Origin of the sequence: Kitasatospora sp. NPDC093102 (genome assembly GCF_040683915.1) — a bacterium.
Taxonomy (GTDB): Bacteria; Actinomycetota; Actinomycetes; order Streptomycetales; family Streptomycetaceae; genus Kitasatospora.
The window spans coordinates 57,672-115,342 of the sequence record NZ_JBFBFA010000022.1 but is presented as its reverse complement, the minus strand read 5'-3'; the positions used below and the strand labels follow the sequence as shown (position 1 = coordinate 115,342).

At 71.7% G+C, this 57,671-nt stretch carries 46 protein-coding genes and 3 pseudogenes (2 of these 49 cut by a window edge); 22 read left to right on the top strand and 27 right to left on the bottom strand.

Going from position 1 to position 57,671, the window contains the following annotated elements; all coding sequences use genetic code 11:
- Positions 1 to 805: the 5' portion of an ATP-dependent DNA ligase gene (locus tag AB0O11_RS25245; protein WP_363391206.1), read on the bottom strand. It extends 257 nt beyond the left edge of the window; only the first 805 of its 1,062 coding nucleotides appear in the window; it begins with the start codon at positions 803 to 805; its stop codon lies beyond the left edge, outside the window.
- A gap of 66 nt (positions 806 to 871) precedes the next feature.
- Between AB0O11_RS25245 and ligD the strand changes: the two genes are divergently transcribed.
- A complete protein-coding gene (gene ligD, locus AB0O11_RS25240) occupies positions 872 to 1,879 on the top strand; it encodes a non-homologous end-joining DNA ligase (protein ID WP_363391203.1) in 1,008 nt (335 codons plus the stop codon).
- A 13-nt stretch (positions 1,880 to 1,892) separates the two neighbouring features.
- On the opposite strand, the gene AB0O11_RS25235 is transcribed toward ligD, so the two are convergent.
- A complete protein-coding gene (locus AB0O11_RS25235) occupies positions 1,893 to 3,089 on the bottom strand; it encodes an 8-amino-7-oxononanoate synthase (protein WP_363391200.1) in 1,197 nt (398 codons plus the stop codon).
- A gap of 175 nt (positions 3,090 to 3,264) precedes the next feature.
- On the opposite strand from AB0O11_RS25235, the gene AB0O11_RS25230 reads away from it, so the two are divergent.
- The 5 genes from AB0O11_RS25230 to AB0O11_RS25210 all read left to right on the top strand — a co-directional run bounded on the left by AB0O11_RS25230 (position 3,265) and on the right by AB0O11_RS25210 (position 10,079).
- Positions 3,265 to 3,717, top strand: coding sequence for a hypothetical protein (locus tag AB0O11_RS25230; protein ID WP_363391197.1), 453 nt, complete (start codon positions 3,265 to 3,267; stop codon positions 3,715 to 3,717).
- A gap of 31 nt (positions 3,718 to 3,748) precedes the next feature.
- The gene (locus AB0O11_RS25225; protein WP_363391194.1) at positions 3,749 to 5,980 is read left to right on the top strand and encodes a hypothetical protein; all 2,232 of its coding nucleotides are present in this window, start codon (positions 3,749 to 3,751) and stop codon (positions 5,978 to 5,980) included.
- A gap of 122 nt (positions 5,981 to 6,102) precedes the next feature.
- A complete protein-coding gene (locus tag AB0O11_RS25220) occupies positions 6,103 to 6,843 on the top strand; it encodes a hypothetical protein (RefSeq protein WP_363391192.1) in 741 nt (246 codons plus the stop codon).
- Positions 6,836 to 7,498 (top strand): hypothetical protein, encoded by a 663-nt coding sequence (locus AB0O11_RS25215; protein ID WP_363391189.1) that lies wholly within the window; start codon positions 6,836 to 6,838, stop codon positions 7,496 to 7,498. The genes AB0O11_RS25220 and AB0O11_RS25215 overlap by 8 nt, the downstream gene beginning before the upstream one ends.
- Before the next feature lie 70 nt (positions 7,499 to 7,568).
- Positions 7,569 to 10,079, top strand: a complete 2,511-nt coding sequence (locus AB0O11_RS25210; RefSeq protein WP_363391186.1) for a DUF3516 domain-containing protein — start codon at positions 7,569 to 7,571, stop codon at positions 10,077 to 10,079.
- A gap of 128 nt (positions 10,080 to 10,207) precedes the next feature.
- Here AB0O11_RS25210 and AB0O11_RS25205 read toward each other — a convergent pair whose 3' ends face one another.
- Positions 10,208 to 11,050 carry a hypothetical protein gene (locus tag AB0O11_RS25205; protein ID WP_363391183.1) on the bottom strand — a complete coding sequence of 281 codons (843 nt, stop codon included), beginning with the start codon at positions 11,048 to 11,050 and terminating at the stop codon, positions 10,208 to 10,210.
- 236 nt (positions 11,051 to 11,286) lie between these two features.
- Here AB0O11_RS25205 and bioB point away from each other — a divergent pair, with 236 nt between their 5' ends.
- From bioB to AB0O11_RS25185, 4 genes are read left to right on the top strand one after another with little or no spacing between them, the layout of a single operon-like run.
- On the top strand, positions 11,287 to 12,507 hold the full coding sequence (bioB, locus tag AB0O11_RS25200; protein WP_363391180.1) for a biotin synthase BioB: 1,221 nt from the start codon (positions 11,287 to 11,289) through the stop codon (positions 12,505 to 12,507).
- Between the two features lie 23 nt (positions 12,508 to 12,530).
- Complete coding sequence (locus tag AB0O11_RS25195) at positions 12,531 to 13,835, top strand: adenosylmethionine--8-amino-7-oxononanoate transaminase (RefSeq protein ID WP_363391178.1); 1,305 nt, start codon at positions 12,531 to 12,533, stop codon at positions 13,833 to 13,835.
- Positions 13,832 to 14,590 (top strand): dethiobiotin synthase, encoded by a 759-nt coding sequence (gene bioD, locus AB0O11_RS25190; protein WP_363391175.1) that lies wholly within the window; start codon positions 13,832 to 13,834, stop codon positions 14,588 to 14,590. The genes AB0O11_RS25195 and bioD overlap by 4 nt, the downstream gene beginning before the upstream one ends.
- 52 nt (positions 14,591 to 14,642) lie before the next feature.
- Positions 14,643 to 15,089, top strand: coding sequence for a hypothetical protein (locus tag AB0O11_RS25185; protein WP_363391172.1), 447 nt, complete (start codon positions 14,643 to 14,645; stop codon positions 15,087 to 15,089).
- Positions 15,090 to 15,310: 221 nt separating this feature from the next.
- Here AB0O11_RS25185 and AB0O11_RS25180 read toward each other — a convergent pair whose 3' ends face one another.
- Both AB0O11_RS25180 and pepN read right to left on the bottom strand, forming a co-directional pair.
- The gene (locus AB0O11_RS25180; RefSeq protein WP_363391169.1) at positions 15,311 to 15,766 is read right to left on the bottom strand and encodes a hypothetical protein; all 456 of its coding nucleotides are present in this window, start codon (positions 15,764 to 15,766) and stop codon (positions 15,311 to 15,313) included.
- Positions 15,767 to 16,049: 283 nt separating this feature from the next.
- On the bottom strand, positions 16,050 to 18,539 hold the full coding sequence (gene pepN, locus AB0O11_RS25175) for an aminopeptidase N (RefSeq protein WP_363391166.1): 2,490 nt from the start codon (positions 18,537 to 18,539) through the stop codon (positions 16,050 to 16,052).
- 242 nt (positions 18,540 to 18,781) lie between these two features.
- Here pepN and AB0O11_RS25170 point away from each other — a divergent pair, with 242 nt between their 5' ends.
- Complete coding sequence (locus AB0O11_RS25170) at positions 18,782 to 20,260, top strand: cytosine permease (RefSeq protein WP_363391163.1); 1,479 nt, start codon at positions 18,782 to 18,784, stop codon at positions 20,258 to 20,260.
- A gap of 282 nt (positions 20,261 to 20,542) precedes the next feature.
- Here the strand turns inward: AB0O11_RS25170 and AB0O11_RS25165 are convergent, their stop codons facing one another.
- Positions 20,543 to 21,160 (bottom strand): helix-turn-helix domain-containing protein, encoded by a 618-nt coding sequence (locus AB0O11_RS25165; protein WP_363391161.1) that lies wholly within the window; start codon positions 21,158 to 21,160, stop codon positions 20,543 to 20,545.
- Between the two features lie 112 nt (positions 21,161 to 21,272).
- Between AB0O11_RS25165 and AB0O11_RS25160 the strand changes: the two genes are divergently transcribed.
- Positions 21,273 to 22,709 carry an aminopeptidase P family protein gene (locus tag AB0O11_RS25160; RefSeq protein ID WP_363391158.1) on the top strand — a complete coding sequence of 479 codons (1,437 nt, stop codon included), beginning with the start codon at positions 21,273 to 21,275 and terminating at the stop codon, positions 22,707 to 22,709.
- 63 nt (positions 22,710 to 22,772) lie between these two features.
- Here the strand turns inward: AB0O11_RS25160 and AB0O11_RS25155 are convergent, their stop codons facing one another.
- From AB0O11_RS25155 to AB0O11_RS25125, 7 genes are all read right to left on the bottom strand, one after another.
- Entirely contained in the window at positions 22,773 to 25,742 is a 2,970-nt protein-coding gene (locus AB0O11_RS25155) for a hypothetical protein (protein ID WP_363391155.1), read from the bottom strand.
- Between the two features lie 44 nt (positions 25,743 to 25,786).
- A complete protein-coding gene (locus AB0O11_RS25150) occupies positions 25,787 to 27,076 on the bottom strand; it encodes a hypothetical protein (protein ID WP_363391153.1) in 1,290 nt (429 codons plus the stop codon).
- A 374-nt stretch (positions 27,077 to 27,450) separates the two neighbouring features.
- Entirely contained in the window at positions 27,451 to 27,672 is a 222-nt protein-coding gene (locus tag AB0O11_RS25145; RefSeq protein WP_363391150.1) for a hypothetical protein, read from the bottom strand.
- 61 nt (positions 27,673 to 27,733) lie between these two features.
- Positions 27,734 to 27,856, bottom strand: a complete 123-nt coding sequence (locus AB0O11_RS25140) for a hypothetical protein (RefSeq protein ID WP_363391147.1) — start codon at positions 27,854 to 27,856, stop codon at positions 27,734 to 27,736.
- Positions 27,857 to 28,010: 154 nt separating this feature from the next.
- Positions 28,011 to 29,180, bottom strand: coding sequence for an MAB_1171c family putative transporter (locus AB0O11_RS25135; RefSeq protein ID WP_363391144.1), 1,170 nt, complete (start codon positions 29,178 to 29,180; stop codon positions 28,011 to 28,013).
- Complete coding sequence (locus AB0O11_RS25130; RefSeq protein ID WP_363391141.1) at positions 29,180 to 29,704, bottom strand: regulator component; 525 nt, start codon at positions 29,702 to 29,704, stop codon at positions 29,180 to 29,182. The genes AB0O11_RS25135 and AB0O11_RS25130 overlap by 1 nt, the downstream gene beginning before the upstream one ends.
- Positions 29,705 to 29,749: 45 nt before the next feature.
- Entirely contained in the window at positions 29,750 to 30,304 is a 555-nt protein-coding gene (locus AB0O11_RS25125) for a hypothetical protein (RefSeq protein ID WP_363391138.1), read from the bottom strand.
- A gap of 223 nt (positions 30,305 to 30,527) precedes the next feature.
- Between AB0O11_RS25125 and AB0O11_RS25120 the strand changes: the two genes are divergently transcribed.
- Complete coding sequence (locus AB0O11_RS25120; protein ID WP_363391135.1) at positions 30,528 to 31,526, top strand: LuxR C-terminal-related transcriptional regulator; 999 nt, start codon at positions 30,528 to 30,530, stop codon at positions 31,524 to 31,526.
- A 19-nt stretch (positions 31,527 to 31,545) separates the two neighbouring features.
- Here AB0O11_RS25120 and AB0O11_RS25115 read toward each other — a convergent pair whose 3' ends face one another.
- Complete coding sequence (locus tag AB0O11_RS25115; RefSeq protein WP_363391132.1) at positions 31,546 to 32,217, bottom strand: 50S ribosomal protein L11 methyltransferase; 672 nt, start codon at positions 32,215 to 32,217, stop codon at positions 31,546 to 31,548.
- 178 nt (positions 32,218 to 32,395) lie between these two features.
- On the bottom strand, positions 32,396 to 33,730 hold the full coding sequence (gene paaK / locus AB0O11_RS25110) for a phenylacetate--CoA ligase PaaK (RefSeq protein ID WP_363391129.1): 1,335 nt from the start codon (positions 33,728 to 33,730) through the stop codon (positions 32,396 to 32,398).
- A gap of 275 nt (positions 33,731 to 34,005) precedes the next feature.
- Between paaK and AB0O11_RS25105 the strand changes: the two genes are divergently transcribed.
- Both AB0O11_RS25105 and AB0O11_RS25100 read left to right on the top strand, forming a co-directional pair.
- Positions 34,006 to 35,550 (top strand): hypothetical protein, encoded by a 1,545-nt coding sequence (locus AB0O11_RS25105; protein ID WP_363391126.1) that lies wholly within the window; start codon positions 34,006 to 34,008, stop codon positions 35,548 to 35,550.
- Between the two features lie 337 nt (positions 35,551 to 35,887).
- Entirely contained in the window at positions 35,888 to 37,051 is a 1,164-nt protein-coding gene (locus AB0O11_RS25100; protein WP_363391123.1) for an ROK family protein, read from the top strand.
- Between the two features lie 393 nt (positions 37,052 to 37,444).
- On the opposite strand, the gene AB0O11_RS25095 is transcribed toward AB0O11_RS25100, so the two are convergent.
- A complete protein-coding gene (locus AB0O11_RS25095; RefSeq protein ID WP_363391120.1) occupies positions 37,445 to 38,218 on the bottom strand; it encodes a GntR family transcriptional regulator in 774 nt (257 codons plus the stop codon).
- Positions 38,219 to 38,580: 362 nt separating this feature from the next.
- Here AB0O11_RS25095 and AB0O11_RS25090 point away from each other — a divergent pair, with 362 nt between their 5' ends.
- Positions 38,581 to 39,384 (top strand): exodeoxyribonuclease III, encoded by an 804-nt coding sequence (locus AB0O11_RS25090; protein WP_363391118.1) that lies wholly within the window; start codon positions 38,581 to 38,583, stop codon positions 39,382 to 39,384.
- 895 nt (positions 39,385 to 40,279) lie between these two features.
- On the opposite strand, the gene AB0O11_RS25085 is transcribed toward AB0O11_RS25090, so the two are convergent.
- Complete coding sequence (locus AB0O11_RS25085; RefSeq protein WP_363391115.1) at positions 40,280 to 41,584, bottom strand: HAMP domain-containing sensor histidine kinase; 1,305 nt, start codon at positions 41,582 to 41,584, stop codon at positions 40,280 to 40,282.
- A complete protein-coding gene (locus AB0O11_RS25080) occupies positions 41,581 to 42,243 on the bottom strand; it encodes a response regulator transcription factor (RefSeq protein ID WP_224280684.1) in 663 nt (220 codons plus the stop codon). Before AB0O11_RS25080 ends, AB0O11_RS25085 begins: the two co-directional genes overlap by 4 nt.
- Positions 42,244 to 42,429: 186 nt before the next feature.
- On the opposite strand from AB0O11_RS25080, the gene AB0O11_RS25075 reads away from it, so the two are divergent.
- Both AB0O11_RS25075 and AB0O11_RS25070 read left to right on the top strand, forming a co-directional pair.
- Positions 42,430 to 43,863, top strand: a complete 1,434-nt coding sequence (locus AB0O11_RS25075) for an FtsX-like permease family protein (RefSeq protein ID WP_363391111.1) — start codon at positions 42,430 to 42,432, stop codon at positions 43,861 to 43,863.
- Between the two features lie 6 nt (positions 43,864 to 43,869).
- Positions 43,870 to 44,592: an ABC transporter ATP-binding protein gene (locus AB0O11_RS25070; RefSeq protein ID WP_224280686.1), complete on the top strand. Its 723-nt coding sequence runs from the start codon at positions 43,870 to 43,872 to the stop codon at positions 44,590 to 44,592.
- Between the two features lie 343 nt (positions 44,593 to 44,935).
- Here AB0O11_RS25070 and AB0O11_RS25065 read toward each other — a convergent pair whose 3' ends face one another.
- Together AB0O11_RS25065 and AB0O11_RS25060 are read right to left on the bottom strand one after the other, a co-directional pair.
- Complete coding sequence (locus tag AB0O11_RS25065) at positions 44,936 to 45,538, bottom strand: hypothetical protein (RefSeq protein ID WP_363391108.1); 603 nt, start codon at positions 45,536 to 45,538, stop codon at positions 44,936 to 44,938.
- 288 nt (positions 45,539 to 45,826) lie between these two features.
- Complete coding sequence (locus tag AB0O11_RS25060) at positions 45,827 to 46,189, bottom strand: hypothetical protein (protein ID WP_363391105.1); 363 nt, start codon at positions 46,187 to 46,189, stop codon at positions 45,827 to 45,829.
- Positions 46,190 to 46,545: 356 nt separating this feature from the next.
- On the opposite strand from AB0O11_RS25060, the pseudogene AB0O11_RS25055 reads away from it, so the two are divergent.
- Positions 46,546 to 46,662: pseudogene (locus AB0O11_RS25055) on the top strand (exodeoxyribonuclease III); the annotation flags it as partial.
- Between the two features lie 187 nt (positions 46,663 to 46,849).
- Positions 46,850 to 46,975, top strand: a pseudogene (locus tag AB0O11_RS25050) (exodeoxyribonuclease III); the annotation flags it as partial.
- 219 nt (positions 46,976 to 47,194) lie between these two features.
- Here AB0O11_RS25050 and AB0O11_RS25045 read toward each other — a convergent pair.
- The gene (locus AB0O11_RS25045) at positions 47,195 to 48,133 is read right to left on the bottom strand and encodes a sigma-70 family RNA polymerase sigma factor (RefSeq protein ID WP_363391218.1); all 939 of its coding nucleotides are present in this window, start codon (positions 48,131 to 48,133) and stop codon (positions 47,195 to 47,197) included.
- A 1,009-nt stretch (positions 48,134 to 49,142) separates the two neighbouring features.
- Between AB0O11_RS25045 and AB0O11_RS25040 the strand changes: the two are divergent.
- A pseudogene (locus AB0O11_RS25040) lies at positions 49,143 to 49,262 on the top strand (lipase); the annotation flags it as partial.
- A 293-nt stretch (positions 49,263 to 49,555) separates the two neighbouring features.
- Here the strand turns inward: AB0O11_RS25040 and AB0O11_RS25035 are convergent.
- The 6 genes from AB0O11_RS25035 to AB0O11_RS25010 form a co-directional block, all read right to left on the bottom strand.
- Complete coding sequence (locus AB0O11_RS25035) at positions 49,556 to 50,074, bottom strand: hypothetical protein (protein ID WP_363391102.1); 519 nt, start codon at positions 50,072 to 50,074, stop codon at positions 49,556 to 49,558.
- Positions 50,071 to 51,123, bottom strand: a complete 1,053-nt coding sequence (locus tag AB0O11_RS25030; protein WP_363391099.1) for an SCO0930 family lipoprotein — start codon at positions 51,121 to 51,123, stop codon at positions 50,071 to 50,073. The genes AB0O11_RS25035 and AB0O11_RS25030 overlap by 4 nt, the downstream gene beginning before the upstream one ends.
- 227 nt (positions 51,124 to 51,350) lie before the next feature.
- Entirely contained in the window at positions 51,351 to 52,793 is a 1,443-nt protein-coding gene (locus AB0O11_RS25025; protein ID WP_363391097.1) for an NADH-ubiquinone oxidoreductase-F iron-sulfur binding region domain-containing protein, read from the bottom strand.
- Positions 52,790 to 53,767, bottom strand: coding sequence for a hypothetical protein (locus tag AB0O11_RS25020; RefSeq protein ID WP_363391094.1), 978 nt, complete (start codon positions 53,765 to 53,767; stop codon positions 52,790 to 52,792). The genes AB0O11_RS25025 and AB0O11_RS25020 overlap by 4 nt, the downstream gene beginning before the upstream one ends.
- Positions 53,768 to 53,919: 152 nt before the next feature.
- Positions 53,920 to 55,119 (bottom strand): DUF1996 domain-containing protein, encoded by a 1,200-nt coding sequence (locus AB0O11_RS25015; protein WP_363391091.1) that lies wholly within the window; start codon positions 55,117 to 55,119, stop codon positions 53,920 to 53,922.
- 263 nt (positions 55,120 to 55,382) lie between these two features.
- Positions 55,383 to 56,117, bottom strand: coding sequence for a DUF4142 domain-containing protein (locus AB0O11_RS25010; RefSeq protein WP_363391088.1), 735 nt, complete (start codon positions 56,115 to 56,117; stop codon positions 55,383 to 55,385).
- 923 nt (positions 56,118 to 57,040) lie between these two features.
- On the opposite strand from AB0O11_RS25010, the gene AB0O11_RS25005 reads away from it, so the two are divergent.
- A protein-coding gene (locus AB0O11_RS25005) for a LysR family transcriptional regulator (protein ID WP_363391085.1) crosses the window boundary here: on the top strand, positions 57,041 to 57,671 show its 5' portion. 299 nt of this gene lie beyond the right edge of the window; only the first 631 of its 930 coding nucleotides appear in the window; its start codon is at positions 57,041 to 57,043; its stop codon lies beyond the right edge, outside the window.

The following is a 57,671-nucleotide window of genomic DNA, read 5'->3' as shown; positions in this document are numbered from 1 at the left end:
AGCCGCCCCAGGGGTGCCGGGAGAGGTCCTCCATCCGCAACGGCGCCAATTCCTCGGCGAGTTCGCGGCGGCGGGCCATCGAGAAGGCCGCGCAGACGCCGACGTGCTGGAGCCTGCCGTCGTCGTCGAAGATGCCGAGCAGCAGCGAGCCGACCACCGGACCGCTCTTGTGCTCGCGATAGCCGGCCACCACGCAGTCCGCGGTGCGCTCGTGCTTGATCTTGTACATGGTCCGCTCGCCCGGCCGGTACGGCTGGTCCAGCGGCTTGGCGACCACCCCGTCCAGTCCGGCGCCCTCGTACTCGGCGAACCAGGTCCGGGCGAGGTCGAGGTCGGTGGCGGCAGGGGCGGTGAACACCGGGTCCGCGGCGGAGGCGAGCGCGGATTCCAGGGCCGGGCGGCGCACCGACAGCGGCTCGTCCAGAAGGCTCTCGTCCCCGAGCGCGAGCAGGTCGAAGGCGACGAAGGAGGCCGGGGTCCGCCCGGCGAGCAGCTTCACCCGGCTCGCCGCTGGGTGGATCCGCTCCAGCAGCTCCTCGAAGCGCAGCCGGCCGTCCCTGGCGATCACCACCTCGCCGTCCAGCACGCAGCGCGGCGGCAGCTCCCGCTTGAACGCCTCGACCAGCTCGGGGAAGTACCTGGTCAGCGGCTTGCCGGTGCGGCTGCCGAGCTCCACCTCGTCGCCGTCGCGGAACACGACCGAGCGAAAGCCGTCCCACTTGGCCTCGTACTGCATCCCCGGCGGGATCTCGGTCACCGACCTGGCGAGCATCGGCGCCACCGGCGGCATCACGGGCAGGTCCATGCGACCGATCCTCGCCCGGTTCCTCTCGGGGCGCGCGCCGGGCGTTCGGCGCTTAGCGTGAGGGGCGTGGGCTCAACCGTGGAACTGGATGTCGCCGGACGCACCGTCCGGCTGTCGAACCCGGACAAGGTGTACTACCCCGAGCGCGGCTTCACCAAGCTGGACGTCGCGCAGTACTACCTGGCCGTCGCCGACGGAGTGCTGCGCGGGCTGCGCGACCGCCCGACCACCCTGCAGCGCTTCCCGGACGGGGTGGACGGCGAGTTCTTCTACCAGAAGCGCGCACCCAAGGGTCTGCCGGACTGGCTGCCCACCGCCCGGATCGAGTTCCCCAGCGGCCGCTCCGCCGACGAGATCTGCCCCACCGAGCCGGCCGCCGTGCTGTGGGCGGCCAACCTGGGCTGCCTCACCTTCCACCCCTGGCCGGTGCGGCGCTCCGACACCGGCCACGTGGACGAGCTGCGGATCGACCTCGACCCGCAGCCCGGCACCGACTTCCACGACGCCGTCCGCGCCGCCCACGAGCTGCGCGCCCTGCTGGAGGAGTACGGGCTGCGCGGGTGGCCCAAGTCCTCCGGCGGGCGCGGGCTGCACGTCTACGTGCCGCTGGCGCCCGAGTGGACCTTCACCGACGGACGGCACGCGGTGATCGCGCTCGGCCGGGTGCTGGAACAGCGGATGCCCGGGGAGGTCACCACCGCCTGGTGGAAGGAGGAGCGCGGCGAGCGGATCTTCGTCGACTACAACCAGATGGCCCGCGACCGCACCATCGCCTCCGCCTACTCCCTGCGCGCCCGGCCTCGCGCCACCGCCTCCACCCCGCTGCGCTGGGAGGAACTGGACGACGCCGCCCCCGAGGACTTCGACCTGCGCACCGTCCCCGCCCGCTTCGCCGAACTCGGCGACCTGAACGCCGAGATGGACGGCCAGGCGTTCCGGCTGGAGGCCCTGCTGGAGCTGTACGACAAGCAGCTGCGCGACGAGGGCCTCGGCGAACTCCCGTACCCGCCGGACCACCCGAAGGCGGCCGGCGAGCCCACCCGCGTCCAGCCGAGCCGGGCGAAGAAGAAGTAGGGCCGCCGGGGCTTCAGCTCCGCGCGCCCGCCGGGGCCAGCTCGGCGACGATGCGGACGGCCTCGGCGATCTGCCCGTCGGTCAGGTCGCCCCGCGCGGTCAGCCGCAGCCGGGAGATGCCGTCCGGCACGGACGGCGGGCGGAAGCAGCCGACGGCGAGGCCGGCGCGGCGGCAGTCGGCGGCCCAGGCGACGGCGGCCTCGGGGCCGGGGGCGCGGACGGAGACCACGGCGGCCTCCGGCTCGCAGGACCGCAGCCCGGCGGCGGACAACTGCCGGGCCAGGGTGCGGGCGACCTCGCGGGCGCGTTCGGCGCGGGCCGGCTCGGCGCGCAGCAGGCGCAGGGCGGCCAGGGCGGCGCCGGCGGCGGCCGGGGCGAGGCCGGTGTCGAAGATGAAGGTGCGGGCGGTCTCGGTGAGGTGGCGGATCACCCGGCGCGGGCCGAGGACGGCGCCGCCCTGCGAGCCGAGCGACTTGGAGAGGGTGGCGGTGGCCACAGTGTCCGGCTGCCCGGCGAGCCCGGCCGCCGCGAGCGCCCCGGTGCCGCCGGGGCCGAGCACGCCCAGCCCGTGCGCGTCGTCCACCAGCAGCGCCGCGCCGTGCGCGCGAACGGCGGCGGACAGCGCGGGCAGCGGGGCCGCGTCGCCGTCCACCGAGAACACCGAGTCGGTGACCACCAGCGCCCGCCGCTGCGCCCGCCCGGCGAGTGCCCCGGCGACCGCCGCCGGGTCACTGTGCGGGGCCCGGTGGACGTCGGCGCGGGAGAGCCGGCAGCCGTCGATCAGCGAGGCGTGGTTGTAGGCGTCGGAGACGATCAGGGTGTCCGGGTCGGTGAGCGCGGTCAGCGCAGCGAGGTTGGCCGTGTACCCGGAGGAGAACACCAGCGCGGCCTCCGCCCCGCAGAACTCGGCCAGCTCCTCCTCCAGTTCGGTGTGCAGCGCGGTCGTCCCGGTCACCAGCCGCGACCCCGTCGAGCCGCCTCCCCAGCGCAGCGCCGCGTCCGCCGCCGCCCGGGCGACCACCGGGTGCCTGGTCAGCCCCAGGTAGTCGTTGCCCGCGAGGTCCAGCACCGCGTCGTCCGCCGCCCGGCTGCGCAGCGTCCGCGTCAGCCCGGCCTCCGCCCGCATCGCGGCCGTCTCGTCGAGCCAGTCGAAGACGTGCGCAGGAGCGGGGGCGGGGGTGCGCGGCTCGGCCGCGAGCGGATGGTTCATGCCCGGCACTCTGGCATGCCGCCGCGTGTCGGGCAACGTGCGGATCGGCACAGTGCGAACCCGGCATTCCCATCGTGATTCACCATGCGTTAACCAGGAATCAATAGTCCATTCACCGAAATTCGCGCCGCGAAAATAGTACAATGCATGCCGATCTTTACCTGGGGGGCAAACAATGACCGACCTCGAATTCGAGCGTCGCATGAATCCGTGGCTCTTCGACGACAAGGGCAATCTGACCGAAGAGGCGAAGAAGCAGTTCCCGGATCTCGCCGGTGCCAACGCCGCGCCGGTCTCGCTGAGCCCGGCGGGCGGCGGCAAGACCGTCGCCGTGAACCCCGGCGTACTCCAGCAGGCCGCACAGAACGCCTTTGCCCTGCGGGACTCCGTCAAGACCGAGTGCGACCAGCCCGGCCAGCACGTCAACGCCGCGGCCGGGTCCCTCAAGGGCTGGAACCTCGGCGGCACACTCACCGCCACCTGGGGCACCTGGACCAGTCAGTCCAGCGGGCTGCAGACCACCGTCGGTGACATCGGCACCAACCTGCAGACCACGGCCCAGAGTTACAGCAAGACCGACTCGGACATCCAGGCCAACTTCAACAAGCCGCAGGGCGCCGGAAGCTAGCGTCAGCGCAAACGGGGGATACAGCACCATCATGGTGACGTTCAGCCAACTCAAGCAGGTCGACCTCAGCAGCCTCGCCTCCGCGGCGGGCGACTTCGAGAGCCTCGTCCGCAAGTGGGACCTCACCCAGCGGATGCAGAACGAGGTCCTCGGCACCATCCAGCAGTCCGGCTGGCACGGCGACGCCGCCGGCCTCGCCAACGCCAAGCTCACCTGGGCTCGCGACCAGATCCACGCGGCCTTCGAGGAGGCCTCGGCCCTGGCCAAGACCCTCCGCGACGCCCACACCGAGATCACGGCCGCCAAACAGGACCTCACCACCGCCGTCCAGCACGCCACCGACGCCGGCCTCACCGTCGACGGCGAGGGCGCGGTGCACTGGCCTCCGCCCACGACCCAGGAGGACAAGAAGGACGCCGAGTACGCCAAGAGCTGGAAGGCCAAGGCCGAAACGGCCGCCAAGGCCATCGCCGACGCGATCGACCGCGCCACCGAGGCCGACCTCGACGCTTCCAGGGCGCTGGGGGACGACACCGGCAGCGACGGCACCGCGTTCAACGCCAACCCCGTCGGCGGCATCCCGGAGGAGGAGGCCAAGGCGGCCACCTACATCCTGAGCCTCGGCGGCCAGGCCACCGACGCCCAGGTCAAGCACCTCCAGGACATCCTGGACCACCACAAGAACGACCCCCGGTTCGCCACCTCCTTCTACGGCAACCAGGACCCGGGCACCTTCATGGCCAAGTACGGCGCCATGGCCCAGAGCGGGGACTACGCCAACAGCACGGCCCGCAGCGCCGCGCTCAAGGCCATCCAGAAGGACCTGGGCCTGACCCTGGCCACCGCGACCGACACCAAGCAGCCCGTGCACGTGTCGGACGAGTGGGAGACCAGGTTCCGGGCCGCTGGCGCCAAGCAGATCCCCGTGCCGCCCGGCGCCGACCCGGCGCACAGCCCGTACGGCTACCAGATCATGGCCAACCTCCTGCGGAACGGTAAGTACGACGCGCACTTCCTCAACCCGATCGCGGAGCACGTCACCCAGCTCACCCAGGAGAACCCGATGCGCTGGGACGCGGCCACCAAGGCCGCGTACCCGTTCACCGAGCTCAAGTTCATCGGTGTGCCCGACAAGGACGGCAACATCCGGGGCATCAACCCGATGTCCGCCATCCTGGAAGGGCTCGGCCACAACCCCGAGGCCGCCACCAAGTTCTTCCACGACGCACCGACCACCTACAACCCGGACGGCACCGTCAAGAGCACCGGCGGCCCGAACACCTACCTCAAGACGCTCACCGACACCGGCTCCCGGTCGCTCCTGCTCGACCAGCAGTACCCGCCCCGGCCCAACCCGGGCACCGCCGACCCCTTCGACGTCAGCGCCCTGGGCCACGCCCTGGAGGCGGCCACCACGGGCAGGGCGTACGACAACGTGGACGGCAAGTTCCCCCCGCACACCGCCGCGATGAACGACGTCATGAAGGAGGTGGTGAAGACGTTCGGCTCCGAGGGCGGCCCGGACCTGCTCAAGGGCGGCCTGTTCGCGAACCTCAACGGCAGCCTCGGAAACATGACCGCCAACTACATCGGCGACGTCCAGGGCGCCCTGGAGGGGCCTGGCTCCGCCTCCGACCTCCTCGATCAGGGCCAGGTCGGGCGCCTGCTCGGCGCGCTCGGCCACGACCCGGACGCCTACGCCGCGATCGCGGCCGGACAGCAGGCGTACACCACCGCCCAGATCCAGGACGTGCTGGCCCACCCCGAGTTGCACAAGGACCTGGCCGTGGCGGTCGAGAACGTCGCCAAGCCGGCCGGGCAGGTCAACGGTCTGATCACCAGCGCCATGATCGACGCCATCTATGAGAAGCACACCGCCAGCGACGCCGAGTTCAACGCCGCCGTCGACACCAAGCGGGAGATCGCCGGCCAGATCTGGTCGTTCGCCGGCGACGCGCTCAAGGAGCGGGCGCCCCTGATCGGCGAGGGCGTCGACAGCGCGGTCAACCAGATCATGGACAACGTCGCCAACGGCTACAAGGTGGACACCCACAACGGCGCCAGCGACGAGGCCGGCGCCGCGAGGGCGGATGCCGAGCGCAAGTCGCAGCAGGCGATCCTCAACGCCGTCCGCGATGCCGGCCGCAACTCGGGCGCCGACCCGAACTACATCAACGACGTGGCCCGGCGAGCAGCCCAGGAGGAGAACACCGGCTACACCAGCGGCAAGGGCTCGTACCAGGATCTCTACCGCAAGGGCTGACCCCGCGTCCCACCACCTGCCACGACCGAGAGCACTGAGAAATGGTTGACGTCGCCGTGGCACTGACCGGTACTGCCCCCGCGTCGCTTCCTAGCACCCAGACAACAGGAGCTGCCCGAACCATGGTTGACGTCGCGCACATCATCCCGCGCTCACCCGACGACCCACCCCCGCCACCGTCCCGCTGGCGGCGGTGGCTGGCCGGGGGCCTCGCCGTGGCCGTGGTCGCGGGCGGCGGGCTGTGGGTGTGGAAGCCGTGGCGGTCGTTGGAGATCCCGCGGAGCGCGTGCTGGTCGGCGCTGTCGAAGGACGACCTGACGCCGCTGGCCGGCCCGTACGGAAAGGCGTTCGAACCTGTGCCGCATGCCCGGGTCCAGACGCCCACCGCGCCGAACGAGCCCTGGGTCCGCAGCAACGACTGTCACGTCCGCTGGCGGGGAGACGACGACTCCGACCGGTTCCTCCTGGAGGTCCAGGTCGCCCCCGCCTGGGACGGGGTCGACGCCGATCGCGCCCGGGACACCGCACAGCACTACTCCGTCGCCGACCTGGACTTCGGCCCCGGCGCGGTCGGGCTGGCCAGCACCGACCCGAGCCACCACGTCCGCCTCTACGTCCGCTGCGACTTCCAGGTCCCCGCCTCGGACAAGCCCGACCGCAAGGCCCCGCAGTACGTCCGCGTCGACGTCGGCGGCGACCCGGTCGGCGGCTCCTCGCCGGCCAAGTCCCGCCAGGCGTACGCCGATGTCGCGCTGAAGATCGCCCGGGTGGCCGCCGCCGAGTACCAGTGCGCCAACCAGGTGCAGCTGCCCGCCGCCGCCCCCGCCGTCCCGGAACTCGCGAAGGAGAAGGCCGATGGCTGACCAGCCGCGCCGCCGCCGTGTCCTGCCGATCGCGATCGGCGCGGCGGTACTCGTCGCCGGGGCCGGCGGCGGGCTCTGGTACCTCAAGCCCTGGCAGTCGGCCGAGGTGCCGCAGGGCGCGTGCTGGAACGCGTTCACCCACGACGACCTCGCCGCGCTGACCGGCCCGGACGGCAAGACCGCCGCCTTCCAGGGCAAGGAGACGTTCGCCGACATCGACGTCCGCGCCGGCGACCCTGCCTGCACCGTCACCCGCAAGCACGGCGGCACCTCCGAGGTGCTCGCCGACATCAGTACCAGTCGGCGCGACGAGAAGTTCCGGCAGGCGAAGACCAAGGCGGAGGCGGCCGGCTGGCAGCCGGTCGTCCCCGCGTCGCTGGACTTCGGCCCTGGGGCCCAGGGCTGGCTGTTCCACGAGGGCACGGTGCAGCTGTTGCTCCACTGCGAGTACGTGGAGGCGGACGGGCGGCCCACCAGCTTCCCGTACCGCCTGGTCACGATCACCGGTAGCCGCGGATCCACCGACATCCCCGTCACCGAGGTCCACCGGATCCGGATCGACGCCGCTCTGCGCGTCGCGAAGGAGTCCGTCCGCGCCCAGGGCTGCACGAACGCTCCGCAGCTGGCCGCGCAGGCACCCGCCGCACCCTTCTAGCGCCCTCCTGAGCGGCCCGTCGCGGCCCCGGGCTTTGCCCGGGGTGGCGGCGAGCAGGCAAGATAGCCGCGTGACCCTCCTTGATCTGATGCCGAAGCCCGCCACCCCCGACGCGCTGTACGAGACGTTCGCAGCCTGGGCGGAGGAGCGGGGGATCACGCTGTACCCGGCGCAGGAGGAGGCGCTGATCGAGCTGGTGTCGGGGAACAACGTGATCCTGGCGACGCCGACCGGGTCGGGCAAGAGCCTGGTGGCGGCGGGGGCGCACTTCGCGGCTCTCGCCGAGGGGCAGCGGACCTTCTACACCGCCCCGATCAAGGCGCTGGTCTCGGAGAAGTTCTTCGACCTGGTGAAGATGTTCGGCACCGAGCAGGTCGGCATGATGACCGGCGACGCGAGCGTGAACCCGACCGCGCCGATCATCTGCTGCACCGCCGAGGTGCTCGCCCAGATCGCGCTGCGCGACGGCACCCGGGCGGACATCGGCCAGGTCGTCATGGACGAGTTCCACTTCTACGCCGAGCAGGACCGCGGCTGGGCCTGGCAGATCCCGCTACTGGAGCTGCCGCAGGCGCAGTTCCTGCTGATGTCCGCGACGCTCGGCGACGTCCGCCGTTTCGAGGAGGACCTGACCCGCCGCACCGGTCGGCCGACCACGGTGGTGCGCAACGCGACCCGCCCGGTGCCGCTGTTCTACGAGTACCGGCGTACCTCGCTGCACGACACCCTGGAGGAGCTGCTGCAGACCGGCCAGGCGCCGGTCTACGTCGTGCACTTCACCCAGAAGGAGGCGGTGGAGCGGGCCCAGTCGCTGATGAGCATCAACATGTGCTCGAAGGCGGAGAAGGAGGCCATCGCCGACCTGATCGGCAACTTCCGCTTCACCACCAAGTTCGGCCGCAACCTGTCCCGCTACGTGCGCCACGGCATCGGCGTGCACCACGCGGGCATGCTGCCGAAGTACCGCCGGCTGGTCGAACGCCTCGCCCAGGCGGGCCTGTTGAAGGTCATCTGCGGCACCGACACCCTCGGCGTCGGCGTCAATGTGCCGATCCGCACGGTGCTGTTCACGGCCCTGTCCAAGTACGACGGCACCCGGGTGCGGATCCTGCGCGCCCGCGAGTTCCACCAGATCGCCGGCCGGGCCGGCCGGGCCGGCTTCGACACCGTCGGCCAGGTGGTGGCGCAGGCGCCGGAGCACGTGATCGAGAACGACAAGGCGATCGCCAAGGCCGGGGACGACCCGAAGAAGAAGCGCAAGGTGGTGCGCAAGAAGGCCCCGGAGGGCTTCGTCGGCTGGACCGAGGAGACCTTCGACAAGCTGATCGCCGCCGACCCGGAGCCGCTGGTCTCCCGGTTCAAGGTGAGCCACGCGATGCTGCTGTCGGTGATCGGCCGCCCGGGCAACGCCTTCGAGGCGATGCGCAAGCTGTTGACCGACAACCACGAGGACAAGGCCGCGCAGCGCCGGCACATCCGCACCGCGATCGCCATCTACCGCTCGCTGCTGGAGGGCGGCGTGGTGGAGCGGCTGCCGGAGCCGGATGCCGAGGGCCGGATCGTCCGGCTCACCCTGGACCTCCAGGAGAACTTCGCGCTCAACCAGCCGCTGTCCACCTTCGCGCTGGCCGCCTTCGAGCTGCTCGACCCGGCCTCGCCCTCGTACGCGATGGACGTGATCTCGGTCGTCGAGGCGACCCTCGACGACCCGCGCCAGATCCTCGCCTCGCAGCAGAACAAGGCGCGCGGCGAGGCCGTCGGCGAGATGAAGCGGGACGGCATCGAGTACGAGGAGCGGATGGAGCGGCTCCAGGAGATCACCTACCCGAAGCCGCTGGAGGAACTGCTCACCCACGCCTACGAGGTGTACCGCCGGGCGCACCCGTGGATCGGTGACCACCAGCTCCAGCCGAAGTCCGTGGTCCGGGACCTGTACGAGCGGGCCATGACCTTCTCGGACTACGTCGGCTTCTACGAGCTGGCCCGTACCGAGGGCATCGTGCTGCGCTACCTGGCCGGCGCGTTCAAGGCGCTGGAGCAGACCGTCCCCGAGGACGTGAAGACCGACGACCTCAAGGACGTCATCGCCTGGCTCGGCGAGCTGGTCCGCCAGGTCGACTCCAGCCTGCTGGACGAGTGGGAGCAGCTGGCCAATCCGACCGAGCCGCAGGCCGCCGAGGTGCGGCTGGACGACAAGCCGGCGCCGGTCACGGCCAACGCCCGCGCCTTCCGCGTCCTGGTGCGCAACGAGATGTTCCGCCGGGTCGAGCTGTGCGCGCTGGAGCACTACGAGGAGCTCGGCGGGCTGGACGGCGAGTACGGCTGGGACGCGGACCGCTGGGCGGACGCCATGGACGGGTACTGGGAGGAGTACGACGACCTCGGCGCCGGCCCGGACGCGCGCGGCCCGAAGATGCTGATCATCGAGGAGGAGGACTCCGCCTGGCGGGTCCGGCAGATCTTCGACGACCCGGAGGGCGACCACGACTGGGGCATCAGCGCCGAGGTCGACCTGTACGGCTCGGACGAGGAGGGCCGGGCGGTGCTGCGGGTGACCTCGGTGGACCGGCTCGGCGGCTGAGAGCCGGAGCCCACGGTCCGTCGGATCCCCCCGGGAGCGAGGCCTCGGGGGGATCCGACGCGTCCAGGGGAGGCGTCAAAGCCACGGCGCCGCCACGGGGCCGTCGCTACGGGGTCGCTACGGCGTCGTCAGATCCAGACGAACGGCGAGCCCGCCGCGTAGGAGAGCGCCCGGGTGGCCTCGTCCAGGGTCTGTTCGGTGCTGGGCCCCGTGCCGGTGGCCGTCGGGGCCGAGGCGGCCGGCGTCCCGGTGGAGCCCGCCGGGCGGCCGTCGCCCGGCCGCGAACTGGTGACCGTCACGTAGTGCCCGACCGCCTCGATCCGCGGCTCGCCGCCCGGCTTGGCGCCGCCGGGGGGCTGGGTGGGGGCGGTGGAGGCGTCGGCGAGGATGAAGGCGACCGCGCCGGGCTTGGCCCGCAGGGCGTCGGCGGCCTTGGCGGCGGAGGGCTGGTCGGGGAAGCGCAGCAAGGTGACGCTGCTGAGCACCGGGCGGTCCTGGCCGGTGAAGCTGACGGTCAGGTAGCCCTGGCAGCCGGTGTCCTTCAGCGGGTCCTGGGTGCGGTCCTGGAGCACCTCGACGCAGTTCTCGCCCTGCCGGACGCCGTTGCGCCGCGCCTTGAAGGTGCCGACCTCGACCGGCCGTTGGGCGGGGAAGATGTTGTCGACGTTGAGGGCCTCGGGGTCGGTGAGCGGCGGCGGGGAGCCCACCACGCGCGGCGTTCCGGACGCGTCCTTGGTGGACGGGCCGAGCCCGGGTATGTAGTCGCCGGGCATCGGGCGGGTGATGATCCATCCGCCGGCCGCGACCACTCCGACCACGACGATCCAGCCGGCCGCGCGACGGCCCGTCAGTCGACGCCCCCGCCTGCGCTCCTTCCCCCCGTCGGCGTCGGCGCCCCCGCCGACCCGCTGCCCTGCCCGGCCTTCCCGGCCTTCTCCCGGAGTCGGGGTGCGGTCCCCCTGCGTGGTCATGGCGCAGATTCTAAGCACCCTCCGGGTGGCGTGGATCACGGGGTCGGGGGTTGTGGATCATTGTGTGCCGGAGCCGCCCGCTACCCGCCGGTAACCGGCGGCCCGGCCCCGCGTCAAGCGCGTGACCAGCGGCGGAGCCGTGACCTTCGACACTGTGGCAATCGGCACATCCTCACACCGATCTTCTGGCGGGTTTGCTCTGGCGCCGCTCGATCACGACCAGGCAGGATCGCCCCATGGATCTGCTCGATACCCTCACCGCCAAGGGCCTGCGCGGCGAAGTCCCGACCCGCGAGGAGGCCCTGGCCGTCCTTGCCACCACCGACGACGAGCTGCTCGACGTGGTCGCCGCGGCCGGCAAGGTGCGCCGCCGCTGGTTCGGCCGCCGGGTCAAGCTCAACTACCTGGTGAACCTGAAGAGCGGGCTCTGTCCGGAGGACTGCTCGTACTGCTCGCAGCGGCTCGGGTCCAAGGCCGAGATCCTCAAGTACACCTGGCTCAAGCCGGACCAGGCCGCCGAGGCCGCCCGGGCCGGGGTGGCCGGCGGCGCCAAGCGGGTCTGCCTGGTCGCCAGCGGCCGCGGCCCGACGGACCGCGACATCGACCGGGTCACCGACACCATGGCCGCCATCAAGGACGCGGACCCCGCGGTCGAGATCTGCGTCTGCCTCGGCCTGCTCTCCGACAACCAGGCGGAGCGGCTCAAGGCGGCCGGCGCCGACGCGTACAACCACAACCTCAACACCTCCGAGGGCACCTACGGCGACATCGCCACCACTCACACCTACGCGGACCGGGTGGACACCGTACAGAAGGCGCACGGCGCGGGCCTGTCCGCCTGCTCCGGCCTGATCGCCGGCATGGGCGAGAGCGACGAGGACCTGGTCGACGTCGTCTTCGCGCTGCGCGAGCTGGGCTCGGACTCCGTCCCGGTCAACTTCCTGATCCCCTTCGAGGGCACCCCGCTCGCCCAGGAGTGGAACCTCACCCCGCAGCGCTGCCTGCGCATCCTGGCGATGGTCCGCTTCGTCAACCCGGACACCGAGGTGCGGATCGCGGGCGGGCGCGAGGTGCACCTGCGCTCGATGCAGCCGCTCGGCCTGCACATCGCCAACTCCATCTTCCTCGGCGACTACCTGACCAGCGAGGGCCAGGCCGGGCAGGCCGACCTCGACATGATCAAGGACGCCGGCTTCGAGGTCGAGGGCGCCGGCGAGGCCACCCTGCCGCGCCACCGCGCGGACGTCGCCGAGGCGGCCCAGGCCGCCGGCGGCTGCGGCACCGCGGCCTCGGCCTGCGGCAGCGGGCCGTGCGGCGGGCACGCGAACGCCGCCCCCGCGCCGGAGGCCGTCGCCGACGCCCCGCCGGCCGGGGAGCCCGGGAACGACGAGCTCCGCAGCGACCTCGTGAAGGTCCGCCGCCGCGGCGCCGGCACCGAACTCGCGCCCAACGCCTGATACTCACGGGAGAACCGCCCACCATGCTCCAGCCGTCCGCCGACAGCCTGCTCGCCCTCGACCGCGCCCACGTGTGGCACCCGTACGGGCCGATGCCCGGGACGGTCACCCCGTACCTCGTCGAGTCCGCCTCAGGGGTTCGGCTGCGGCTGGCCGAACCGGTCGCGGGCGGGCGGCGCGAGCTGGTCGACGGGATGTCGTCCTGGTGGGCGGCGATCCACGGCTACCGGCACCCGGTGCTGGACGAGGCGGTGCGCGAGCAGCTGGGACGGATGAGCCACGTGATGTTCGGCGGGCTCACCCACGAGCCCGCCGTCAGACTGGCGGCCACGCTGGTGGAGATCACCCCGGAGCCGCTGCAGCACGTCTTCCTCGCCGACTCGGGCTCGGTGGCCGTCGAGGTCGCGATGAAGATGTGCCTCCAGTACTGGCAGTCCACCGGGCGGCCGGCCAAGCGCCGGCTGCTCACCTGGCGCGGCGGCTACCACGGGGACACCTTCCACCCGATGTCGGTGTGCGACCCGGACGGCGGGATGCACCACCTGTGGGGCGGGGTGCTGCCCGGCCAGCTGTTCGCCCCGGAGCCGCCCGCCGGGTTCGACGCCCCGGTCGATCCCGAATACGCCGCCCGGTTCGAGGAGTTGATGTCCCGTCACGCCGACGAACTGGCCGCCGTCATCGTCGAGCCGGTGGTCCAGGGCGCTGGCGGAATGCGATTCCACTCCCCCGGGTACCTGCGGATGCTGCGCGAACTGTGCGACCGGTACGGGGTGTTGCTGGTCTTCGACGAGATAGCCACCGGGTTCGGGCGCAGCGGCGCGCTGTTCGCCGCCGACCACGCGGGCGTCTCGCCGGACGTGATGTGCCTGGGCAAGGCGCTGACCGGCGGCTACCTGACGCTGGCCGCCGCGCTGTGCACGAGCGAGGTCGCGGACGGGATCAGCCGCGGCGAGGTGCCGGTGCTCGCGCACGGGCCGACGTTCATGGGCAACCCGCTGGCCTGTGCGGTCGCCAACGCCTCGCTGGAGCTTCTGCTCGGGCAGGACTGGTCGGCGGAGGTGCATCGGATCGAAGCCGGGCTGACCGAGGGCCTCGCGGCGGCCGCGGACGTCCCCGGCGTGCACGACGTCCGGGTCCGGGGCGCCATCGGCGTCGTGCAGTTGGACCACCCGGTGGACGTCCCGGCGGCGACCGAGGCGGCCGCCCGCGCGGGCGTCTGGCTGCGGCCGTTCCGGGACTTGATCTACACCATGCCGCCCTATGTGACGGAGGACGAGGACGTGGCGCGGATCGCCGCCGCCGTGACCGCCGCGGCGGTGGCCGGATGAGCGCGCGCATCCTGTTCGTGACCGGCACCAACACCGACGTCGGCAAGACGGTCGCCACCGCGGCGGTCGCCTCGGCGGCGCTGCGGGCCGGGCTGAAGGTCGCCGTACTCAAGCCCGGGCAGACGGGGGTCTCCCCGGAGGAGCCCGGCGACGCGGCCGAAGTGCGCCGACTGGCAGGCGAGCTGACCTTCCGCGAGCTGGTGCGCTACCCCGAACCGCTGGCGCCCGACACGGCCGCCCGGCGGGCCGGGATGCCGTACCTCTCCCCCGCCGAGGTGGCCGAGGCCGTCGCCGAACTGGCTTCCACCCACGACCTCGTCCTCGTGGAGGGCGCGGGCGGGCTGCTGGTCCGCTACGACGGCGAGGGCCGCACGCTCGCCGACCAGGCCCGGGCCGTCCTCGACGCCGGGCTCCCCGCCGAGGTGCTGCTGATCGCCTCCGCCGGGCTCGGCACGCTCAACATCGTCTCCCTCACGGCGGAGGCCCTGGCGGCCCGCGAACTCCCCCTCGCGGGCGTCCTGGTCGGCTCCTGGCCCAGCGATCCCGGCCTCGCCGAACGCTGCAACCTCGCGGACCTGCCTCGCTGCGCCGGCGCCCCGCTGCTCGGCGCGCTGCCGGAACGGGCGGGCGGCGGCGAGGACTTCGCCACCCTCGCGTACGCCTCGCTGGCCCCCGAGCTGGGCGGCAGCTGGGACGTGGAGCACTTCGCGAGCCTCCACCGGCCCGAATCGGCCCCCCTTCGCTCGAAGGGGTGATCCCGGCTCCCGGCCCTGTCGGAAGCCGGGACGGCTCAATACCGTTCCTTCCATGACAGACGGGCTGACCATGGACGAGGCCCTGCGGGCCTTGGCCGCCCTGGAGGCGGCATGGAAGGACGACGACGAGGCGCTGTCCGCCCTGGCGGCGGGCAGTGCCGGTGAACGGCCACTGCCGGCGCTGGTCGCCGTGTACGGCGAGCACGCCATGGACACCCTGATGGCGCTCGCCTTCGGGTTGCGCGCCACCATGAGCGACGAGGAGATCGCCGAGATCTCCGATGCCGTCAGCTCCAACATCGGTGCCCGGATGAGCGCCCTGCTCAACCAGACCCTCAAGGCCTGGGGCGCCCTCTCGGCCCCTGACGACCTCTCCGTCACCAAGATCATCGCCCACACCGTGATCGACGCGATGCGGGCCGTCACCGAGGATCCCAGCAGGACCGAGGTGCTGCCCCTCCTCGCCACCTTCCGCAGCTACGCCCTCAACGACGGCTGAGGAACGGAGAAACGGCGTGGGCTTCGAGTCACCTCGAAGCCCACGTTGCCATGTCCGCACCCTCATCCACCCCGCCACGAGTACGAGTGCGCCCGTGGAGGCTGCGAGGAATACGAGAGCGAACACCAAGGCGCTCGCGGCAGGGGAAACCCGCTCGGGAATCAGCAGGAGAACCGATGCCGCCAGCGCGAGACTTCCGGCGGTGACGGCGCCGGCTCCGACTACGGCCGCATACCTCTGCGGAGGACGACGACCAGCCGCTCGATGACGTCCGGCCGGGCGGCCCCGAGGTCGATCAGGAATCGGCCGGAGCGCCAGTGCAGCCGTGCCGGGCCGCCGGTGGGCCAGTCGTGGTTCAGGTGGCGGCGGCCGCGGCCGAGCGCGCCGAGGTCGTGGGGGCGCAGGGTCCCGCTCCTCAGGCCGGTGGCCTCGGCGACGGTCAGCGGCATGATCGTCACGTACTGGGCGTCGTCCCCGCCCATCCAGTCGACGACCTCGGTGAAGATCCACACGAACTGCTGCGAACAGTCCCGGCAGCGCCGGAGGTTGACGGAGAAGCGCGAGCCGTCCACCACCTCCGCCTCGTGCTCGAAGCCCTCCCGCTGCCGCCCCCACACCGCCCGCTCGTCCTCGCCGTAGCACTTCACGCAGCCGAACTCCGCCATCGGCCTTCCCATCGGTCGACTCCCTGTTCCGCGACGTCCCGGTCGCGGCCCATGATGCCCGCAGGGCCACGGCGGCCGACCGGACAGTCACCCGACCGGGGAACAATTCACGGACCGTTCCCGCACCGTTCGCGCCCCAAGACGGAGACCCGCCCAGCCGGTTGACGGCCACGCGCCCGGGCGAAGAGCGTCGGTGCCTTGGACCGAGCGGTGACACTGTTCCTGACACGGCGGTGAGGTGGAATGCGGCGGCGCGGCCACCCGGGTCGCGCCGCCGCCCGTCGCTCGACGGGTGCTACTGCTCGGTCAGTGCCCGCGCCCGGACCGCGCGGCGCAGCGTGTCCAGCTGGTCCACCAGTCCGCGCCGGGTCGCCGCGGTGAGGTCCGGGTCGGCCAGACAGGCCTCGGCGGCCCGCACCGTCCGTTCGGTGGCGGCGAAGGCGGGGAAGCCCACCGTGGTGAGCACCCGGGCCAGTGCGGGGCCGCGGCGGCCGGCGGCTGACCCCAGCTCCTCGAAGTAGCGCGTGGTCAGCTCGTCCAGCAGCTCGGCCTGCTCGGGCTGCCACAACCCCCTGGCGGTGGCGGTGGCCAGGTAGTTGGAGAGCTCGCCGTGGAACAGCGCCTGCCAGGCGGCCTCCTTCGCCTCCCGGTCGGGCAGTGCGGCGCGGCAGCGGGCTGCGCCCTGCTCGCTGGTGTCGCTGGGGTCGGCGGCGAGCTCGGCGGCGATCTCCGGCTCACCCGCCGCGCCGAGCACGCACAGCCGCAGCAGCAGCTGCCAGCGCAGGTCCGGGTCGAGCAGCGGCCCGCCGGGCACCGTGCCGGCCGCCAGCCAGCCGCGCAGCTCGGCGGCCTGCGACTCGCCGACGGCGGTGCCGATCACGCCGCGCACGGCCACCAGGCGCAGACCGGTACGGTCCGGCTCGCCGTCGGTGCGGCGCAGCAGGGTGCGGCAGACCTGTGCCAGTCCGGCCAGCGCCGCCGCCCGCCCGGCCGGCGGCACGGCGCAGTCCACCACGAACTCGCGGGCGAAGGAGAGCACCGCGTCCACCAGGTGCACCGAGGTCTCGCCGGGCAGGTGGGCGGCGACCAGTTCCAGGTACTCGCCGGGCGCCAGCTCCCCGTCGCGCACCTGGTCCCGGGCGGCGCTCCAGAGCACCGCCCGGGCCAGCTCCTCGGGCACGGCGCCGAGCGAGGAGCGCACGGTCTGCCAGGAGCCGGGGTCGAGACGGATCTTGACGAAGCTGAGGTCGGTGTCGTTGAGCAGGGTCAGCTCGGCAGCGCCCGGCTGCGCCACGGCGCCGTCGGCCGCCAGGTCGAGGGGCACGCGGTCGGCCAGCTCCAGGGTGCCCTCGGCGGTGCGTCGGTAGTGGCCCACGGTCAGCCGGTGCGGGCGCCGCCCGCCGTCGGCCGAGGTGTGCTCGATCCGGCCGTCGGTCAACCGCAGGGTGTCCACGCCGGTGGTGCGCAGCCAGCGGTCGGCCCAGCCGTGGACGTCGCGGCCGCTGGCCGCCGCCAGCGCCCGGAGCAGGTCGTCGAGGGTGGCGTTGCCGAAGGCGTGCTCGTCGAAGTAGTCGTTGACTCCGGCCAGGAAAGCCTCCTCACCGAGCCAGGCGACCAGCTGGCGCAGTGCGGCGGCGCCCTTGGAGTAGGAGATGCCGTCGAAGTTCTGCAGTGCCTGGGCGGTGTCGTCCACCGTGCCGGGTGCCACCGGGTGGGTGGAGGGGCGCTGGTCGGCGTCGTAGCCCCAGGTCTTGCGGTCGGCGGCGAAGCCGGTCCAGGCGCTGGTGAAGCGGGTGGAGGCGGCGGTGACGCTGTAGGCCATGTACTCGGCGAAGGACTCGTTCAGCCACAGGTCGTCCCACCACTTCATGGTGACCAGGTCGCCGAACCACATGTGCGCCATCTCGTGCACCACCACCAGGGCGCGTTCCTCGCGTTTGGTGTCGGCCACGGCGGAGCGGAAGACGTACTCGTCGCGCAGCGTGACGCAGCCCGGGTTCTCCATCGCCCCGGGGTTGAACTCCGGCACGAAGCACTGGTCGTAGCTGTCGAAGGGGTAGCGGTGCCGGAAGACCCGGTGGTAGTGGTCGAAGCCCTGCCGGGTGATCTCCAGCAGCTCGGGGGCGTCGGCGTCCAGGTGGGCGGCGAGCGAGCGGCGGCAGTGCAGGCCGAGCGGGATCCCGTCGTGCTCGGCGCGCACCGAGTGCAGCGGGCCGGCCACCACGGAGACCAGGTAGCTGCTGATCGCCGGGGTGGGCGCGAACTCCCAGCGGCCGGGCGAGACCTGGCGGCCCACGCTGTTGCCGACCACGGTCCACTGCGGCGGCGCGGTGACGGACACCGTGTAGCGCGCCTTGAGGTCGGGCTGGTCGAAGGAGGCGAACACCCGCGGGCCGTCGTCGAGGAAGGACTGGGTGTAGACGTAGTCCTCGCCGTCGGCGGGGTCGGCGAAGCGGTGCATGCCCTCGCCGGTGTGCGAGTAGGCCATGTCGGCCTCGACGGTGAGTTCGTTGTCGGCCGCCAGGTCGGTCAGCGGGAAGCGCCCGGACCGCAGTGCGCCGACGTCCAGTTCGCGGCCGTTCAGCACCACCCGGCGGAGTCCGGCCGGCTTGACGTCCACGTAGGTCCCGGCGCCCGGGGTGGTGCAGCCGAAGCGGATCACCGTGGTGGAGCCGAACACCTCCCGGCCGCGGGTCAGGTCGAGGTCGAGGTGGACGGTGCGGACGTCGAGCAACCGGTGGCGCTCGACGGCCTCGGCGCGGGTGAGTACTGAGGTGTCGGACATACGGATCATGCTGCTCCATCCGACGGGCCGGCGGCACCCGCTTTTCGGCCTCGGGCGCACCGGCGGGTGCGCCGAAGAGCCCGCCCGGCCGCCCGGCGCCTCACCGTCGGTGAGCAACCGCACAATCGGGTCACATCCGGAACAAAGTAGGATGGAGCAACTCCCGTGCTACGCGCGAAGAGTTCCATAAATGTTCCATATGCCCGATTAATCTCCCGCTTCACACGCACGGAGCCACCCTCATGGACAACCTGTCCACCGCCGACACCGACGGCGCGATAGAGACCCGCGGTATCGACCCCGTCCCCGACCACGAGCGCCGGGGCAGAGTCCGCGAGCTCTTCCCGACCTGGGTCGCGGCGAACATCAGCGTCCTGCTTCTCACCATGGGTGCGGCCCTGGTGGTGTTCAACCGCTTGAACTTCTGGCAGGTCCTGATCGTCGCCGCGTGCGCCGCGCTCGTCTCGTTCGGCATGGTCGGCGTGCTGTCGGTCTCCGGGAAGTGGGGCGGGGCGCCGGGCGCGACCCTCTCGCGGGCCACCTTCGGGGTGCGCGGGAACCTCTTCCCCGGCGCGATCCTCTGGATCGCCCGGTTCGGCTGGGAGACGATCAACGCCGTCACCGGTGCCTACGCCGTGCTGACCGTCCTGGACCTGCTCTTCGGCGTCAAGAGCAACACCGCGCTGATCGTGATCACGCTCTTCGCCTTCGTCGCCTGCACCTTCCTGGTCTCCGGCATGGGCCGCAAGGCGCTGAACGTCTGCAACACCTGGTCGACGTACCTCTTCGGCGTCTTCAGCGTGCTGGTGCTGGGCTACCTGGTCGCGACCATGCACTGGAGCGAGGTCTTCTCCAAGCCCGCGGGCACCACGGCGATGATGATCGCCGGCATCGGGACCATCGCCGCCGGTGGCATCAGCTGGGTCCCCACCGGCCCGGACTTCGCCCGCTACCTTCCGCACGCCGCCTCCGGCAGGAAGATCGTCGGTGTGACGGTCTCCGGCGCCGGCCTGGTGATGGTGCCGATGGTGCTGATGGGTGCCGTGATGGCGGTGGCCTCGCCCGGCCTGGCACAGGCCGCGGACCCGGTCTCCTTCCTCGGCGACCTGCTGCCGACCTGGCTGGCCGTGCCCTACCTGCTGACCGCGATCGTGGGCATGCTGCTGATCAACAGCCTCTCCATGTACTCGGCCGGCTTCACCGCGCAGACCATGGGCGTCAGGCTGCCGCGCGCCATGGCCGTCAGCATCAACGCCGTGATCTCGCTGGTCGGCGGTCTGCTGCTGATGCTGGTCGCCAAGAGCTTCCTGGGTTCCTTCATCACCTTCCTGATCCTGCTCGCCGTCTCCTTCTCGGCCTGGATCGGCGTCTACGCGGTGGACATGTTCCGGCGCCGGTCGCGTGCGGTGCGCTACGACGCCGCCGGGCTGATGGACACCAGCAGGAACAGCCGGTACTGGTACAAGGGCGGCTTCTGCTGGCAGGCGATGGTGTCCTGGGTGCTCGCGCTGCTGATCGGGCTCGCCTTCACCAAGTGCGACTGGTTCGCCGGCCCGCTCTCCGACACTTTTGTCGGCAGGTACGGGCTCGCCTGGGCGGCGACCATCGTGATCTCCGGCGTGATCATGGCCGTGCTCCCCGCCCCCCGGGAGAACACCTCGGCCACCGCCGAGCAGCCCGCCGGCCTCCAGGCGGAGCGCGCCGAACGGGTCACCGTCTGACCGCACGCCCCGACACCCCCCGACAGCCCGGTCGTCGGCTCAGCTGAGCCGACGACCGGGCTGTCCGGTTCCGATGCCGTGGTCAGGCGCTGGTCAGCCGCCGGTCGGACCCTGTCGGCGGCCATCAGCTCGGCGACGACGGCCAGGTCGCCGTTCAGGGAAGCACCGAGAGCGGCGGCCGGGTCCCGCCGCACGGTCCGGCCGTTCGGTATTCCGAACGGACGGAGCCTGCGGCGACCAGGCCGTGCGGCGGTGCGGGGAATCGCCCCCCTTACGGCTCGCTCAGTGCCAGAGCCCCCACGAGGCCGGCCGGGCCGGCTCGGCGAGGTGGCCGTGCTGCTCGGCCCGGTACTGGAGCACCAGTACCGACCGCACCTGCTCGCCGTCCAGCGCGGTGTAGGCGTGCGGGAGAGCGGCGTCGAAGCCGATGTAGTCGCCGGGGCCGAGCTCGACCTCCCGGCCGTCGACCCGCACGCCCAGCCGGCCGGTCTGGACGACGGTGTGCTCGGTGCCGGTGTGGCCGCCGGAGTCCTGTGCGACGCCGGTGCGCACCACCTGGTCGTAGATCTCGAACACCGTGTCCCCGGACTCGATCCGGCGCAGCGGGCGCAGGTCGACGCCCCGGCCGCTGAGCACCTCGGTCTCGGCCGCGCGCACCACCGTGACCTCGCCGGCGGGCCGGGCCTCGACCAGGTCGGAGATCGGCACGCCGAGCACCCGGGAGAGCCCGAGCACGGTCTCCAGGGTGGGGTTGCCGGCCCCGGACTCCAGCTGGGAGAGCGTCGCCTTGCCGACCCCGGCCTGCCGGGACAGCTCGGACAGCGACAGTCCGCGCTGGGCCCGCACCCGCTTCAGGTTGGCGGCGAGGACGCCCCGGACGGATTCCTCGGCATCGTTCACGCTCGACCTCTTCTCTCCCGGCAGTGTTCGGTATACCGTACGGGTCGCATGCCGACGGACGGGGCAGCCTAGCGAAGCACCTCGCATCCACCCCCCTCACCAGGAGACCGTAGTGACCGAGCCCGCCGAGACCATCAAGTACCGGAAGAACGGCCTGACCCGTGGCGTCACGGACGAACTCGCCGAGAACATGAAGCAGGGCTGGGCCGACACCGAGCGCACCGCCCTGGAGCCGGTCCCGCAGGCCGCGCACACCGCCCGCCGCCGCGCGGAGCTGTCCGCCGCCTTCCCCGGCGAGCTGCTGGTGGTCCCGGCCGGCAACCCCAAGGTGCGGGCCAACGACACCGACTACGCGTTCCGCCCCTCCTCCGACTACGCCTACCTGACCGGCGACCAGTCCGAGGACGCCCTCCTGGTGCTCAGGCCGACCGGGGAGAGCGGTCACGAGGCGGTGCTCTACCTGCGCGACCGCTCCCGCACCGACAACGGCGAGTTCTGGCTGGACAACCACGGCGAGCTGTGGGACGGCCGCCGCAACAGCCTCACCGAGAGCGAGCGGCTGTTCGGTCTGCCCTGCCGGGACATCCGCACCGTCCGCGCCGATCTGCGTGCCGCCACCGGCCCGGTGCGGGTGCTGCGCCGCCACGACGCGGGCGTGGAGGAGGCCCTCGCGGACCGGGCGGTCGCCGAGCGGGACGAGGAGTTCGAGGTCTTCCTGTCCGGGCTGCGCCTGGTCAAGGACGAGTTCGAGATCGAGGAGCTGCGCTTCGCCTGCGCCGCCACCGCCCGCGGCTTCGAGGACGTGGTGCGCGTCCTCGGCACCGACTCCGAGACTGCCGAGCGGCTGATCGAGGGCACCTTCTTCGTCCGTGCCCGGGTCGAGGGCAACAACGTGGGCTACAGCACCATCGCCGCGGCCGGTCCGCACGCGACCACCCTGCACTGGGTGCGCAACAACGGCCACGCCCGGCCGGGCGACCTGCTGCTGCTCGACGCGGGCGTGGAGACCAACCACCTCTACACCGCCGACGTCACCCGCACCCTCCCGGTCAACGGCCGCTTCACCGAGCTCCAGCGCAAGGTCTACGACGCCGTGTACGCGGCCCAGGAGGCCGGCATCGCGGCGGTGCGGCCGGGCGGGCAGTTCCGTGACTTCCACCACGCCGCCCAGCACGAGCTCGCCGAACACCTCACCTCCTGGGGCCTGTTCGGCGACCTGAGCGCGGACAAGGTGTACGAGCTGGGCCTGCACCGCCGCTTCACCCTGGCCGGCACCGGCCACATGCTGGGCATCGACGTCCACGACTGCGCCCACTCCCGCACCGAGGAGCACGTCGACGGTCCGCTCGAGCCGGGCATGGTGCTCACCGTGGAGCCGGGCATCTACTTCCAGGGGAACGACCTGACGGTGCCGGAGGAGTACCGGGGCATCGGGGTGCGGATCGAGGACGACATCCTGGTCACCGAGGACGGCAACGAGAACCTCTCCGCCGACCTCCCGCGCCGCTCCGACGAGGTCGAGGCCTGGCTGGCCCGCCTGCGCGGCTGACGGCAGCAGTGCGCCACCGTGGGGCGGATGCCCCACGGTGCCGCACGATCGTGCCGTGCCCGCTCAGCCCCAGTTGCCGACCAGCGGATTGTCCCCCGGGTTGCCGAAGCGGCTGCTGTAGGCGGCCATGGTGCCGTCCTTGGCGGAACCGTAGAAGGTCTGGGTGTCGGGGCGGTAGACGCCGACGGTGTCGGTGCCGGTACCGTCCCAGTCACCCTTGATCGGGGTGTCTCCGGGGTTGCCGAACCGGTAGCTGTGGTCGTCGGGGCCCGGGGTGTTGCTGTCGCGCAGGTGGAACGTCTGGGTGTCGCGGTCGTACGCACCGACGGTGGTTCGGCCGCTTCCACTCCAGTTGCCGACCAGTGGGGTCCAGCCCGGGTTGCCGTACTTGACGTGGGAGGTGGCCGTGGCGTTGTCGTCGCTGAGGTAGAAGGTCTGCTCGTCGGGCCGGTAGACGCCGATGGTGGTTCGGCCCCGCCCGCTCCAGTCGCCGACCACCGGGATGTCCCCCGGGTTGCCGAACCGGTACGAGGTGGTGGTGCCGTCCGCGCCCGGTAGCACGAAGGTGGACGTCGCCCGGTGGTAGACGCCGACGGTGTCGAGGCCCGGGCCCTGCCAGTGGCCGGTCAGCGGGACGTCGTCCGGGGCGGTGAACAGGGGCGAGGGGCCGGAGCTGCCGAGGGGCACGTCGTTGTGGCTGTTCTGGCTGATGCTGTGGTCACCCGGCCGGTAGACGCCGACGCCGGCGGGGGCCGGGGTCGGGGTGGCGTCGATGACGGCCCGGCCGATGTGCTGCTGTTGCCGGGTGGTCAGCGGCATGTCGGTCGCCTGCTGGGCGTTGAGCCAGCGGAAGTTCTGCAGATAGACGACCCGGGGGTGCTGCGCGGCGACGGCCCGGTAGTCGGCGTTGTTGCCGGCGACGACCGCGTCGGTGGCCTTACCGCAGCCCACGGGGTCCGGGGCGATGGACTCCGGGAAGAGCACCAGGTGCTGGTCGGGCGAGGCGAGCGCGCCCTGCAGGGAGGCCAGGTTCTGCTCGATGGTGGCGCGGCCGGGGCAGTAGTTGTCGAAGCCGACCAGGTCGGCCCCGCTCGGGACCGGCGCGGTCAGGTTGTAGAGGTCCGTGGTGTAGGCGAGCATCTTGCCGGGGAAGGCGGCGTGAACCTGGTTCACCTCGGTCTGCACCTGGTCGGCGGTGAAGCCCTGGTAGTACGGCTCGTCGAGGGTGTAGACCGCGGAGACCTTGTCCAGGTTGGCACCGATCCGGGAGGCCAGCGCGGCCAGGGCCGCCGGGGTGTCCGGGCTGGGCCGGAACTTGCCGGGCCGGGTCGGGTCGGGCTGCACGACCACCTTGCTGACGTCGATGACGCAGGAGGCGGGGCGGCAGTAGTCCAGGAAGCCGGCGTAGCGCGGATCGGTGAGGTCCTGGTTGGTGAAGTTGTTCATGTTCGTCCACGACGCCACCTCGGCGCTGTGGTCGACGCTGTTGTTGGGCGAGTCCGGGTCCATGATGTCGTAGTAGCCGTAGTAGTCGAGCCCGCCGAGCATGCTGACCCGCAGGTCGTCCACGGTGCCGACGGTCCCGGGGGTGGCGCGCTGGGAGCCGAGGTGCACGTAGCCGTCGCGCGGCAGGGCGGCGGGCGTCGTGCCGGCGAAGACCGTGCTGCCGTTCACGGTGACGGTGGCCTGCCGGGCGGTGCCGCCGGTGAGCGCGAGGGAAACGTCGTAGGTGCCGGAGCCGGGGCTGACGGTGTTGGTGAGCAGGGGCAGCGTCCGGCCGCCCTGGTACAGCTTCAGCGAGCCGTCGGCCTGGACCCGCAGGCCGAGCGCGACGTCGTCGGCGTCCACCGCCCCGGTCGCGCCGGAGGCGTTGCTGACGAGCAGCGTGGCGGCGTCGGTGCCGCTGGTGCGGCCGACCGCCGGGGTGAGCCGGACGTGCACGGTGTACGAGCCGGAGAGGTCCGCGGTGGCGGGCTTGTTCAGCCGGACGGCCGCGGTGCCCTGCGAGAAGGACAGCACGTTCGGGGCGTCCGGGCTGTTGACCCTCACCGAGCCCGCCGGCGGGCCGGCCGCCAGGCCCTTGGCGCCGGACACCGCCGTGTAGTTGGCGGAGACCAGGGTGGGCTGGCGGGCACTCAGGTCGTCGTTGAGGCCGTCGTCGGTGCCGGTCGGGGAGCCGTCAAAGGTGTCCACGAAGCGCCTGGCGTCGGCCGTGGCACTGGCGTCGATCCGGCTGACGTTCACGCCGGTACCGGTGCCGTCGCCGAAGGTGGTGATCTCGCCCGGGGCGGAGATGTACGCGCCGAGGTAGAGGAAGGCACTGCTCGGCCAGCGGTTGACCGAGGCCGGGCCGGCGATCGGGAAGGCGGTGCCGTTGACGGTCAGGGTGACGGCCTTGTCAGCGCCGGTCGACACCTTCAGCGAGACGGCGTACCGGTCGGCGGGTTTCACCGTCCCCTGCCAGAACGGGGTTTCGCCGCCCCCGCCGTGGAACAGCGAGAGCCGGCCGGAGGAGGTGACGATCAGCCCGAGGTCGACGTCGCCGCTGGTCACGTACCCGTTGGCGCGGTGGCTGCGGCTGAGCACGAGCGAGGCCCAGTCGCCGCTGGAGGTGTCCCCGACCACCGGGTCCGTCACGGTCGACACGGTGTACGTCCCGTCGGCGTCGGCGATCACGGGCGCGCCGAGCATGACGGCCGAGAGGCCCGTGCCGAACACCAGCCGGTTGGGCTGGTCGGCGGTGCTGACCTGCACGTAGGAGGAGTCCGGCGGCGACGCGGTGTCCCAACGGCCGGAGGTCCTGGTCCAGGATGCGGTCCGGGCGCTGCCCTGCTGGCGCTGGTCCAGGCCGACGTTGAGCCCGTGCAGCGGGACGGTGTTGAGCGAGGGGCTCTGCCGGAAGGAGTCCGAGAACGGACCGGCGCTGGTGAGGTTCAGCGGCGCCGGGGCCGTCGGCGGCGGCGCATCGGCGGCCGAGGCCGGCGCGGCACCCAGGCCGGCCGGCAAGACGGTCAGTCCGATGATGGCGGCCATGGACAGGAGTCCGCGGCCTGTGCGCTGTGCGAGTGTCACGGGGGTCAACTCCAGTGGCCGGTCAGGGGCTTGTCTTCGGGGTTGCCGTACTTGGCGAGCAGCCGGCCGGTGCCGTTGACGGCGCCGAAGAACTCCTGGGTGTCGGGCCGGTAGACGCCGACCTTGTCCGTGCCCGTGCCGTCCCAGTCACCCTTGATCGGGACGTCCTTGGGGTTGCCGAACGGAATGGTGTGGTTGTCGGCGACGGCCGTGTTGGAGTCGGACAGGTGGAAGATCCGGTAGTTCGGGTCGTAGACGCCGACCGTGTCCTTGCCCGTCCCGCTCCAGTTGCCCACGACCGGGATCCAGTTCGGGTCACCGAACGGGATCCGGTACTTCGGCGTGAGGTTGTCGGTGGTCAGGTAGAAGGCCCCCTCGGACGGCCGGTACACACCGATCGTCTGCTTGCCGGTACCGTCCCAGTCACCGACCAACGGCACGTCGTCCTTGTTGCCGAAGACCGAGTACACGGCCCGGTTGGCGTTGTCACTGCTCAGGATGAACTCCTGAGTCAACGGCCGGTACACCCCGACCGTGTCCCGACCGGGACCCGCGAAATGCCCCACCAACGGAACGTCATCGGCATTCCCGTACGTGTTGTAACCCACCGGCGAACCATGGCTGTCCGCGACATAGAACGTCCGGTCCGACGGCCGGTACACACCGATCCCCGACGGCGTCGCGTCGATGATCCGCTTGTAGCGCAGGGCCTGGTAGTTGCGTACCGGGTGGCCGTCCACCATGTTGTTCGGATCGCTGAGGTTGCCGGTCCCGAGACTGGTCGGCACGCCGCGACGATGCTCGGCGTAGTACTGGAAGGTGCCCGCGGACTGGTCGACCCAGCCGGCGAAGAGCACCACATGGCCGTCCGCCTTGTTGTTCAGCGCGTCGCCTGGGCGGAGCTGACTGAAGTTGATCGGGGTGGCGACATTGGTCAGGGAGTCGGTGGTCAGGCTGCTGTCCAGCTGCCAGGCCATCGATATCAGGCCCGAGCAGTCCTCCCGGTAGCGGCCGCCGGTCGCGTCGTCCGCCCACCACCCAAACGGCGAGGAAAGGCCGTTCGGACTGTAGGGCACCTGGTTGTCGGCCCAGTCCTTGGCCCGGTTGACAGCCTGACTGCGGGTCACCGGGCCGTTCGGCGCGGCGTAGTTGCCGAGGGATCCGGTGGAGGTGACGGCCTCGCCGCCGGACACCACGGTGTCCGCGCCGGCGGGCACCGCGGCCAGGGAGGTGACGGCGAGTCCGGCGGCGAGCAGGGTGGTCACGATGCGAGACGCTCGGCGCTTCGTCGACATTCGGGTTCTCCTGAAGGTGAGTTGGGCAGGAAGGGGGGCACGCGGCACGGTCCGCTCAGCGGCGCGGTGGACGTACCTGGAGCTGCCGGCGCGCGCAGGACGACGGAGACCTTGTCGTCCCAGGCGGCGCAGATCTCGTCGCGGTCGACGGCGGTGAAGGACTGCGTAGGGCGAACGGCTTCAGCCGGCTGGGCGCTCACCGGGTCGACGCCGAGGGCGAGCGCGGACAGGCCCGCGACCATGACGACCGAGGTCGCGCGGGTCGCGGAACGCAGGATGTGCGTGGGTGTCTCCCGTTCAGGACGTGAGTGGGCAGCCGGCCGTGGACGCGTTTCGGTGCCACGCCGGCTGAGCGGCGCCACCCGCCGGTCGGGTCAGCACTGGAAGGTGACGGTGTATCCGCCGATGCCGATGCCCGACGCGGCGAGCGCGTCGGCCACGAGGCGCCGCGCCCTGGCTCGCGCGGTCTCGATCGTGGCGGCACGGATGTAGAGGACGATCCCGATCCCCGCCGGGACCGCCCGCACCCGGAGGTGTTCCATGGCGATCTCAGGTGTCGCGTGAGCCCACAGGATGTCTTCGAGGGCGTGGATCACGTCCTCCGTGGGCGTGTTCGGTCCCGTCGGCATCAAGGTGAGACGGACGGGAACCACCGGGTCAGTCCCAGCCGATGCCGACCGGGGCCACCGCGCCGGAGACGGCGGACACGACGAGCATCGCCGTTCCGGACAGGGCGACGGTGGCGGACGCGGCGGTGATCAGTCGGACGATTTCGGACATGCTGTTTCCCCCAGGAAACGAACGGCGATCGGGACCAAGCGCTCTGTACGCACTGGGACTTGGCGGCCCGGCCGCCATCCCGGTGATCACCATCCTGCTGACCGGTGGACGGCGCCGGAAGGTCCCGCCCCCGTCCGCTTCCGGCCTGACCGCATCAGGACGCCGAGGTCCTCGCGCCCGCGCGCAGTGGCGTGTAGGCGGCCGCGACCTTGAGCAGCCACGCCACCTCCTCCCCGGGCGTCCTGGCTCCCGGCGGGCCCGGGAGCGTGTCGGCGGCACCGGCCCGGCGATCGGGATGGAGGGCGGCGAACAGCCACGCCGCCTCGGTGCGGGCCCGTGCGTCCACGTCGTCGTGCGGTGCGTCGGCGGTGTCAGATCGCCCCGCGCCCGTCGCGATGGCCCGGTCCCGCAGGACGAGCGCGGCGTCGCGGATCTCGAAGGCGCGGTGGGCCACGTCGAGGGTCCGGTCCCCGAGTGTGAACAGGTCGCGTGCCCGCCCGACCCTGGGGCCGAACGCCACGGTCGGCGCGGCCTCCATCAGGTCGGACCAGAGGGGGTAGAGCCGCCACAACGCCCACTGGTCCTCGACGTAGCGGACGGCCGTCAGCAGCGGGGACAGGGCGAGGCCCACGACGACCAGGAAGATGGCGGCCACGGGCAGGTACTGGGAGGGGAGATCGACCGGCGCGCCCTCAGATGACGGCGACCGCTCCCGACCGGCGAGGAAGCAGACCCGGTAGAGGGTGTAGACGAAGCCGACGCCACAGCCGGCCGCCATGGACAGCAGGCCCGCCCGCAGGAGGCCGCGCGGCACGCTGCGCCGGTTCGACCAGAACAGTTTGGCCGACAGTGCGGTGGAGCTTCCGAGGTAGGCATAGACGATGCCCTCGTACAGCTTCACGGACGGATCCCCGAGGTGGGCGTCGGTCACCATCCGCGCCTCGACGCCGGGGTCGTGCTCGAAGCAGAGGACGAACAGCGCGGTCAGGGCCAGCGCGGCGGCCACCAGGAGGACGATCCGCAGCCGCTCGGCCGTCTTCCGCCGTGGCCTCCGGCCGTGGACCGCGATCACGTACTCCAGGGTGAAGTAGTACGCCGCCAACCCGAAGAGGTGCTTGAGGAGGATGACCACGTCCGGGGAACCGGTGCAGACCCGGACGAACCGCTCCACCTCGGGATGGATCGTGCTGACCACGACGGCCATCGAGGCGATGAACCCCCACAGGTAGCGGGCGGGACGTGAGCCACCGAGCGTGGAGGGGGCGCGCCAGATCGTCAGCGTCCACAGCAGGGCGGGCAGGACAACCCGGTAGACGGTGAGCATCAGTCTCCTCGCCAGCGTCGCAGCCGGCGGATCGGGTGGGCGAGGCTTGCCACGAGGCGGCGTGAGGACGGGGTTCCGACCCGGTCGGCACCGGCCAGGTCGGCCAGGAGCACGGCGATCATCTCGGCTTCCTGTTCCTCGACGGTGGTGAAGTTGCTGCGGGCCAGGCCGAGGACCTGTGCCAGAAGTTCCGGTGCCAGGTCGGTGAAGTGCTCGGCGAATCGGCCGAGTTCGATGTTCCGCGTGTGACCGCAGAGGACGTGACCGAGCTCGTGGAGCTTGATCAGGTCCTGGTGCGCCGGGCTGGTGTGCTGTTCGTAGAAGACGACGTCCACGCTCGGCAGGGCGACCCACAGGCCGCACGGGGTGTCGTGACCGAGTTCCGGGAGCGGCTCCATGACGATCGGGCGGCCACGACGCCGCGCCAGTGCCTCACGGAACCCCTCCACCGTGAACGGGTCGGGCAGCTCCGTCCTCGCGAGGATGTCCTCGCAACGCCTGCGCAGGCTCCGGGGTACGGGCATGGAAGAGCGAAGGATCCTCCGTGAGGTAACAGTTCGCCACCCACCCTACTGGCGGCGGTCTTCGCCCTCACCGCTGGGGGACGTCCGGGCGGCCGGCCGGCCGGCCGCCTCCTCTTCGAGCGCCCTCAACCGGTCGGCGAGGGCGACCAGCATGTTCAGGCTGTTGTCCGACAGCCCCGACGCACGCTGCGCGAGGCCGATGACCTCCGCGTTTCCCAGCGCGACGCGCAGCCCCGCCAGTTTGCCCAGGCCCTGCAACTGCTCGTCCACGGCCGCGGCCTTGGCGTCGTCCAGGAAGTAGGCCGCGCCCGACCGGATGCCGAACGCCAGGCCCAGCCAGTCCAGTGTCTCGACCGTGGGGTTGGGCGGCTGCCCCTTCTGGGTCTCGGCCTGGTGCAGATTGCGAATGGTGTCCTTGGAGATGACGTTGTGTCCGGCGATCCGGTTGATCCGGTCGGCCAACTCCCGGTAGGCGGGCGGCTTCCGCCCGATCCTGGCGGCCTCCGCCGCCATCAGCCCGTCCAGCCGCTCCGCGATCTTCCGGGCGCGGCCGGAGGACGGGTGCGGGCGCGGAAGGCCGCGGGCTCCATCTGCGTCCACCCTGAGAACCTCCGATCATCCGGCCACTCAGAGTACCGCGAGCACCGGCATCGAAGCGATCATAGTAGTCGATTCGCAACATTCCACCCCTACCGGACGCCCTACCGGACGGTCGGCGATCGGAATGGTTCGCGCACCATGAGCGCTTACTTGCTGGGGAAAGCCGGCGAGCCTTATGCTGGCGGCGATTTTAATCGCCGCGCTACCGGGGGGCAGGTGCGCCATGCTCAACAGGTTGGGGCTGGACCGCGAGGCGGAGGCCGTCTACCGGGCGATGCTGATCGATCCGTGCGGAAGCATGCAGGAACTCTGCGCCCAGGTGGGCCTGTCCGAGAGCGCGGTACGCAGCACGCTGGACCGGCTCGCCGACCTTCGGTTCCTGCGCCCGTCCCGGGACCTGCCCGGCACCCTGTGCCCGGTCAACCCGGAGCGCGCCCTGGACCTCATCCTGCAGAAGGAGGAGGACGAGATCGAACTCCGGCGGCAGCAGCTGGAGTTGAGCCGGGCTGCCGCGGCGCGGGTGGTGGCCGAGTACGCCAGCCTGTTACCCGACGGCTCGACCGCTTCGAACGCCACGACCGAGCGCCTGGACGGGCTCGACGCCATCCAGTTCAAGCTTGAGACCCTCGCGCGGGGTGTCTCCGACGAGTGCCTCGCGGTGATGCCCGGCGGCGCCCAGTCGCAGGACAGCCTCGACGCGTCGAGGCCGCTGGACGAGGCGGCCATGCGCCGCGGGGTCTCACTTCTGACCCTCTATCAGGACAGTGCGCGCAACGACCCCCCGACCCTCGCCTACGCCCGGTGGATGACCGAGAGCGGCGGAGAGGTTCGCACCTGCCCGACGCTTCCGCCGCGCATGCTGCTCTTCGACCGCGAGATCGCCGTCGTCCCGATCGATCCCGCGAACACCAGGCTCGGCGCCCTGTGCACCCGTCAGGCCGGGATCGTCGCCGCGCTGGTGGCCCTCTTCGAGCAGACCTGGCGCTCCGCCGTCCCGCTCGGCGCCGACCGCTCCAAGGACACCCGGACCGGCCTGAGCGCCTCCGAGCGGGAACTGCTCACTCTGCTCGCCGCCGGCCTCACCGACGAGGTCGCGGGCCGGCGCCTGGGCATCTCCGCCCGGAGCGTGCGCCGCCAGATGGCGGCGCTGATGGAACGCCTCGGCGCGTCCAGCCGTTTCGAGGCCGGCCTGAAGGCGGCCCAACACGGCTGGCTCGACTGAGCACCGGGGCGACGGACCGTCAGCCCAGGCGCCACACGGTGGTGGTCTTGACCGCGGTGTCCTCCAGGTCCGCGACCACCGGCACCTGGTACGCCGCCACCGCGGTGAAGCGCTCCCGGGGCAGGTAGGCGCGGCCCGGGTCGCCGACGACGACGGTCGCGCCGCGCGCCGCGGCCCGCTCCAGGAAGGGCAGGAAGCGGGCGGCCATGGCCCGTTCGTAGAAGACGTCGCCCGCGAGCACCACCTCGGCGGGCCCGCCGTCGCCGTCCACCAGGTCCACCAGGGCGCCTTCCACCCGCACCCCGTTGGCCTCGGCGTTCAGCCCGATCGCGGCCACCGCGTAGGCGTCGATCTCGGCGGCGCGCACCTCCGTCGCCCCGCACAGCGCGGCGGCCACTCCGACCAGCCCGGAGCCGGCCGCGACGTCCAACACCGTACGGCCCGCGACCAGTTCGGGGTGGTCCAGCACGTAGCGGGCGACCGCCACCCCGCCCGCCCAGGCGAAAGCCCAGAACGGCGGCGGCAGCCCCGCCTCCCCGCGCGCCCGCTCGGTGGTCTCCCACAGGGCGATGGCGTCCTCGGCCATGTGCAGGCCGATCTCGGGCACGAAGGGGACGGGCTTCAGCTCGGTCTCACGCCGGATGAAGGCGAGGTCCTCGGCGGGCTGAAGAGTGGGCAGCTCACTCGGCATGCCCCGCAGCATAGAGCCCGCACGGGGGTGCGTCCGCACGGCCGGCACGGGGGTGCGTCCGCACGGCCGGCACGGGGGTGCGTCCGCACGGCCGGCACGGGGGTGCGTCCGCACGGCCGGCACGGGGGTGCGTCCACAGGCCCGCGCGCCGCACGCCTCCCCGCGTCCGCGGCCCGACTCAGCCCCGCTCGTCCACCACCCGCTTGATCTTCCCGACCGAGCGCTCCAGCGTGTACGGGTCCACCACCTCGGCCGCGACCGTGATCCCGACCCCGTCCTTCACCGCTCGGACGATCCCCGCCCGCGCCGCCTCGCGCTGATCGGCCGAGGCCTCCGGCCGGGCCTCCACCCGGACGGTCATGTGGTCCAGCCGCCCCTGTCGGCCGAGCCGCAGCTGGAAGTGCGGCGCGACGCCCGGGGTACGCAGCAGGATCTCCTCGATCTGGGTCGGGAAGACGTTCACCCCGCGCAGGATGATCATGTCGTCGCTGCGCCCGGTGACCTTCTCCATCCGCCGGAAGGCCGGCCGCGCGGTGCCGGGCAGCAGCCGGCTGAGGTCGCGGGTGCGGTAACGGATGATCGGCAGCGCCTCCTTGGTGAGCGAGGTGAAGACCAGTTCGCCGCCCTCCCCGTCGGGCAGCACCTCGTCGGTGAACGGGTCGACGACCTCCGGGTAGAAGTGGTCCTCCCAGATGTGCAGCCCGTCCTTGGTCTCCACGCACTCCTGCGCGATGCCCGGGCCGACCACCTCGGAGAGGCCGTAGATGTCGACGGCGTGCAGGTCGAGCCGCTCCTCGATCTCGCGCCGCATCTCCTCCGTCCAGGGCTCGGCCCCGAAGATGCCGACCCGCAGCGAGGTGCTGCGCGGGTCGACGCCCTGCTTCTCGAACTCGTCCAGCAGGGTCAGCAGGTAGGACGGGGTGACCATGATGATCTCGGGCTCGAAGTCCAGGATCAGCCGCACCTGGCGGGCCGTCATGCCTCCGGAGGCCGGGATGACGGTGCAGCCGGCCCGCTCGGCGCCGTAGTGCGCGCCCAGGCCACCGGTGAACAGCCCGTAGCCGTAGGCGATGTGCACCTTGTGGCCGGGCCGGCCGCCGGCCGCGCGGATCGAGCGGGCGACCACGTCGGCCCACATGGAGAGATCGTTCTCGGTGTAGCCGACCACGGTCGGCAGCCCGGTGGTGCCGCTGGAGGCGTGGATCCGGCGGACCTGTTCCATCGGGACGGCGAACATGCCGAAGGGGTAGCCCTCGCGCAGGTCGGCCTTGGTGGTGAAGGGGAAGCGGGCGAGGTCGTCCAGGGTGCGGCAGTCCTCGGGGCGGACCCCGACGGCGTCGAACTTGCGGCGGTAGAGCTCGACGTTGTCGTACGCGTGCCGCAGCGTGGCCCTCAGCCGGGTGAGCTGATGGGCGCGCAGCTCCTCCGGACCCATCCGCTCGCCGGCGTCCAGCAGCTCCGGCGGGAGCGGTTCCCCGAGGTGTCGGCGCGGGACGGGTGCGGTGCCGGTCATCGTCACTCCTTCGCTGCTCTGCCTGCCCGGAGCCACCTACCGATCGTTCGGTCAGCTCACGTGGCTCCATTGATCCAGTACCCGAACCACCTGTCAAGGGATCGCACGGACCTTCCGGAATGCGAAGTTCCGACCACTTCGCGGCGACTTCACCTCAACAGCTTGGCTTTCCGATATGAAAATCATTACAGAACCTTGACTTGCTGGCGGTCTTTCCCGCCCCGACCACATGGTTCAGTAGTGCGGTTTCCGCCCCGCACCCCGGAGTGATCACCGTGCCCACGACTCCCGCCCTGGTCAGCGCGCTGCGCGAGCTCGGCGACCGACCCGCCGTCGTCGCCGACGGGCGCGCGATCAGCGGCATCGGCCTGCTGCTCGGCGTCTCCCCGCCGGGCGGCCTGCCCCGGGCCCTCGCCCGGCGCGTCGCCGAACACGCCGCGCTGCCACCCTCCGCCGCCCGGGCCGCCGAACAGCGGCTGCGCTACTGGGCCGGCGTCCTCGGCACGCCACCGATCCGGCACACCGTGCTGCACCCGGTCGGCGACCTCGCCGTCGACCTCGCACTCGCCACCCTGCTGGCCGGCGGCACTGTCCACTGCGGCGACCCCGAGCAGCGGCCCGAGCAGCAGCTCGCCGCCGTCGCCGCCGACCGGGCCACCCACCTCAGCCTGCCCTCCGCGCTGCTGTGGCGGCTCAGCCGGCAGCCCGGCCTCGCCGCCCACGACCTCGGCGCGCTGCGCCTGGTCCTGCACATCGGCCCCGAGCCCCGGCAGGAGGACGTGTACGCCGCCGTCGACGCGCTCGGCGCCGTCCTCGCCCACGTCCGCGCCCCGGACAGCAACGCCGAGGCCGCCGACCGCCGGCTGCGCGCCGACGCCGAGAGCGCCTCGGCCGCCGCCTGGAAGCACAGCATCGGCGTCACCGCCGAGCAGGTCCGCGACTTCGGCGCCCGGCTCGACCGGGCCGTGCTCGCCGCGCTGCTGCACACCCTCCAGCAGAGCGGCGTGCTCACCGACCCCGCGCGCAGCTACCCCGAGGCCGAGGTGCTGGCCGCCGCCATGGTCACTCCCGCCCAACGCCCGCGGGTCGTCCGCTGGCTGGACGCGCTCGCCCGGCACGGCCTGATCACCCGTCAGGACGGCGGGGCCCAGGGCCCGGTCTTTCGCGGCGGGCCCGGGCCGAGCGCCGCCGAGGTCCGGGAGGCCTGGCGCCCGGCCGTCGAGACCTGGACGGACGGGCTCGGCCCGGCCGCCGCCCTGGACCGGGTCCGGCGCGGCGCCCTGCGGCTGCCCCGGCTGATCACCGGTGAGGAGGCCCCGCGACCGGCCGCCTCCCCGGTCCGCCGGGCCGCCGCCCGAGGCTACCTCGGCGCCGCCCTCGGCGCGCTGGTGCGCGGCACCGCCGAGGCCCACGAGGGACCGGGGCCGCTGCGCGTCCTCGAACTCGACTCCGAGGGCGGCGAGCCGGCCGTCGCCCGCGCCCTCGCCGCCCGGCCCCGGCAGAGCACCGAACACCATCCCGCCCCCGACGGCGGCCGCTACGACCTCGTCCTCGCCACGGCGACCGGACGGACCGCCGAGGAGGTCCCGGCGCTGGTCCGGCTGCTCTCCCCCGGCGGCCGGCTGCTGCTGCTCGCACCCACCACCGAACAGCTCGACCTGCTGATCACCGGCGACGCCCACGGCCTCACCGCCCGTCCGGCGGAGCACTGGCGGGCGGCCCTGGCCGCCGCGGGCTGCCCGACGGTGCTGACGCTGCCGGAGGACGGGCACCCGATGGGGCTGCTGGGGCAGCGGCTGTTCGCGGCGCGGGTGAACTGACGGGGCTCGGCCCGCGCCCTCCTCCGCGCGTTCCCGCTGGTCGGAGCGGACCCGGCGGCTCCCCTACCCGCACGCCGTGGCCGGGCGGTGAAGTCCGGATCACACACCGCCACCCGATCCGTACCATTTCGATACCGAAGCCGGGATGAGCTGCGGGGATTCTCGCCGCCCGGGCCCGTCCCCGGGTAGGCTCCGCTTGTCCTCCGGCCCTCGCGCAGGCGGCCCCCTGCCGCCGTGCCGCGTTCTCCGGGGGCGCACCCCCGCGGGCCATTCGGTGGGCACCGCGCACTCGACACCGCGCGCCAGGGCAGTCGCGCGAACGGCGAAGGGCATCGCATTGGCGGATCGGCTCACCGGAGGAGACTCCTCGCTGCTGCGGCGGATCAACGCGGCGGTCACGCTTCGGGCGCTGCGGAACGGCCACTCCGTGACCCTCACTCAGCTCGTCGGCGAGACCGGGCTCTCCCGCCCTACGGTCGAGGGCGTGATCGAGGGTCTGGTCGAGACCGGACTGGTCGCCGAGGTCGAGCAGCCGAGGGAGGACGGCCAGCCGGTCACCGGCCGCCGCGGCCGCCCGGCCCGCTGGTTCCGCTTCCGCGCCGAGGCCGGGCACATCCTCGGCATCGAGATCGGCGTGCACGACATCCGGGTCATCCTGTCCGACCTCACCGGCGAGGTGGTGGGCAGTCACTTCAAGCCGGTGGACGAGACCCTCGACGCCGAGGACCGGCTCGCCGCCGTCCGCACCGCCGTCGCCGAGGTGCTGCGCAAGGCCGGCATCTCCCGGGACAACCTGTGGGCGGTCGGCATCGGCACCCCCGGCATCGTGGACCGCGAGGGCACCATCCGGCTGGGCACCGCGATGCCCGGCTGGACCGGGCTCGACCTCGGCGCCCGCCTGCGGCGCTCGTTCCGCTGCCCGGTCCTGATCGAGAACGACGCCAACCTGGCCGCCATCGCCGAGCACTGGCAGGGGTCGGCGGTCGGCGCCGACGACGTCGTCTTCGTGATGGCCGGTCTCAGCCCGGGCGCCGGCTCCCTCATCGGCGGCAAGCTGCACCGCGGTTTCGGCGGCGCGGCCGGCGAGATCGGCGCCCTGCACCTGCTCGGCCAGGAGGTCACCCCCGAGCGGCTGCTGTCCACCACCGGAAAGCCCCTCAACCCACTGGACGAGGCCGCCGTGGCCCGTGTGCTACGGCTGGCCAGGGAGGGCGACGAGGTCGCCAAGGTCGCCATGGACCGCTTCCTCACCCGCCTCGTCCAGGGCGTCGCCGCGCTCGTCCTGGCCATCGACCCGCAGCTGGTCGTCATCGGCGGCTGGGCGGCCGGCCTCGACGGCGTCCTGGACCCACTGCGCGAACGCCTGGCCCAGTTCACCCTGCGCGCCCCCGAGGTCGCCCTGGCGGCCCTCGGCTCCGAGGTGGTGGCGATGGGCGCCCTGCGCGTCGCCCTCGACCAGGTCGAGGAGCAGCTCTTCGCGGTGGACCCGCCCCGGGCCTGACGCCGATACCGCTGGCGGGCCTGACACCGGTCGCGCTACCGAGCCCGACACCGGCCGCGCTGCCGGGTCGGCCCCGCAGGCGGCGCTCCGCGACGTCGAGCGCCCGGCGGACGAAGTCGACCGGCCGCGGAACCACTCCACCGTCGCGGCGCACAGCCCGGGTCGGCCGGGTCCGGGTGCGGCGAGTCGGGCCCGTCGATGACCGCCTCCGGCGCAGTTCCGTCCGCCCGGATCGGCTCGCCGCATTCCGGTCTCCCGGACTCCGCCCACAGCTCCACGACCAGGTTCACGTCCCCCCTCCACCCTGCCGCAGCCCCCGAGGCTTCGCCAACGGCAAAGGCCCGGACGCCAGTTGGCGTCCGGGCCTCGACCTGAGGGTTTCCGGAAAGTGGTTCAGGAGGCGGTACGGACCTCGGCCGTCGCACCGACCGGGGTGACCTCGACGAGTCCGGCCTCGCCGAAGGTCAGCTTGCAGGTGTCCGCCCGGTAGGTGGAGACCGCCAGCGCCACCAGCCGGCCGGCCGAGGCGTACTGGGTGGTCATGACCAGGACCGGCGCGCCGGGCGGGCGCTCCAGCAGGGCGGCCTGCTCGGCCTCGGCGACACCCAGCTCGACCGAGCGGGACTCACCGTCCACCTCCAGGCGCTCCAGCTGGCGCAGCACCGAACGGGCGCGGTCGCTCTCGGCACGGAAGCCCGGCAGATGCGGCAGGGCGGCGGCCGGGACGTGCAGCGACTCGGTGGCCACCGCCCGGCCCTCCACCAGGCGGACCCGGCGCACGGTGTGCACGGTGGCGCCCTCGGCGATGCCGAGGCTCTTCGCCAGCTGCGCGGAGGCGGGGGCGGTGGCGCAGTCGATCGTCCGCCAGGCCTGGCTGCGCGCGGCGCCGGGCCAGCCCTCCTCCTGCCGGTTGACCGGGACGCCGACCCGCGGGGCGGCGATCAGGGTGCCGATCCCCCGGCGACGCACCAGGCGGCCCTCCAGCTCCAGCTGGTCGAGCGCCTGCCGCAGCGTGGCCCGGGCGACGCCGAAGCGGGCCGAGAGCTCGCGCTCGTTGGGCAGCACCTGACCGGTGGAGAACTCCGAGTCGATGGCCCGCAGCAGCACCGTGCGCAGGTGCCAGTACTTCGGCTCCGGCACCGCAGAAAGCTGTCCTGTCGTCCCCACCGTGTCCTCCACCCTGTGTTGTCCGCCCTGCGACAAGGAGGGCGGAAGCCGGGCTCGCTGTCCGCTGTTGCGGCAGGTGGGAGAGCGGGCCTTTATCCGTCCTTCTTTATTAAAGGTCCTTGCAGTAAGTGACCCTAGGTGCTCCGTCCGGAGATGGTCAAGACCAATGGCACGGCCCGATGGGGCCACCAGCCATATTCATGCCGCGTTCACGACAGCTCCTGTCAGTCACTGTCACCATCCGGCGGAGACGGCCGGCAGGGACAGCCGACGGAGACCGCCGGCGGAGACAACCGATGGAGGCGGCCCGCCGCCGCGCGTCATGGTTCGGACCGGGAACAGCCAGTCGGTAGGCTGCCTGGGTGATCGTGGTGACGAGTGTGAACGTGAACGGAATCCGGGCGGCGGCCAAGAAGGGCTTCGTCGAGTGGCTGGCCGGCACCGAGGCGGACGTGATCTGCCTGCAGGAGGTGCGCTCCGAACCCGAGCAACTGCCCGTCGAACTGCGCGACCTGGACGGCTGGCACGCAGTCTGGGCCCCCGCCGCCACCAAGGGCCGAGCCGGCGTCGCCATCCTCTCCCGCGAGAAGCCGCAGCGCACGGTCGTCGGATTCGGCTCGGAGGAATTCGACAATTCGGGCAGGTATGTCGAAATCGACCTGCCCGGCCTGACCATTGCCAGCCTCTACCTCCCCTCCGGCGAGGTCGGCACCGAGCGCCAGGACGAGAAGGAACGCTTCATGGCGGAATTCCTCGTCCACCTCACGGCCCTGCGCACCCGCGCCGCCGCCGACGGCCGCGAGGTCGTCGTCTGCGGCGACTGGAACATCGCCCACCGCCCCGAGGACCTCAAGAACTGGAAGGCCAACCAGAAGTCCGCCGGTTTCCTCCCCGAGGAGCGCGCCTGGCTCTCCCGCGTCTACGACGAGGCCGGCTACGTCGACGTCGTCCGCGCCCTCCACCCCGACCGCACCGGCCCCTACTCCTGGTGGTCCTACCGCGGCCGCGCCTTCGACAACGACTCCGGCTGGAGGATCGACCTAATTATCGCTACTGGAATCCTCGCTAAGAAGTGCGTCGAGGCCTACGTCGAACGCGCCGCCACCCACGCCGAGCGGTGGTCCGACCACGCACCGGTCACGGCAGTGTTCGATCTGAACAACTAGGCAGCAGAAACTGGTAGTTCGACAGAATCAAGAGGCGGCCCCGACGCGGGGCATTCCACACGTCGGGGCTTCCTCTCGGTAGCAAATACGCCAGCGGCGAAGGAAGTCGCACGGCACTCCCGGAGTGGATTTTTCAGCAAAGCGATTCACGTGACCCTGCTTCCACAAGCGAAGCACCTGTCCGCCCCAGATCAGCTCCCCCGACGATCCAGACCCGAACATCCCTCTAGATACGGCCACCGCCCGCAACCCCTTGACCCCCAGTTCAGGGCTCCGCCCCAAAAAACCTCAGGAACGCCTCTCCCCTGTTTCGGGAACGCATGAGGCTCCTTCGCAGTTCAAGTCCACGCGGTAGCGGCTCAGCCCGCGCTGTCCGCAGTGAACTCCGAGCACCGGCGGGGTGTCGTCGTGTGTCCTCCTCCGGTGAGAGTGACCGGGAGGTCCGGGAGGTCCGAGCAGCGGACGGATTCAGTGCTCCGGGCCGTGCACACGACCTGGACCACGGCCGTCCGGGGCAAGGCCGCGACGTCCAGTGGCAGGGCGACCGTGAGGCCGGCACCGGAGGTGGTGACGGTGACCGCCGCCCGCGGTTGCGGCCGGCCGGTTCAGGCAGCTCCGCGTGGAGCATGTTGCCCCTGTCCACTTCGTCGGGGCCGTCCAGGAGCCGTCCCAGCGTGAAGGCTGTGAGCTGCGACAGCGGACCGGGCTGCGGCTTCTTGCTGTTGTCCGTCTCGATTCTGGGGCGGGGCGGGCCCGCAGCCGGCAGTCCGGGGTGACCCCGTAGAGGCGGGGGTGGGCCGTGACCTCGGAGGGCCGGCTGCCAACGGCTTCCGGTCCCGTGCCGGATACGGCGCACCCGGTTGTGAGCAGTAGGAGTGCAGCGGCCCTCTGCGGATCAAGCCGATTCGTACGGCGAAGGCGCCGCCGCGGGAAGCCTGACGTGGACGGCGAGGCCGCCCGCCGGGAGCGCGGTGGCGTGGACGGTGCCGCCGTGGGCCCGGGCGACGACCTGGACCAGGGCGAGGCCGAGTCCGTGTCCGTGGGCGCTGTCGAGGCGGGGCCGGGCCCGGTAGAAGGGTTCGAAGAGGCGGTCGACGACGGCCGGGTCGACGACGGGCCCGGTGTTCGTGACGGTGAGGTGCACCGCGCCGGGTCCGTCGTCCGGGGCGGTGGACCGGGACTCGGTGGCGACGTCCACGGTGACCCGGGCCCCCAGTTCGCCGGTGTTGTGCTTGAGCGCGTTGTCGACGAGGTTGCCGACCAGCCGGCCCAGCAGCACGGAATTGCCCCGTACCAGGCAGTCGGGGGCGTCCGCGGTGAGGACGAACTCCGGTCCGTGCGCGGACTGCCCGGCGCCCGCGGCGGTCGCCGCGGTCACGGCTTCTTCCGCGAGGGCCGCGAGGTCGACGGGCTCGGGGTCGAAGGTGAGGTGTTCGGCCGCGGCCAGGTTCAGGAGTTCCTTGACGACCCTGATGTTGCGCTCGTTCGCCTCACCGAGCATGGGCAGGATCTCGGCGAACTCCTCACGGTCCGGACGGTCTCCCAGCATGGTCAGGGCGGTCTTCGTCGTGGACAGGGGGGTGAGCAGCTCGTGGGCGGCGTTGGCGGCGAACCGCCGGTGCGAGGAGAAGGACTCCTCCAGGCGGGCGAGCGTGACGTCGAAGGTGTCGGCGAGGCGGCGCAGTTCGTCGTCGGGCCCGGAGGCGTTGATGCGGTGGGAGAGGTCGCCTTCGGCGGCGCTCGTCGCGGCCCGGTTGAGTTCGCTCAGCGGGGCCAGCAGCCTGCCCGCGATCCTGCGGCCGGCCAGCAGGCCCGCGGTGGCGACGATGAGCACGCCCGCGGTGGAGACGGCGAGGACGGTGTTCCAGACGTCCTCTTTGGTGCGGATCGTGGAATGGGTGCCCTGGATCCGCTCGCCGGGGAACGGGGCCCGGGTCCCGATCTCGTCGGACCCCGGTGGCATGGGGTTTTCGTCGGCGGGCGGGTAGGGGTGGGCCGGGGTGGAGCTGGTGCCGGGCGGTACGGTGACCGCCGTGGTCAGGTCGTAGGTCGGCAGCCAGCGGATGCCGACGTAGACGACGGTCAGCATCAGCAGGGCGCTCGCGGCCAGTGCGACGGCGAACCCGAAGGTCAGCCGGCTGCGCAGGCTGAGGGGGCGAGTGAGGCGGTGCAGGCCGAGCGGGCGGCGCCCGCGGCTCACGCCGCGCCCAGGCGGTAGCCCGTCCCGATGACGGTCTGCACGATCTTCGGGTCCCCGAGTTTGCGGCGCAGGGTGTGCACCACGAGCCGGACCACGTTGCCGCCCTGGTCGGTCTGTCCGTCCCAGGCTTTGTCCAGCAGGTCCGCGCTGCTGACGACTCCGCCGTCGGCGCGCATGAGCAGTTCGAGGACCGCGATCTCCTTCGGGGTGAGCCGGATCTCCGTACCGTCGCGGGTCACCTGTCGGCGGTGGGTGTCCAGGCTGATGCCGGCCTGCTCCAGCACGGGGGCGTACGTGGTGCCGCTCCTGCGGTGCAGGGCGCGGAGCCGGACGATCAGCTCGGGCAGGTCGAAGGGCTTGGGGAGGTAGTCGTCCGCCCCCAGGCCGAAGCCGGCGACCTTGTCGTCCAGTGTCCCGGCCGCGGTCAGCATCAGGATCCGTGCGCCCAGGCCCATCCCGGTGATCCGGCGGCACACCTCGTCCCCGTGGACCACGGGCAGGTCCCGGTCCAGTACGACCACGTCGTAGTCGTGGATCCGTACCCGCTCCAGCGCCGCGCCGCCGTCGGGTGCGATGTCGGCGGCGATGCCCTCGCGGCCGAGGCGCATCTGGAGCAGGCGGGCGAGCGGTGCCTCGTCCTCGACGATCAGTACCCGCACGGCGGAGACGTCCCTTCGGGTGAGAATTCGATGAGAGCCCGAAGGCGGGTCGGAATATCGACCCACGGAATTACGGGACACTTCCATTTGTACCGTACCGGGCGTGTGAGCGGTATGTGAGGCCTCGGTGCCGGGCCGTCGGGCATCACATACGGGTGAAATGCGCTGGCCGATAGCGTCGTTGCCATGAATCTATTCAAACGGGCCTGGTGGCGGCTGACCGGCCAGCTCGGGAAAACCGCCATGCTGATCGGCCTTTTCACCGTCATCTGCACGCTCGTGCTCTCCGGATTCCTCATCCAGTCTGCCGCGGCGCGCGCGGCCGATGATGCGAAGAGGAAGGTCGGGGTCGTCGCCACGATGCAGCTCGACATCAACGCGCTCATCAACTCAGGCGGAACCAACGCCGGCAGTGGCGGACGGCCCAGCACGATCGGTTCGAAGGGCGAGCTGCGCAGCAGCCTCGTCGACAAGATCTGCGCGTCCTCCGCGGTGACCGGCTGCAACTACGCCGTCGGGAGCGTCGGGCGCCCCGGCACCGGGCTGAAACTGCACCAGCCGGTTCCGACGCCGCCCGGCCAGAACGCCGAGGGAACGGACTTCTTCTCGGCTTCCGGAATTCTCGACCTGAACCAGGAGAAGGACTTCCGCAACGGCGACTCGAAAATCATCTCGGGCCAGGGCATCACCCCCACCAGCGCCAAGGACGAGATCGTCATCGAAGAACGCGTCGCCAACGACAACAAGATCAAGGTCGGGGACGTCGTCAAGCTCAAGGTGGGCGAGATCCCCATGGACGGCAAGCAGCGCAGCGACGCCGACCTCTCCTTCAAGGTCGTCGGCATCTACAAGAACAGCACCGCCGACACCGGTGCCTACGTTCCCGCGATGATGGACCCCGCCAACAAGATCTACACCACCCCGCTGGGCAGCTCGCTCCTGTTGGGCAAGGACGGCAGCGACGGCATCCTCAAATCGGCCACCTTCAGCCTGAAGAACCCCGACGATCTCGACCGGCTGAAGAAGGACGCCGCGGCCGCCGGCGTGGACCCCAAGATCTTCCCCCTGACCGTCAACGACAAGCAGTACCAGGCCCTCGTCGGCCCCATCACCCGCACCGCGGGCTTCGCCAGCCTCACCGTCTGGCTCGTCGCCCTCGCGGGCACCGCGATCCTCGCCCTCATCATCGCCTCGGCGCTGCGCGAACGCCGCAAGGAGCTCGGCATCCTCCTCGCGCTCGGCGAGAAGAAGCCGCTGCTGCTCGGCCAGCACCTCGTGGAGATCTTCGCCTGCGCGCTGATCGCCATCGGCATCGCCTCGGCCGCCTCCCAGGCACTCGCCCAGCCCATCGGCGACGGCCTGCTGGCCGGCGAGGTCTCCTCCGCGAAGGACGACGCGGGTAAGAGGACCCCCGAGCAGGACTACAGCAGCATCGGCGGCGGCACCAAGGACGACGGACCGCAGGTCGATCCGATCGACTCCCTGGAAGTGAAGGTCGGTCCGTCCGACATCGCCCAGGTCGGCGTCCTCGGGCTCGGCATCGCCGCGATCGCCACCGTCCTGCCCGGCATCCGCGTGATGCGCATGAGTCCCCGCGACATCCTCACGAAGGGCGACTGACCCGCCATGAGCACCCACCTCACCGACGCCGCCGACTCCGCTGCCGGGCACGAGCCCGCGGTCCTCGAAGTGTCCGGCGTGGCCCGCACAGTCCCGGCCAAGAACCACAAGCGGACCATCCTCAAGGACGTCCACCAGCGCTTCGAGGCCGGCCGGATGTACGCGATCGTCGGCCCATCCGGCTCCGGCAAGACCACCCTCCTCTCCCTCGCCTCGGGGCTCGACTCGCCCACCTCCGGCACGGTCCGCTTCAAGGGCCGCGACATCGCCGAGATCGGGCTGGGCCGCTACCGCAACCGGCACGCCGCGACCGTCTTCCAGTCCCTCAACCTCATCACCTACATGACCGCGGTGCAGAACATCACCTCCGCCATGGAGATCACCGGGGTCAAGGCCGGTTCCCGGGCCCGGAAGCGGCGCGCCGTCGAACTCCTCGAACTCCTCGGTGTGGAGAAGACCGAGCACAACCGGCGCACGCTCCAGCTCTCCGGCGGCCAGCAGCAGCGCGTCGCCATCGCCCGGGCCCTGGCCTGCGAGGTGGACATCCTCTTCGCGGACGAGCCCACTGGCGCCCTCGACCACGACACCGCCGAGTCCATCGTCGGCGTCTTCCGCCGCCTCGCCCACGACGAAGGCAAGTGCGTCATCCTCGTCACCCACTCCCGCGAGGTCGCCGCCGCCTGCGACCAGATCCTCCAGCTCAAGCGCGGACGGCTCGTCGCCGCCTGATCCGCAGCACGCGGGAGAGGCCCCGACCCGGTACGGAGGATTCCGGGGGTCGGGGCCTCGTCCATGACTGGGCTCTACCCCGAACAGTGGACACTTCTGACACAGAGCATGCTGGCCGCAACGGCCAGCGCGGATCCGCGGCGACCGGCCGAACCGGCACGGCCCCCGCTCGTACCCGGGCCCGGCTGACCGGCTGCAGCCGGCCCTTCGCGCTCCAGGCTGGCGACCCTTGTCGCCCGCCCGGTCGGCGGCACCGAGCGGGCGGAGGGCAAGGGTCGCCAGCCGCCGATGGCCGTCACCCCCGCTGGGCGACGGCCACCGAACAGGGCTCACACCGTGGTCACTAGCACGACCACGGCGTGGTGACGTGGCCCGTCACGGTGTCCACCGCCACCGTCCTGCCCTCGCTGGGAATGCAGAAGTAGTAGGTGGGATGCGGGTTCTGCACGACGGGCTCATTGAGGTACAGGGGCTTGAACGCGCCGGTGTGCCCGGCCTTGACGGCCAGATCGTGGGCCTGGACCTCCGTCATGGTGAACGGGGAGATGGCCTGGATCCCGATCGGGACGCTCCACGGCTGCGTGCTCTGGTACTGACCGGTGGTCGAGTACTTGTACTCGAAGGACGGCTCCGAGTCCTTGGCCCGGAAGCGGATCCACCAGGCCTGGACGTCATTGGGGTTGGTCGTGGGTGTCAGCAGGACGGCGTCCGCGTCGTAGAACTGCGAGCCGGGGTGCTCCTGCTGCGCCTTCACCTTGGCCTCCCGCACGATCTGTGTGAGCGGGAGGTGGGGTGCCGCGCTGGCGGTGGACGGGGCGATCGGCAGCAGCGACAGGGCCGTGGCGGTCGCGGCGAGCCCGACCCGTGCCCGAAGGCGGCGGCGTGATGTCCGGCACCCGTTCAGTGCGGGTGTCGCGGGCGTGCGGGCGGTGCGCGTGGTGTTCATGTCCTTCATCTCCTTCGACCCGGACCCTGCGTGGTCACGGTGGAAGTCGACTGCCGGGTTCGGCGTGAGCGGTGGCCGACGGGAGAGAGGTCCTCGGCCGGGCTCCGCGGGGATGCAGCCTCCCGGGGTCCAACGGTAGGAAGGTCTCCGGGCGCCGTCTCCTGGCCGTCATCCTCGCTGAGCCGAACAGGCGAACCTCTCACCCGGAGCGATGCCCGTCCGGGGTTTCGCCGCGCGGTCCTGGCCGGTGGGCCCGATCCTGTGCCGCTCCTTGATCATCGCTGACTGTTACAAGATGGTGACACGATCTTCTCGAAGTAGGCGTCCCAGCCGACGAGCCTGTAGATCGTCCTTCAGGCTGCGCTCCACCCACTCCAGGGCGATGTAGTACCGCTCCAGAACCGGGTCCCAGCCCGACTCCAGCATCCGCACGATATGAGGGTGCTCGACAGCTCTGAGTACGGCGGTCGCCCGTTCCAGGAAGACCTTGATGATTTCGTCGTCGCGCCGCTTGAGTAACTTGATCGCCGCGAACTGCCTGTCACTGTCGCTATTTGCCGTGTCGACGGCCTTGCGCACCTTCGACAGACCGCCGCTGCGCGCGCTGTCTCCCACCAGCAGGAAGCGATCGTTGATCACATGCGCTCCCACACATGCTCCTCGTCCAGCACCGGCGTCAACTACCGGTCCGGCCATCCTGCCAGCCCAGGACTCCTCGGTTGGATGATTCGGCAGATCCGGGCTTGATCGTGGCCAACTCCTCGATGACTACAGTGCCCGACGCTCGACCAACTTATTGCTTATCTTCGGCTTGTTGGGGAGAGCTGTAGCCGAGGACGTGGTCGACGGCATCGGAGGCAGCCAATCCGGTGGCCCGGAGGGTGGCCACTCCGGAGTGTCAGGGTGGCCCACTCGTGGTCGAGGGCATCCACGGCGGTGCTACCAGCAGCCGACGGTAGAGGCTAGCGCCGTAGCCGCTCCCCCGCACGGAAGCGGCCCGTCGAATCTCCACCAAGAATCTCGCCGATAAGGCTGTCGAGGCCTACGTCGAACGCGCCGCCTCCCACGGCGAGCGCTGGAGCGACCATGCACCCGTCACCGTAGTGTTCGACGTGAACAACTAACGTGTGCCCTCAGTTCCAATCCGCACGAGTTCGAGTTCTGCTACGACCTCTAAATCGACCTCAGCGACTCCTCCCCCGGCCGAAGTCCTGGCGAACCCTTGGCACTTGAGCCCGGTCATCCGAGATCCACGACAGAGTCAAGCAACGGACACAAGCGGCCATCGAGGAGAGCCCGACTTTGTAGGTCGACAACGAAGCTGCTTGGCGAATCGACCTTCAGGTCGCCGCCCCCGGCCTCGCCGCGCGGGCCACCGACGCCCGTGTCGAACGAGCCGACACGCACGCCGAGCGCTGGTCCGACCCGAGCCCGTGATGGTTGCCCATGACCACAACTCCCAGGAACCAGGCTCGGGCCGCGGTGCGGCTCTCGCAGCTCAGTGGGTGTTACGCGGTGGCGTAGCGACGGCCCGACCCCGGCCAACCGTCACTTCATGGTGGGATGCCGGCCTTGGAAGTTCGTCCTCCGGATTCGCCTCGATGACGCTGGTTCGAACGACGAAGGCGTCACCTGGACGCGCACCGGCAAGGACAGTTACACCGTCTGGGCAGGCACAGCGGCTGTCGTCGACCTTGAGGGACTTCCAGTCGAACCGCTCGCATCGGCCGCGCGTGTCGCGGACGGCTCCTCACCGACGCCGGACCGGGCCCCGGCTTCGCCGCGCGGCCTCGGGGCTCGGGGCAGTCGGCGCCGCGGCGCCGCCTCCACTGCGCAGTGGTTGGCGCGGTCGACCTCCCCCGCCACCCGGGCGCAGCCCTCGCAGTTCTCCAGGTGCCGGGCCAGCTCGGGGCCGCGCCGTCGGCCGGGGCACCGGATGGCGTCGGCCCTGCGGGCGATGAAATAGCGGCACGCCAGCTCGGCCGCCTCGTCCACGTCCTCGCGCAGGTAGGCCTCGCGCAGTCCCTCCCGGGCCCGCGCGGCGAGGGAGCGCACTCCGCTCGGTGTCATCCCCATCCGTTGCGCGACGGCGGCCGCCGGCTCCCCCTCCACGACGGTGAGCCAGAGGAGCGCCTGCCACCGCTCGGGAAGGGAGCGGTAGGCCCTGGTGACCAGGGCGGTCTCCTCGGTGGCGAGCAGCGCGGCCTCGGTCTCCGCGTCCCCGGCGAGGTGTTCGACCCAGGTCTCGAAATCCTCCGGCAGCAGCACGCGCCGGGTGAAGTGCCTGCTCCACTCCATCGCGGTGCGGCGGACACAGGCCATCAGGTAGGGGCGCCAGGCGTGGCGCGGTCCGTGGCCACGCGCCACCGACATGTACGTACGGGCGTAGGCCTCGGCGGCGAGGTCCTGCGCGGTCTGCGGGTCACGGCAGTAGCTGCGCGCGTAAGCCAGCACCGCGCCGTGGTGGCGGGTGAAGACCTCGGCCATCACCTCTCCTACACGGGAGGTGTCGGTGGCGGTCGTGGCGGGAAGGACCGCGGAGAGCTCGACGTCGTTCAGGGTGCTCAGACCCAGTCCGTAGTCGTCGGAACGCACGGTCAATGTGTTCTCCTCAGGTCTGGTTGCCCGTGACAGGCAGGTCGCGCGCACCAGGGGTACGGCGGCCGCAGCACGGGGCCGGGGGAAGGTCGGGCGTGGCTCGGTTGTCGGCGAGGCGGACAGGCGCGGCGCTGCGCCTGGCGGCTCTTGGGTGGACGGGCGCGGGGGCACCCGGTCGCGGCGGGCGTGACGTCGGTCGATGCCCTCGGCCTGCCCGGGTCGGACGACACCGGTGACGGACGGCTGCCGTGCCGTCGGGAGGCGGTGGAGAGTGGTCCACAGCACACCAGCCGAACGGCGTTCGGGCAATCGTCTCCCTGCCCGCCGCCCACCCGCCCATTCCCAAACCGAATAGCGAGCGGCGCCCGTCGGGCGGTGCGCGAGGACGCCGGGTCGCTCGGCGGCCCGTGTCTCCGCAGACCCCACTGGTCCCGTCAGTCCCGAACTCACGGCCGGCGCCGTGGGTGTAACAGAAATGCCGATTCGGGTTTGGCATGTTCCGAATCGGTAGCGCACCACAACCGATGACACTGTGACGGACGGGTGACACCCGCCACCGTAATCTGTCAGATCGTCAGAAAGTCCTTCACAAGGGCGTGTTCGACTCGCCACCATCGACGCGACAGGCGCGGACACTCACACCGCGCGCGGCTGTCGGACAACCCTCTGTCGCCACTGGGCGGTAGAACCGGACGTAGAAGCGCTCTCACACCCACGGCGGCCGGAACGGCGCGCTCCCGGACGAAGTCACCAGGGCCGGATGATCAGCGCCCGTCACGCTCTCCCGCGGATACCGGCGAGGGCCCGCACGGACCGGGCCCCCCTGCGCCCTCAGCGGCTGTCCGGCCGGCGGGGCCGGAGTCGGGCGCCCCGTAACCCCAGCCACGCGCTCCAGGCCGGTAGCCGGGCCCTTCCAGCGCAGTGACCGGGCGCACCGGCCACGTGGCACGCGCGCGGCCCTCACGGAGACGACGAGGGAGAGCCCGCGGACCTCGGCGGCGCCGAGCAGCTCACCCGCGGCTACGTCGCGGCCTTCTTCGACGAGCAGCTGAAGGGCATCCCGCAGCCGCTGCTGGACGGCCCGTCGCCGGCCGATCCGGAGGTCGTCTTCCAGCAGCAGCCCTGACACCGCAGTGCCGACACCATGCTGGGGTGCCCGCGAGGGTCGGCCCCGAACAGGCACGGCGGGGTACGCGCGCCGGGAATCGGCCGACTACTGCCCGCGACAGATGAGACGCCACCAGATCCAATGAGACCGGACACCGAACAAGCGGGCGGACCAGATCACCTGAGACGTCGAACGAATCAGACCAGATCGTCAGAAACAGGACAGCGATGCCACGGAGACTCCCGCGGGCCCAGGCCCGCGGGAGTCTCCGTGGCATCGCCACCACCCAACCGGTCAAACGCTCGCCAGGGTCAGTCGGCCCCGGACGGGTCGTAGGCGGTGTCATCGGTGTGGTCGCCGCGATCGCCGTGGTCGGCGTGCCCGGTGTGGTCGGCGCCGCCCGTGATCACCCCGCCCAGCTTCGCGTGCAGGAGGTCCGCCGTGGTGTCGGACAGGACGACCACCCACCGGTCGCCCACCAGGTACGAGCCTCCGTACGCCTCGGCCCCCGACGTCCAGGCTGTCTGGGCCCCGGTGGTCGGGAAGGTGGCGATCCAGACCTCGTCGTCGCCGAGGGTGCACAGCCCCTGGCGGAGGTCCACGGTGTCGGCGGTGATGTCGACCGGACAGCCGATCCGCTGGGCCAGGTCCTCCACCGAGGCCCGGGCGGCGTCGGCCGACGCCCGCGGCGGGGCGAGCAACCCCCCTGCACCGCCGAGCAGTTCGACGACGCCCAGGACGAGCAGGACGATCAGCGCGAGCCACTGGAGCGCACGACGGACGGTCCTCTGCGACCGGACGGCCGCCACGGTGGAGTCCCCGGCCGTCACTTACCGGTCACCGGCTTTCCGGCGGGGTTGATGGCCGACCACAGGTTGTCCTTGCCGTTCCCGTTGGCGTCACCGGGGGCGTTGTCACCCGCGTAGGTGTAAACGGGCTTGCAGTTGACGGACAGCTGCCAGGTGCCGTCGGAGCGCTGCATCTTGCCGATCAGCTTCGGGTCCACGCCCTTGACCTGGCTCGGGTCGACGGCGGGCGCCGGCTTCCAGGTCATCGCGCACTGGCCCTCGCACAGGGAACGCATCGGCCAGGACGGGTCCTTGGCGTACTGGTACAGCGTCATGCCGCGCGCGTCCACGACGATCGAGCCGAGCTGCGGCTGGGCGGTCACGGAGACCTGGGCCCCACCCGGGGCGGGCTGCGCCGGCTCGGGCTTCGGCGCCGCACTGGTCGGCGTGTCCGACGGGTAGGTCGACGCACCGGTGGCCGCGGCGGCCGCCTTCTTGCCGTCGGGCGCCAGGGCGAACCAGGTACCTCCGACGCCCTGGCCCTTGGTGTCGCCGGCCGCGGTGTCCTGCGCGTAGCGGTAGACCGGCCAGCCACCCAGCGTCAGCTGCTTCGATCCGTCGGCCCGCGTGACCTCGCTGATCGCGCCGGCGTCGATCCCGCTCCCCGCGGTCGTGCCGTCCGTGGAGACCGGCGGCCAGGTCTTGGCACAGCCGTCGTTGCAGTTGGACATCGGGGGCTTGGCGGTGTCCTTGTCGAACCGGTAGAGGGTGAAGCCCTTGCCGTCGGTGACGACCATGCCGAGCTTGGCGTCGTTGCGCACGGTCAGCGCTCCCCCGGCCTGGCCCCCGCCCGCCGACGCGCCGCTGGAGCGACCTCCGGCGGACGGCGACGCGCCGCCACCGCCGTAGGAGTCGTACGCGCCGTAGGATCCGCCGCCGGCCGGCGCGGCGTCCTGCGCGCCCACCAGCTGGCCGGAGTCCGACCCGGACGGCGTCTTCGCGCTGCTGCTCATGCTGCCCAACAGGGCCATCACCACGAGCCCGACCAGCAGCAGGCAGAGCCCGACCAGTCCGTATCGCTTCGTCAACATGTTCCTTGCCTTTCCATCGGTGGAATCTGGCCTTCCATGGATGTGCGCGTCCCCGGTGATCCCGTCCGGCGTCGAACGCCGGTCCGCGGACACGGGACGTGCATTTCAGGGTCGACAGCCCCCCGGAACCTCTCGATCGGCCTGTCGCGGCGACGAGCGCCCCGGGCCACATGGGCCGCACGGGCCACGCTCGGGAAGGAGCGGCAGCGCCCGGAGCCGCGCCGGCCTCACTGGATCCGCAGCGCGAGCGCGGGACAACGGTCGACCGCTCGCGCCGCCTGGGAGAGCAACCGCGCGGGTACGGGCATCGTGCCCGCGGCGGGGAACCCGTCCGCCCCCAGCCGGATGACGTCGGGCAGGACGCCGGTGCACAGGCCGTGGGCCTCACAGAGCGTCCAGTCGACCACGATGGTGCCGGCGCTCTCGACTTCCGGCAGCGGCAGGACGTCCTGCGACGGCCGTCCGCACCCTCCCTGGTACGAGTGCGCGACCAGGTCGTCGTCGAACACGGCCAGGGACGAGGCCACGAAACGGGCGGCGGCGTCGGGGTGGCTGCACGCCCCCCGGCCGGTGACCGCCCGCATCCCGGCCTGCACCCGGTCGAGCGCGCGCTGGCCACCGCCGCGCACCAGGTCCTCGAGGGACGCGGTCAGGTCGGGGAGCCCCAGGTAGCAGGGCCCGCACTGGCCGGCCGTCTCGTCCGCCATCCAGCGGGAGATCCTGACGACCTCCCACAGGGGACAGGTCGTCTCCGGCAGCGGCAGGACGGCCCCGGCGCCCAGCGCCCCTCCGAGTCGCTGGAAGGACTGGCGGGACACCACGGCCGAGCGGGCGGCCTCGGGGGTCAGCCACTTCCCGTGGTAGCCGCCGACCAGGACCCCCTGTCCGACGTCCAGGCCGCACGCCGCCAGAACGGTCTCGAGCGGCACACCGGTGGGGGTCTCGACCACAGTCGAGCCGGCGATCGTGAGCAGCACCGTGCCGGGTTCCTCGGGGGTGCCGATCTCCCGGTAGGGCAGCGCACCCCACCGGGCCGCCACGGCGAGCTGGGCGTACGTCTCGGCGTTGGACAGCAGCGTGGGGGCTCCCCCGACACCGCTGTCGCTGGTGCGCACGCCACCTCCCCGGGGCAGGGCGATTCCGTTGGTGATGCCGCGGGCGAGGGCGCTCCCCTCGCCCGTGACGAACCGTTCGGGCAGCCGCACAACCGTCACCGGCGGCTTCACCGACCTCCGTTCGGCCAGCGCCCGGCGCAGGGACTCCTCGGTGTCGGTCCGCGTGACGCCGATCGCCACCTGTTCCGCGTCCAGCGCGGCGGCCGCGATCAGCGCACCGTCCACCACGAGGTGCGGGGTCCGCAGGAGCAGCGTGGTGTCCTTCAGGCAACTCGGTTCTCCTTCCGTTCCGTTGACGACCACGACCGGCCTGGTGCGGCGCCGGGCGACCGCCTTGACGACCGCCCTGAGCTTCCGGGCGAAGGGGAATCCGGCACCTCCCCGGCCGCGCAGGTCCACGTTCTCGGCCAGCTCGGCCAGCTCCTCCGCACGCAGCGCCGGCAGCTGACCGTGGACCACGAGGTGGGAGCGGTAGTCGACCCGCTCCAGGCTCTCCAGGCCTGCGAACAGGACCGGCCGTCCGAACCAGACGACGGGTGGGGGGAAGGCGCTCACCCGTCCTGCCGCCGACGTCCGAGTCCGATGCCGGCCAGGCCCTGACCAGCGGCCACGCCCCGCCCCACGGCCAGGCCCTGACCAGCGGTCACGCCCCGCCCCACGGCCGGGCCCGGACTGGCGGCCATGGCCTGCCCGGCAGCCACCGGAACACGCGGGACGGTGATTTCGGAGCTCGTGACCACCGGCAGGCGCGGGACGGCGACCTCGGGGCCGCCGGCCTCCGGCGCGAGCGGCCGGACGGGGACCTGGCGCGGGCCGGAGCGGTCCTGGAGGAGCAGCCTGAGCGTGAGCGCGACGATCACGCCCACGACGGCCACGCCGTACAGCAGCACCACCCAGGAGGCCGCGAGTCGGCCCGACTGCAGCCCGTGGACCAGGCCCGCGCACCAGGCCGGGTACGAGATGAGGTGGATGACCCTCCACCGGCGCGCGTCACCCGAGCGGGCGAGCCTCCCGCGGGCCGCCCCGGCGAGCGCTACCGCAAGGAACAGGTAGCCGGCGACGGTCCCCAGTCCCAGGAGCAGCGGTCGGGCCGGGTCGGCGAACGGCACGAAGGCCGCGAGCGCGCCGATCTGTCCCATGATCAGTTTCATCCAGACGTGCAGGACCAGGAAGACGACGCCCACGACGCCCATCGCACGGTGGACGGTCTGCGCGACGAGCCGGTGGACCGGGCTCAGGATCAGCCGGTCGGTCGCCGCCAGCCCCCACAGGACCGCGGAGGTCAACGACACGAGTGCGAGCACCCCGACGGCGTACGTCAGGAACGACTGCAGTCTGGGGTCGACGACGATGGCCGTCACACCCAGGCCCGCCGCCAGCAGCGGCAGGAGCGACCACGGGCTCGACCGCTTGCGACCGCCCTCCGCAGGCTGGTCGCCCTCGGCCGCCGCGCGCGCCCGGCCGGCCCGCTCGACGCCCCGCGGTACCGGGCCGAACCGCCGCGACCGCCGCCTCTGCCCTCTCACCATTGCTGAGCCCTCCGGCCTCGTCCTGAACCTGCTGTCGAATCGGATGTCGGGATCCCGGCGCTGACGGCGCGGGAAGTCGCGATCGCTCCCCCGCTCCGGTCCGGGCCGGGCCCTGCCCTGCGCGGGCCGCGGGCCGGCCCGGAAGAGGTGGGTCACCCGCAGCGACGCCCCTGGTTGATGCAACCGACCATCTGGTCCAGCAGGCCCTTGTTCATGTTGTTGATGAAGTCACCGTGATCGGTGATCGGGTTGTGCAGCTGCTCGGGGAAGCTGTCGACGGCGTACCGGACTCCGACCGGCACGTCGTAGGCGACGCGCTCGACCAGCTGGGGGATCGCCTTGAAGTTCTTCGGGCACGCGCCCGAAGCGTTGGAGAATGCCGTGTGGGTCCGGTGGTTGGCGCTGTCGATGTTCTTGCCGTCCCAGCAGTCCGGGAACTTCAGCGTCCGGACGACCCTGCTCCCCTGCGGGCAGATCGGGTACTTGTCGACAACCTGGCGGTTCTCGAAGCCGGTGCAGCTCCACGACGCCCGGACGTTCGCCGGCCCATTGGTGAAGGCCTTGGCGTCGCCGGTGATGATGCGCAGGAACCGGGTCATCGGCTGGACGGGGTTCCCGGTGCTGGAGGTGTACGTGATGTCCGCCTCGGCCGGGGTGAGGATCCGTCCCACGTTCCGGTCCTTGCCGCCGCCGGGAGCCTTGGCGTCCTTCTCGTTGGTGCCGTCGAAGACCCGCAGGACGGGCCAGTAGTACGCCGACTGGTCCCCGTTCGAGCATGTGGTGCCCGAGGCGGCGAGCTTGGCGTTGGAGGAGAACGCGTCCGTGGCCAGGTTCCCCACGTAGTCGTGCATGTGGTGCGCCCCGTTGCTCACGCCGGGGGCGACGATCACGTTGTCGGGGTTGAGGTGGCGGTTCTCGTTGCGCCCGCACCGGGAGGTGAAGGAGCCGGTGGCCGGCCCCTTCCCCACGGGCGTCGGGACGTTCGGGGAGACGCTGCGGATGTCGACGAACCCGCGTTTGGGGAGGGACTTCGCCTGCGCGGCCTCCTTGGTCTGAGCGACGACCCCGCCCTCACCGTCGACGCTGTACCCCGTGGCCGAGTCCTCGACCACCAGGTCGTGCCTGACCACGCACTTCGCCATCCCCGAGAGGTCCTGGGGCAGACCGGAGTCCGGGCCTGCGCTGCCCGACAGCTTCTTCAGGGTCTCCGCGCGCTTGTTGGCGAGGTCGCCCAGGACGCGGTCCTCGTTGTCGCCCGACCGGGGCGCGGACAGCCGGTTGTACGCGTCCGCCACCTGGACGTCGAGCTCGGCGAGGTTCTTGTCCACCGCGTCCTGGGACGCTTCCGGCACCTCGTTCAGGGCCACCCCGGCGTCGGCGCAGGCAACGGTACCGACCTGTGGGGACGCCGACCGCTCACTCAAGGGACGCTGACCGGCGAAGGCCACCGCCGCGACCGTCCCTGCAGCGCTGGTACCCAGGATTCCCGCCAACAGCAGGGCACCGGCCCTTCTCTTCGACGTGCCACGTTTATGAGACTTCATGTTCTTCGCACTCCTCAGGCGGAATCAGGCCTGCCGAGCAGGCCGCGGACAGCCGTCATCTGGGTCGTCGTCTAGCGGGTCGATCCGGCGAGTGCCGACGGGCTGCTCGCGGACGGAGCGGCCGAACCGGTCGGCAGCGCGGTGAGCTTGTCGAACTTCACGAGTCGGGTGTCCTCCAGGACGTTCATGTGGTCGAGCACCGTGCCGTTGGCCGTGTTCGCCAGATCCCGGACCGTGGAGTTCCGGGTGCCGGCGCGCACCTGGGCCACGACCGCGAACACCTGCCCGTGGGCGCTGCGCAGGATGTTCGCGAAGAGTTCGTCGAACTCCCCGCCCTGCGCGGCATCCAACTGCTCGAGCCAGCCCTGCTGCTGTGCCGAGGGCTGGCTGGGCACGTCCAGGTTCAGGGTCTGGGCGGCGGTCAACACCGCCTTGTCGAGGTCGGTGTGACCTTGGACCAGGTGCTGGCCGGCCACCTTGACCTCGGGGCTGGTGCCCTTCGCGAGGGCCATCCGGCCTGCGGGGATCTCCCACAGTCCGGCCAGCCGCACCCGCCTGACGAAGTCACGGTCGAGGGCGGTGAGCGGCCCGGTCGGCGTCTGCACCACCCCTTGGTCATCGCTCACCGGGGCGCTGCGATAGGCACCGGCCGACTTCGCCACCGGGTACACCAGGGCCGCCGCGGTGAGGATCATCGCGACGATGATCAGGAGGGTGGCGAACGACCTCGGAAGGCGGCTCACCAGGGGGAGGCCGTAGGCGGCCGCGGCCGTTCCCGGTCGGCGCTTCTTCCTCAAAGATGACATGGGGCTCCTCCTCCATCACACCCGGAGGATCAGGGCCGCGCGGAACCCACGGGAACCGGTCCGGGTGGTGTCCGTGCCACTTGGCCGAGAGGTGACCCGCCAGCAGCGGGTCCTGGAACAGTAGCGGGCCGGCGTTGCGCGGGTTCTCGGCGGCCGACGGCCCCCGGTAGGGCGAGATCGCTCACCGCGGCCCCCTTCCCGCGACGCCGAGGCTTCCGCCGTCGGAGCCCCCCGGGAGCGCGCCGACCCGGATGGCCGGGGCGGGACGCGGCCCGACGCACCGCGACCCGGTGGCCGCCGCTCCGCCCGCGACCCTTCCCAGCACGAAGAGTTCGTACGGAGTCGGCACCGGCGACCTGCCGCCGGAGCACGCTTTCCGCATGGTGACACCCCTCTCTCTCGGAACCGTCGGCCCCAACCGGGCCGGACACGTATAGAGATGGGCCGCCGGAGGTTTCGTCCCGCCGCGTCACCAATCCGTTATCTTCCGCGCGACACCCCACACTCCTCACCCGCCACCGGAAGCAGCGCCCCAAAGGACCGCAAGTGCTCGCACCAACGATTGCCCGACGGTCATACAGAAAGGCGTACTTGACGTGATGTCGGCCGCCACGAACCACCCGCAGCCGCACCGGCCGACGTCGGCACCCCCTCATGGACCAAGCTGACGCACTATCACATCGCCGTGATCGAAGGACGCTTCGCTCCGATCAGGAGGGATCACCGTCGGAGCTCGGAGAGTCGAGTTGAGCCCCCGAATCGACGAACGCCGGTCCGCGCCGCAATTGTGCCGACCGAACAGGTATTCTCCGGGTTGCTTGCAGGCTGTGGCTCCCACCAGGGGGTGACAGGAACTGCGGAAGCCTGTCCCACGGCCCTCAGGCCCGAATGCCCTGCACCACATCCACGCGATCGGGGCCGTGATGCGACTCAACCTGAACCAGCTGGCGATCTTCGCGAAGGTCATCGAATGTGGTGGGTTCTCCGCGGCGGCCCAGGTGCTGTTCCTGAGCCAGTCCTCGGTCTCCAAGCAGGTGCAGAACCTGGAGACGTCCCTACGAACCGTCCTGGTCGACCGCTCGGGCCCGAAGATCCGTCCCACCCCGGCCGGACGGGTCCTGCTCGCCCAGACCAAGGAGATGCTGGCACTGGCCAATCACGCCGTCGGCGCCGTCCAGGCAGCCGCGCGCTGGCCGATCGAGCGCCTGGTGGTCGGCAGCACGACCACGGTCGGCGCCTACCTGCTGCCGGCGGTGATGCGGGAGCTGCGGCGCCGCGAACCCGACGGGCTGTTCACCGTGGCCGTCAACAGCCCCGAGTGCCTGGCCGGCGCGCTCGAACAGGGCCGGATCGGCGTCGGCGTGGCCGACGGCCCGCTGCCCCCGGGTCGGTACGAGTCCGAGCAACTCGCCAGCGACGACATGGTGCTGATCTGCGCGCCCGACCATCCGTCGGCCGGGCAGGAGGTCACGCCGGCTGAGCTGTCCTCCGAGTCCTTCCTCCTCCTCGAACCGGGCTCCCAGACCCGACGACAGCTGCTGGAGCTCCTGCACA

Bases quoted from the DNA above. Each gene is read 5' to 3' on its own strand.
- AB0O11_RS25155 (WP_363391155.1), bottom strand. From the start codon at position 25,742: ATGGCCGCCATCATCGGACTGACCGTCTTGCCGGCCGGCCTGGGTGCC.
- AB0O11_RS25220 (WP_363391192.1), top strand. From the start codon at position 6,103: ATGGTTGACGTCGCGCACATCATCCCGCGCTCACCCGACGACCCACCC.
- AB0O11_RS25215 (WP_363391189.1), top strand. From the start codon at position 6,836: ATGGCTGACCAGCCGCGCCGCCGCCGTGTCCTGCCGATCGCGATCGGC.
- AB0O11_RS25130 (WP_363391141.1), bottom strand. From the start codon at position 29,704: ATGCCCGTACCCCGGAGCCTGCGCAGGCGTTGCGAGGACATCCTCGCG.
- AB0O11_RS25020 (WP_363391094.1), bottom strand. From the start codon at position 53,767: ATGGTGAGAGGGCAGAGGCGGCGGTCGCGGCGGTTCGGCCCGGTACCG.
- AB0O11_RS25205 (WP_363391183.1), bottom strand. From the start codon at position 11,050: ATGACCACGCAGGGGGACCGCACCCCGACTCCGGGAGAAGGCCGGGAA.
- AB0O11_RS25135 (WP_363391144.1), bottom strand. From the start codon at position 29,180: ATGCTCACCGTCTACCGGGTTGTCCTGCCCGCCCTGCTGTGGACGCTG.
- paaK (WP_363391129.1), bottom strand. From the start codon at position 33,730: ATGACCGGCACCGCACCCGTCCCGCGCCGACACCTCGGGGAACCGCTC.
- AB0O11_RS25010 (WP_363391088.1), bottom strand. From the start codon at position 56,117: ATGTCATCTTTGAGGAAGAAGCGCCGACCGGGAACGGCCGCGGCCGCC.
- AB0O11_RS25235 (WP_363391200.1), bottom strand. From the start codon at position 3,089: ATGAACCATCCGCTCGCGGCCGAGCCGCGCACCCCCGCCCCCGCTCCT.
- AB0O11_RS25230 (WP_363391197.1), top strand. From the start codon at position 3,265: ATGACCGACCTCGAATTCGAGCGTCGCATGAATCCGTGGCTCTTCGAC.
- AB0O11_RS25070 (WP_224280686.1), top strand. From the start codon at position 43,870: ATGAGCACCCACCTCACCGACGCCGCCGACTCCGCTGCCGGGCACGAG.
- pepN (WP_363391166.1), bottom strand. From the start codon at position 18,539: ATGTCCGACACCTCAGTACTCACCCGCGCCGAGGCCGTCGAGCGCCAC.
- AB0O11_RS25225 (WP_363391194.1), top strand. From the start codon at position 3,749: ATGGTGACGTTCAGCCAACTCAAGCAGGTCGACCTCAGCAGCCTCGCC.
- AB0O11_RS25115 (WP_363391132.1), bottom strand. From the start codon at position 32,217: ATGCCGAGTGAGCTGCCCACTCTTCAGCCCGCCGAGGACCTCGCCTTC.
- AB0O11_RS25195 (WP_363391178.1), top strand. From the start codon at position 12,531: ATGCTCCAGCCGTCCGCCGACAGCCTGCTCGCCCTCGACCGCGCCCAC.
- AB0O11_RS25185 (WP_363391172.1), top strand. From the start codon at position 14,643: ATGACAGACGGGCTGACCATGGACGAGGCCCTGCGGGCCTTGGCCGCC.
- AB0O11_RS25150 (WP_363391153.1), bottom strand. From the start codon at position 27,076: ATGTCGACGAAGCGCCGAGCGTCTCGCATCGTGACCACCCTGCTCGCC.
- bioB (WP_363391180.1), top strand. From the start codon at position 11,287: ATGGATCTGCTCGATACCCTCACCGCCAAGGGCCTGCGCGGCGAAGTC.
- AB0O11_RS25170 (WP_363391163.1), top strand. From the start codon at position 18,782: ATGGACAACCTGTCCACCGCCGACACCGACGGCGCGATAGAGACCCGC.
- AB0O11_RS25030 (WP_363391099.1), bottom strand. From the start codon at position 51,123: ATGTTGACGAAGCGATACGGACTGGTCGGGCTCTGCCTGCTGCTGGTC.
- AB0O11_RS25065 (WP_363391108.1), bottom strand. From the start codon at position 45,538: ATGAACACCACGCGCACCGCCCGCACGCCCGCGACACCCGCACTGAAC.
- AB0O11_RS25120 (WP_363391135.1), top strand. From the start codon at position 30,528: ATGCTCAACAGGTTGGGGCTGGACCGCGAGGCGGAGGCCGTCTACCGG.
- AB0O11_RS25140 (WP_363391147.1), bottom strand. From the start codon at position 27,856: ATGTCCGAAATCGTCCGACTGATCACCGCCGCGTCCGCCACCGTCGCC.
- AB0O11_RS25180 (WP_363391169.1), bottom strand. From the start codon at position 15,766: ATGGGAAGGCCGATGGCGGAGTTCGGCTGCGTGAAGTGCTACGGCGAG.
- AB0O11_RS25075 (WP_363391111.1), top strand. From the start codon at position 42,430: ATGAATCTATTCAAACGGGCCTGGTGGCGGCTGACCGGCCAGCTCGGG.
- bioD (WP_363391175.1), top strand. From the start codon at position 13,832: ATGAGCGCGCGCATCCTGTTCGTGACCGGCACCAACACCGACGTCGGC.